42 protein-coding genes and 1 pseudogene are annotated in these 42,098 nt (G+C 49.1%); 23 read left to right on the top strand and 20 right to left on the bottom strand.

The annotated features are described in order from the left end of the window. Positions 1-258: pseudogene (locus H141_RS21815) on the top strand (hypothetical protein); the annotation flags it as partial. Positions 259-285: 27 nt separating this feature from the next. Here H141_RS21815 and H141_RS0116905 read toward each other — a convergent pair. The 4 genes from H141_RS0116905 to H141_RS0116925 form a co-directional block, all read right to left on the bottom strand. Then, positions 286-993 carry a transposase gene (locus H141_RS0116905; RefSeq protein WP_019677471.1) on the bottom strand — a complete coding sequence of 236 codons (708 nt, stop codon included), beginning with the start codon at positions 991-993 and terminating at the stop codon, positions 286-288. Positions 994-1,076: 83 nt separating this feature from the next. Next, positions 1,077-1,721: a type 2 periplasmic-binding domain-containing protein gene (locus H141_RS0116910; RefSeq protein WP_205620423.1), complete on the bottom strand. Its 645-nt coding sequence runs from the start codon at positions 1,719-1,721 to the stop codon at positions 1,077-1,079. A 158-nt stretch (positions 1,722-1,879) separates the two neighbouring features. Then, positions 1,880-2,323, bottom strand: a complete 444-nt coding sequence (locus tag H141_RS0116915) for a nucleoside deaminase (RefSeq protein WP_019677473.1) — start codon at positions 2,321-2,323, stop codon at positions 1,880-1,882. 300 nt (positions 2,324-2,623) lie between these two features. Continuing rightward, positions 2,624-4,636, bottom strand: coding sequence for a PhoX family protein (locus H141_RS0116925; protein WP_019677475.1), 2,013 nt, complete (start codon positions 4,634-4,636; stop codon positions 2,624-2,626). A 207-nt stretch (positions 4,637-4,843) separates the two neighbouring features. Here H141_RS0116925 and H141_RS0116930 point away from each other — a divergent pair, with 207 nt between their 5' ends. Next, positions 4,844-5,308: a GNAT family N-acetyltransferase gene (locus H141_RS0116930; protein WP_019677476.1), complete on the top strand. Its 465-nt coding sequence runs from the start codon at positions 4,844-4,846 to the stop codon at positions 5,306-5,308. A gap of 220 nt (positions 5,309-5,528) precedes the next feature. After that, on the top strand, positions 5,529-7,607 hold the full coding sequence (locus H141_RS0116940) for a TonB-dependent receptor family protein (protein WP_026349522.1): 2,079 nt from the start codon (positions 5,529-5,531) through the stop codon (positions 7,605-7,607). A gap of 52 nt (positions 7,608-7,659) precedes the next feature. Here the strand turns inward: H141_RS0116940 and H141_RS0116945 are convergent, their stop codons facing one another. Beyond that, the gene (locus H141_RS0116945) at positions 7,660-8,364 is read right to left on the bottom strand and encodes a 2OG-Fe(II) oxygenase (protein ID WP_019677479.1); all 705 of its coding nucleotides are present in this window, start codon (positions 8,362-8,364) and stop codon (positions 7,660-7,662) included. Between the two features lie 14 nt (positions 8,365-8,378). Between H141_RS0116945 and H141_RS0116950 the strand changes: the two genes are divergently transcribed. Together H141_RS0116950 and ggt are read left to right on the top strand one after the other, a co-directional pair. Then, the gene (locus tag H141_RS0116950; RefSeq protein WP_019677480.1) at positions 8,379-8,783 is read left to right on the top strand and encodes an acyl-CoA thioesterase; all 405 of its coding nucleotides are present in this window, start codon (positions 8,379-8,381) and stop codon (positions 8,781-8,783) included. An 83-nt stretch (positions 8,784-8,866) separates the two neighbouring features. Beyond that, complete coding sequence (gene ggt / locus H141_RS0116955) at positions 8,867-10,594, top strand: gamma-glutamyltransferase (RefSeq protein ID WP_019677481.1); 1,728 nt, start codon at positions 8,867-8,869, stop codon at positions 10,592-10,594. On the opposite strand, the gene H141_RS0116960 is transcribed toward ggt, so the two are convergent. The 7 genes from H141_RS0116960 to H141_RS0116990 all read right to left on the bottom strand — a co-directional run bounded on the left by H141_RS0116960 (position 10,591) and on the right by H141_RS0116990 (position 16,700). Then, positions 10,591-11,160 (bottom strand): acyl-CoA thioesterase, encoded by a 570-nt coding sequence (locus tag H141_RS0116960; RefSeq protein WP_019677482.1) that lies wholly within the window; start codon positions 11,158-11,160, stop codon positions 10,591-10,593. The two genes, ggt and H141_RS0116960, sit on opposite strands and share 4 nt — an antisense overlap. 22 nt (positions 11,161-11,182) lie before the next feature. Beyond that, the gene (locus tag H141_RS0116965; protein ID WP_019677483.1) at positions 11,183-11,533 is read right to left on the bottom strand and encodes a DUF2288 domain-containing protein; all 351 of its coding nucleotides are present in this window, start codon (positions 11,531-11,533) and stop codon (positions 11,183-11,185) included. 47 nt (positions 11,534-11,580) lie between these two features. Further along, positions 11,581-12,930 (bottom strand): sigma 54-interacting transcriptional regulator, encoded by a 1,350-nt coding sequence (locus H141_RS0116970; RefSeq protein ID WP_019677484.1) that lies wholly within the window; start codon positions 12,928-12,930, stop codon positions 11,581-11,583. Beyond that, complete coding sequence (locus H141_RS0116975; protein WP_019677485.1) at positions 12,917-13,513, bottom strand: hypothetical protein; 597 nt, start codon at positions 13,511-13,513, stop codon at positions 12,917-12,919. The genes H141_RS0116970 and H141_RS0116975 overlap by 14 nt, the downstream gene beginning before the upstream one ends. A 1-nt stretch (position 13,514) precedes the next feature. Next, a complete protein-coding gene (locus H141_RS0116980; protein WP_240473139.1) occupies positions 13,515-14,915 on the bottom strand; it encodes a sensor histidine kinase in 1,401 nt (466 codons plus the stop codon). A gap of 138 nt (positions 14,916-15,053) precedes the next feature. Then, entirely contained in the window at positions 15,054-15,248 is a 195-nt protein-coding gene (locus H141_RS0116985; protein ID WP_019677487.1) for a hypothetical protein, read from the bottom strand. A gap of 225 nt (positions 15,249-15,473) precedes the next feature. Beyond that, the gene (locus H141_RS0116990; RefSeq protein ID WP_019677488.1) at positions 15,474-16,700 is read right to left on the bottom strand and encodes an adenosine deaminase family protein; all 1,227 of its coding nucleotides are present in this window, start codon (positions 16,698-16,700) and stop codon (positions 15,474-15,476) included. A 155-nt stretch (positions 16,701-16,855) separates the two neighbouring features. On the opposite strand from H141_RS0116990, the gene H141_RS0116995 reads away from it, so the two are divergent. Then, complete coding sequence (locus H141_RS0116995) at positions 16,856-18,220, top strand: M24 family metallopeptidase (RefSeq protein ID WP_019677489.1); 1,365 nt, start codon at positions 16,856-16,858, stop codon at positions 18,218-18,220. Between the two features lie 88 nt (positions 18,221-18,308). On the opposite strand, the gene H141_RS0117000 is transcribed toward H141_RS0116995, so the two are convergent. Continuing rightward, a complete protein-coding gene (locus H141_RS0117000; protein WP_019677490.1) occupies positions 18,309-20,540 on the bottom strand; it encodes a TonB-dependent hemoglobin/transferrin/lactoferrin family receptor in 2,232 nt (743 codons plus the stop codon). An 87-nt stretch (positions 20,541-20,627) separates the two neighbouring features. On the opposite strand from H141_RS0117000, the gene H141_RS0117005 reads away from it, so the two are divergent. The 6 genes from H141_RS0117005 (at position 20,628) to H141_RS0117030 (ending at position 25,643) form a co-directional block, all read left to right on the top strand. Further along, positions 20,628-21,473, top strand: coding sequence for a heme/hemin ABC transporter substrate-binding protein (locus H141_RS0117005; RefSeq protein WP_019677491.1), 846 nt, complete (start codon positions 20,628-20,630; stop codon positions 21,471-21,473). Then, a complete protein-coding gene (locus H141_RS0117010; RefSeq protein ID WP_019677492.1) occupies positions 21,466-22,596 on the top strand; it encodes a FecCD family ABC transporter permease in 1,131 nt (376 codons plus the stop codon). Before H141_RS0117005 ends, H141_RS0117010 begins: the two co-directional genes overlap by 8 nt. Further along, positions 22,589-23,359 (top strand): ATP-binding cassette domain-containing protein, encoded by a 771-nt coding sequence (locus H141_RS0117015; RefSeq protein ID WP_019677493.1) that lies wholly within the window; start codon positions 22,589-22,591, stop codon positions 23,357-23,359. The genes H141_RS0117010 and H141_RS0117015 overlap by 8 nt, the downstream gene beginning before the upstream one ends. A 21-nt stretch (positions 23,360-23,380) precedes the next feature. Beyond that, on the top strand, positions 23,381-24,136 hold the full coding sequence (locus H141_RS0117020; protein ID WP_019677494.1) for a HugZ family pyridoxamine 5'-phosphate oxidase: 756 nt from the start codon (positions 23,381-23,383) through the stop codon (positions 24,134-24,136). 100 nt (positions 24,137-24,236) lie between these two features. Next, a complete protein-coding gene (locus H141_RS0117025; RefSeq protein WP_033425621.1) occupies positions 24,237-24,632 on the top strand; it encodes a PA2779 family protein in 396 nt (131 codons plus the stop codon). 6 nt (positions 24,633-24,638) lie between these two features. Next, on the top strand, positions 24,639-25,643 hold the full coding sequence (locus H141_RS0117030; RefSeq protein ID WP_019677496.1) for a PA2778 family cysteine peptidase: 1,005 nt from the start codon (positions 24,639-24,641) through the stop codon (positions 25,641-25,643). A 24-nt stretch (positions 25,644-25,667) separates the two neighbouring features. Here the strand turns inward: H141_RS0117030 and H141_RS21020 are convergent, their stop codons facing one another. From H141_RS21020 to umuD, 5 genes are all read right to left on the bottom strand, one after another. After that, complete coding sequence (locus H141_RS21020) at positions 25,668-26,372, bottom strand: hypothetical protein (RefSeq protein WP_019677497.1); 705 nt, start codon at positions 26,370-26,372, stop codon at positions 25,668-25,670. Positions 26,373-26,500: 128 nt separating this feature from the next. Then, positions 26,501-28,417, bottom strand: a complete 1,917-nt coding sequence (locus H141_RS0117040) for a methyl-accepting chemotaxis protein (protein ID WP_033425626.1) — start codon at positions 28,415-28,417, stop codon at positions 26,501-26,503. A gap of 195 nt (positions 28,418-28,612) precedes the next feature. Then, positions 28,613-28,828: a hypothetical protein gene (locus H141_RS0117045; RefSeq protein WP_019677499.1), complete on the bottom strand. Its 216-nt coding sequence runs from the start codon at positions 28,826-28,828 to the stop codon at positions 28,613-28,615. A 77-nt stretch (positions 28,829-28,905) separates the two neighbouring features. Continuing rightward, positions 28,906-30,201, bottom strand: a complete 1,296-nt coding sequence (gene umuC, locus H141_RS0117050) for a translesion error-prone DNA polymerase V subunit UmuC (protein WP_019677500.1) — start codon at positions 30,199-30,201, stop codon at positions 28,906-28,908. A gap of 47 nt (positions 30,202-30,248) precedes the next feature. Further along, positions 30,249-30,680, bottom strand: coding sequence for a translesion error-prone DNA polymerase V autoproteolytic subunit (gene umuD, locus H141_RS0117055; protein ID WP_019677501.1), 432 nt, complete (start codon positions 30,678-30,680; stop codon positions 30,249-30,251). 212 nt (positions 30,681-30,892) lie between these two features. Here umuD and H141_RS0117060 point away from each other — a divergent pair, with 212 nt between their 5' ends. The 5 genes from H141_RS0117060 to H141_RS20555 all read left to right on the top strand — a co-directional run bounded on the left by H141_RS0117060 (position 30,893) and on the right by H141_RS20555 (position 35,720). Beyond that, the gene (locus H141_RS0117060) at positions 30,893-31,444 is read left to right on the top strand and encodes a GbsR/MarR family transcriptional regulator (protein ID WP_026349527.1); all 552 of its coding nucleotides are present in this window, start codon (positions 30,893-30,895) and stop codon (positions 31,442-31,444) included. A gap of 23 nt (positions 31,445-31,467) precedes the next feature. Beyond that, positions 31,468-32,862, top strand: coding sequence for a cytochrome ubiquinol oxidase subunit I (locus H141_RS0117065; RefSeq protein WP_019677503.1), 1,395 nt, complete (start codon positions 31,468-31,470; stop codon positions 32,860-32,862). Beyond that, positions 32,859-33,863 (top strand): cytochrome d ubiquinol oxidase subunit II, encoded by a 1,005-nt coding sequence (locus H141_RS0117070; protein WP_019677504.1) that lies wholly within the window; start codon positions 32,859-32,861, stop codon positions 33,861-33,863. Before H141_RS0117065 ends, H141_RS0117070 begins: the two co-directional genes overlap by 4 nt. A gap of 220 nt (positions 33,864-34,083) precedes the next feature. Then, positions 34,084-34,845, top strand: coding sequence for a hypothetical protein (locus H141_RS20550; protein ID WP_019677505.1), 762 nt, complete (start codon positions 34,084-34,086; stop codon positions 34,843-34,845). Further along, a complete protein-coding gene (locus tag H141_RS20555; RefSeq protein ID WP_019677506.1) occupies positions 34,842-35,720 on the top strand; it encodes a tetratricopeptide repeat protein in 879 nt (292 codons plus the stop codon). The genes H141_RS20550 and H141_RS20555 overlap by 4 nt, the downstream gene beginning before the upstream one ends. A gap of 37 nt (positions 35,721-35,757) precedes the next feature. Here H141_RS20555 and H141_RS0117085 read toward each other — a convergent pair whose 3' ends face one another. After that, entirely contained in the window at positions 35,758-36,489 is a 732-nt protein-coding gene (locus H141_RS0117085) for a TMEM175 family protein (protein ID WP_019677507.1), read from the bottom strand. A 206-nt stretch (positions 36,490-36,695) separates the two neighbouring features. Here H141_RS0117085 and H141_RS0117090 point away from each other — a divergent pair, with 206 nt between their 5' ends. The 4 genes from H141_RS0117090 (at position 36,696) to H141_RS0117105 (ending at position 39,775) form a co-directional block, all read left to right on the top strand. Further along, positions 36,696-37,859, top strand: coding sequence for a helix-turn-helix domain-containing protein (locus H141_RS0117090; RefSeq protein WP_019677508.1), 1,164 nt, complete (start codon positions 36,696-36,698; stop codon positions 37,857-37,859). A gap of 110 nt (positions 37,860-37,969) precedes the next feature. Next, positions 37,970-38,986, top strand: a complete 1,017-nt coding sequence (locus H141_RS0117095; RefSeq protein WP_019677509.1) for a CPBP family intramembrane glutamic endopeptidase — start codon at positions 37,970-37,972, stop codon at positions 38,984-38,986. A 233-nt stretch (positions 38,987-39,219) separates the two neighbouring features. Continuing rightward, entirely contained in the window at positions 39,220-39,438 is a 219-nt protein-coding gene (locus tag H141_RS0117100) for a type II toxin-antitoxin system Phd/YefM family antitoxin (RefSeq protein WP_019677510.1), read from the top strand. Beyond that, complete coding sequence (locus H141_RS0117105; protein WP_019677511.1) at positions 39,431-39,775, top strand: hypothetical protein; 345 nt, start codon at positions 39,431-39,433, stop codon at positions 39,773-39,775. Before H141_RS0117100 ends, H141_RS0117105 begins: the two co-directional genes overlap by 8 nt. A 279-nt stretch (positions 39,776-40,054) precedes the next feature. Here H141_RS0117105 and H141_RS20560 read toward each other — a convergent pair whose 3' ends face one another. Continuing rightward, a complete protein-coding gene (locus tag H141_RS20560) occupies positions 40,055-40,786 on the bottom strand; it encodes an FkbM family methyltransferase (protein WP_019677512.1) in 732 nt (243 codons plus the stop codon). 478 nt (positions 40,787-41,264) lie between these two features. Here H141_RS20560 and H141_RS0117115 point away from each other — a divergent pair, with 478 nt between their 5' ends. Beyond that, the gene (locus H141_RS0117115) at positions 41,265-41,711 is read left to right on the top strand and encodes an undecaprenyl-diphosphate phosphatase (RefSeq protein ID WP_019677513.1); all 447 of its coding nucleotides are present in this window, start codon (positions 41,265-41,267) and stop codon (positions 41,709-41,711) included. A 177-nt stretch (positions 41,712-41,888) separates the two neighbouring features. Beyond that, a partial coding sequence (locus H141_RS21240) for a transposase (RefSeq protein ID WP_019677514.1) occupies positions 41,889-42,098 on the top strand: 210 nt, incomplete at its 3' end.

Raw genomic sequence — 42,098 nt, forward strand, 5'->3', positions numbered from 1 at the left:
ATAAGCCTGTTACTGCTGCTGAGCAATTTGGCCTCATTAGTCTTGATATTGCTAGGTGTAGGGCTGACCATAGCCAATCAACAACGCCGATTCCAGGCAAACAGTTATCGTGATAGACGAGTCTTGTCGTTTCACTCGCTTGGGTTAAGAGCGATGGCCAAACAGGTGATGTTTACAACAGCACAGTGGCGCAACACCTTGTGCCACTGTAAACACTTGCTTAATACGACGAGTTACAACATTGAATGCGGGGACTAAATTCGTGGGGATCCCTCAGGGTCAGAGTCATTGATTCTGACGAAACGCTGCTGACTTCCTATCGCCGCCTCTGCCTAATGGGTTTGGCCGGCGACCGGTTTGGGTTGCAACCTGCTCTTTGAAACGCTCGTCACCTAACGCCCAACCTCTATTTGTAGCTTCCCGTATTGTGGCAACGTCGTTCTCGGATACTAAGCCCTTAAATAGCCCTTGATATGCAGCTTGTCGCTCATTGTTTGTTTTGCCAAGCTGATGATATAACACATGAGGCGTCAGCAGCTGAACAGGTTTACCCATAGCGTTGCCACGATAGCTCGACCACGGGTAATCTGCGGCATGGTTAACCATTTTTGCCCGTACCGGATTTAACTCTATGTACCTGTATACCGTTAGCAGGTAATTATCGGCATCTACTACGGTAGACTTATATCGCCCTTCCCATAAGGTGCCACTGCGGCCATAGGTATAATTGAAATACTGCACATATTTACGCCCCTGCGCCTGCATCATCCGGCTTACACTATGCTCGTTCTCGGGGGTAACCAGTAAATGCACGTGGTTAGTCATCAACACAAAGGCATGAATAGCAACCTGATATTTGGCAGCTGCATCTTTTAAAAATGACAGATAAGCTTTGTAGTCGGTTTCATTATAGAAGCAGGCTTCACGGTTATTGCCGCGCTGGATTACATGCTGTGCGCAACCAGGCAGATAAAGACGGGGCAAGCGGGCCATCAGATTTCCTCCGTGAAACACCTGATAAAGCTAGCCTGACAGGTACAGAAAATCAATGTCTCTGACCCTATTGATCCAAACGTTTATTGAGGCCCAGCTGGCACGAGCAGCTGCAGTCGATGCCTGGCAAAAGTGCTCTGAAAATCGGGTTGCTGTAACAGCTGTAAGACCCACTGGTAGAGAATATTAATATCCAGAGGATGTTCCGGGTGTAGCAATAACTGCAGCTGATAACGTTGTTCAATCCGATCTGAAATTAACAAGGTATTGCGGTATTGCGGATGTAACAGCAGATATTGCGCTAAAAACGATCGAGTCACAATGGCGGTATCCGTGCGTTGCTTTAACACTAACTCAATGCTCGCATGATGGTCATTGACCTGAATGATTGAATGGCGATTGGTGAGCAGTTCCGGATCGGTTTGAAAGTCAGCTGTAGGATAGTGATAGCCCAGAATGCCGGCAATGGTTTTGTCTGTTAAATCGTCAAACCATTGTTGTGAGGTCGCCTTGCTACGTAAAGCAATAAATACTTCCTCATCGCTAGCAAAAGCCGCTGACTGTTGCAGCGAAATATTACGTTGTTGCCAGCCCCAATTGGCATCTTCAAAGAAAAGAGCATCAAACAGGCCCTGTTGAAAATCCTGATGCCGGCGCACAGCAGTGGTCATCACTAGCTCGAAATGGTAATCCTGCTGTAATAGATTAAGCTGTGTGATTAAATCCACAATTAACCCAGTCGCATTATCGGCTTGAAATTGGATATAGGGTGGGAATTCATACGCGCCAACTCGTACCGTAATTTTGGCAAAAGCCGGCTGAATAAGTAGCAACAACAGGATCACTACCCCCAATATAGTGGCTATTAAATTTTGTCTAAGGGTAATCATACCTTGCCAATATCTTCAAACCATAAGTTTGGTGCAGCGGCGATAAAGTCTTGCATCAGTTTTATGCACTCTTCATCCTGGACGATATTTAGCTCAACACCGCGGCTACGCACATAGGCTTCCGGACCTTGAAAGGTGTGATTTTCACCAATCACAATCTTGGGTATACCGTACAGTAAAGCGGTGCCGCTGCACATATCACAAGGCGACAAGGTAGAATAAAGCGTGGCTTTTTTGTAATCGGCGGGTGATAAACGACCGGCTTGCTCAAAACAATCCATTTCGGCATGCAAAATGGCGCTACCTTGTTGTACTCGTTGATTATGGCCGCGACCAACAATTTCGCCATCAATAACCAACACCGAACCAATAGGGATACCCCCTTCGGTCAGGCCTTTTTTGGCTTCGTCAATGGCAGCTTGTAGAAAAGGATCACGCATAAAACTCTCCTCATGCTAGCTTTAGTCGGTTTGTAGTGCGGTGGTCGGATCGAGCTCTGAGGCTTTTATGGCAGGGTAAACCCCAAAAACCACACCAATCAGGGCCCAGATACTAACGCTTAATATTATAGCGGGTAAAGACCATGTTACAAATGGGGTGAATGCCAGCATGACCTGGGCCTGGATCCCGAAAACGCGCTGAGCGGATTAGCAATGACCATATCTACAACACGCAAAAGCCCGGCAATATTTTCTGCAGGGCTTTTCTTATTGTGCTGCTTCTACTTTGCTTGCAGTTACTTAACTACCAATCACCCCACCGTCATCTTTGGTAATGACTACGGTAGCTGAACGCGGCCGGCTGCTACCACCATCTGGCCAGTGGCTGGTGAAATTATCCGGGCTGGAACGGTCGCCCGGGTGCTGGATATTCACAAACATGGTTGTTAAATCCGGGGTCATGACTACGCCGGTTACTTCACATTCCAGCGGCCCGACTAAAAAGCGCTTTAACTCACGGCTAACCGGATCAGCCGCCAGCATCTGGTTATTGCCGAACGGACCGTCGCTTTGCTGGCTGCCGCTCATATCAGTTTGCACCCAAAGTACGCCACGCGAATCAAACCACAAGCCATCCGGGCTGGCCAGATGGTTGTCAGCATTCAGCACTAAATCGGTACCCGGGGTAGCGGTACCGACATCACCGGCCAGTAGAAAGATATCCCAGTCGAATACCATTGCCGCCTGCGAGTCGCGCTCATGCCAGCGGATAATATGGCCAGTGGTGTTGTTGGCTCTGGGGTTAACAGCATCGGTTTGCTGCTCAGTGCGGGCATTGTTATTGGTCAGGGCAAAATACACTTCGTCCGTTTCCGGGTGCACAGCACCCCACTCGGGCCGATCCATTTTGGTGGCGCCGGCAATATCTGCTGCCAGCCGGGTATTCAGCAGTACATCAGCCTGATCGCTGAACATCACCCCGGCTGCAGTCGCTTTAGCCATAAAATCGGCGTTATTAACATCCAGCGGCAACCAGTCGCCACTGCCATCATCGTTAAAACGCGCCACATACAACACACCGTCATTTAATAAATGGCCGCCTGCAGTATTGCGCTGATAAGGCGCGTTCGATATGTACTTATAAATGTATTCGTTACGGGCATCATCACCCGAATACGCAACCAACGGCTCGCCTTCCACCGCTGTGGCAAACACTATGCCCTCATGAGCAAAACGGCCCAGCGCAGTGCGTTTTTGCGGTACGCTATCCGGGTTAAACGGATCAATTTCCACTATCCAACCGAAAGTATTGGGCTCGTTGCGGTAATCGGCCGTGGCATCATCTGCCAGAGTGCTGGCATTAAAGCGTTGATACTGATCGGCCGTCGGCGTTGCGGTTTCCCAAAAGTAGCGACCATTGCCGCTGCGCACACCATAACGGCTATGCTCACGCGGCTGCCCTGCATCGCTATTCATAAAATAACCTGCCCAGTTTTCTTCAGCCGTCAGGTAAGTGCCCCAAGGCGTCACACCATGGGCACAGTTATTAATGGTACCGCGGGTACGGCTACCGTCAGGGCTGTATTTTGTCAGCACTTTAGCATGGCCCCGCACCGGGCCACTCAGCTCCATTGGGGTCGCTGCCGTGATGCGGCGGTTAAACGGGCTGTTATTAACCAGTTGCCACTCGCCTGAACTCTGGCGTTGAATATGTACTACCGATACACCGTGGGCGGCTATTTCCTTGTGCACCTGTTCGACAGGTCGCGGTAATACCGGCCCACCGGCATGCAGCACATTAGGTTCGACATATTCATGATTCATCACTAATAAACCTTCGCTGGAATTCTCACCGTCGCTTCGTACGTCAATCGGGTAAAAATGAATACCATCATGGTTCATGCCAATTTGCATTTCCTGCTCGGCGCCGCTGTTAGCGGCATCATCCAGATAAGGAGGATAACTACCACTGATTGGTGTGCCCCAGGCTAAAAACGGTTTAACGCTATAGCCAGCTGGCACCGTTACCGTATCCAACCGGTTGGTGGTAATAGCGGTAAACCCCAATAATGGCGCTTCACTAACTGGTGGCAACACTGGCACTGGCGCCGACGAAGAGTCGCTACTGCATGCGGTAAGTGAATTGCCGATAATGCTTGCCACCGCTACCCCAACACTGCCTTTTAGAAACCGACGGCGGGCCATCCGGTTTTCGATTAGTGCAGCAAAAGTGGGGGTGGCTGAAAAATTAGTTATGGGATCGATCCCTGAGTTATCGATATTTACACTGGTTGCGGTTTTACTGTCGGTCATTATTATTACTCCGGATTGGAACGGATGATTAGGTCGCTCTATTAAACCGGCGGTAAATGGCAAAACAGTTACAATAAAATAGCATTTTTGTGATCTCTGCCATGCTTTTGCTGATGGCGTTGTTTGTGGCCTACTGGCGGAGCAAGGGTTGCCTCTGATATAGTTATCAAACAGTGCGTTAGCGCAGCAAATCAGGAAATTTAGCTTATGCAATGGCAAGTACAGACTTTTGCCGATTTGGACACCTTGACGCTGTACTCTATGTTGCAGTTGCGGGTTGATGTATTTGTGGTAGAACAAAATTGCCCTTACCCGGAACTGGATGACAAAGATCTGCATCCACAAACCCGGCATATTATTTTGAAAAAAGGCGACAAAGTTATCGCTTACTCCCGGGTGCTGGCACCAGACGTCAGTTTTCCGGGCTTCCCGGGCATTGGCCGGGTTTGTGTATCGCAAACTGCCCGCCGCCTTGGCTTAGGGCGGGTGCTAATGGATAAAACCCTGGAAGTGGCCAAACAATATTGGCCAGATATGGATATTCATATCTCAGCACAATGCTATTTGCAGCAGTTTTATCAGGAGTCTGGCTTTGAAAGTGCCAGTGAGCCTTATCTGGAAGACGATATTCCGCATTTAAAAATGATCAAACCGGTTAGCCGCAAGCTGTAACTGATTATCCCCTCAGCTGGCCTGCATTGTTAAGCCACTCTTATTTTATTTAACCCTTATGCTTGCCAGTTTTTAGCTGGCAGTTTTTTTCAACCATATCCGACTGTGACCAGATGCCACTAACTCAATCTTAAAATTAATGGTAATGCGATTGATTATCATTGACAGTCGTGCTTTAATTGCGCCCATCGAATTTTACTTACAGATTAATGGAGTTGTTATGCGTATAAAATTGTCCCGGTTATCATTGGCAGTTGCGTTGGCATCGGTATCACTTAGCACAACTGCCCAGCAGCAAACGCCGGCGACAGAAAGCAGCATAGAGCGTAAAAAAATTATGCCTACTCTCGAAGTTATCCGGGTTGTTGGTAACGGCACCCCGGTATTGTTAGAGCAAACCGGGACCGTGATTGTTATCGATCGCAAACAAATCGAGCAAATTCAACCGTTATCTAATGAAGATGTTCTGCGCCGCATGCCCGGTATTAATGTCACCAGTGAAGAAGAGAGCTCTATCGTTTCTAACTTCGGCATGCGTGGTTTGTCTGCCAGCGAGTCAAAATCGCTGGTATTAGAAGATGGCGTACCGGTAGCACCTGGCTTGTTTATCGGCAACGACCGTTACTTTAACCCACGTATTCAGCGGGTAGAGCAAATTGAAATATTAAAAGGCTCCGCTTCATTGCGCTATGGCCCGTCCACTATTGGCGGCGTAGTCAATTACCAGACCAAAACCCCGGACGACGGCGTAACCGTGACCGGCCGTGCCGGCTCTTTTAATATGCAGGAAGTGAGTGCTGAAGCCGGTGGCAAAAGTGCCTCAGGCGATGCCTTTGCCGGTATAGTCGCTACTCACGCCAGCAGCGATGGTTTTTTGGATAAAGACTATGAAATGACCGATGTAATGGCCAAGGCCGGGGTTATTTTCAGTAACGACCAGAAGCTGGGCATTAAAGTGTCGCGTTATGAAAACGACGCCAATATCTCTTACCGCGGTTTGCTGCTGGGCGATTATCTGGCGGGTGCCACTTACAACCCGGCGCCGGATGATTACTATCTGACCGACCGCACTGCTTTTGATATTAACCACGAATGGACCCTTTCCAGCCAGGCAACCTTAAAAACGCTGCTGTACTGGAGCGAGATGAGCCGTGATTACTGGCGTTATAATGTTGATACTGCGGCGTCGAACCAAGCCGGTCGTTGGGTATATACAGACGCTTTAACCGGCAATAATCGCTCATTCGAGCGGATAGGCATTGAAACCCGCTTAAATGTTGACCATAACCTGGCCGGTATGGTTGCCAGCAGTGAGTTTGGCCTGCGCTTTATGCAGGAAGAAGCTAACGACACCCGCATTCGGGCGGTGCGCAGCAGCGATCGCACCGGCGTTAATGATCGCCACCGGCTAGATTCTGCCGACAGTGTCGCAGCCTATGCCCAGAGCCGGATTGAACTGAATGAGCAATTTGCGGTAACCCCGGGGTTACGGGTGGAATCGTACGAGCAAACCCGCTTAGATTTAACCAATAACAATGCCACAGCTAAGACCAGCAATACCGAGCTGCTGCCTGGCGTGGGTGTCACTTATAACCTGAACAATTCTGCTCAGCTATATGGTGGTGTATACCGGGCTTTCTCGCCAGCCTCTAACGGGGTGGCTCTGGACGGCCTTGCCGATCAGCAACTGGACGGTGAACGTTCTACCAACTATGAAATTGGGGTCCGTGGTAAACAGGGGGCAATTAACTACGAAGTCGCCGCTTTTATGATGGATTTTAGTAATCAGGTGGTTACCGGTAACAGTGACCCTAACCTGTCGCAGTCTAATGCCGGTGAAACTGAGCATCGCGGTATGGAATTTATGCTGGGCTATCAGCTTGGTGCTGGTTTCAGTATCGATACTAATGCCACCTGGGTGCCAACTTCAGAGTTTAAAACTGGCGACAACCAGGGCAACCGGCTACCTTATGCACCGAAAGTTATTGCCAACCTGGCGCTGAACTACCAGCTGGAGCAGTTAAGCGCTGCCCTGAGCGCCCACCACCGTGGTGAGCAATATGGAAATTCCGCTAACACCGTTGATCTGCCGACCAACGCCGCTGGTGGCATCTGGGGAGGTTTACTCCCTGCTTACACCGTGCTGGATTTAACCGCGCAGTACAACCTGGCCGATAACATCCGGCTATTTGCTGCAGTGAAAAACCTGACCGACAAGCGTTATATCACCGCCCTGCGCCAGGGAATTTACGTTGGCCCGGAGCGTTCATTCGAGCTGGGAGTCAGCTACAGCTTCTAAGCTAACTTCTAAACTTAGAAGCAGCCTCTGCATTGCAGGGGCTTTTTTGTTTTCAGCTTTGCGGCGGGCCATAGAGCTGTTCGGCGCGATTAAATAAAATCCAGCTGGTTAATATGTATTTATCATTCGATACCGGCGTACAACCGCGGTGGGTGTGGGTAAAGTAGGCCGGGGCGATAACCATCCGGCCCGCTTTTGGGCTGATGGCTTTATTCTGGTAGAAAAACTCAGTCTGGCCGCCCTCTGCTACGTCGTTTAAGTAAAACATAAACAACAAGGTGCGGTGCAGTGGTTCGTTGTGCGGTAACTGTGGGTAGACTTCACAGTGCCAATAATTGTAGTTACCCTTACCTGCCTGATATTTTTGCGCTTGTATTGGCCCCAGGCGATATAAAGTACGCATAAAGTCGACTGCTTTTGGTGCGCCAAATTCAGCATAATTTTCATGAGTAATGGCCAGCGGCTGACCGGTTTGGGGATGACTTACTGTTAAGCCTACTGGTGCTATCAGCGCAAAATGATATTTGGCAAAGTACTCGGCGGCATACCGACTGGTAGCGTCAATTATCTGCTGCATTGCTGCCTGATATTCAGGATATTGGTTTAAGTATAAGTCGGTACTGATTTTTTTACTGGTGTCCACTCCGGCACCGGTGCGGCCGGGCACCAGATGCGGGCTGTTGTCAAAAAGCGTGATTAGCTGTTGGCAAAAGTCCGGGCTTAACGCATTATCGTAAACCTCTATAAAATCTGTCATGAGTATTCCTGATTATGTTTAGCGAAGTTATCCAGCCCCGTTTTTCCGAAACCGACGCCCTGGGGCATATAAATAACACTGTATTTGCGGTGTGGTTTGAAGGGGCCCGTACCGCAGTATTTCGCATTTTTACCCCAGAACTTAATCTGAAACAATGGCCTTTGATCATCGCCAGAGTCACTATCGATTATCATGCCCAAACTCAGTATGGCGAGCCAGTAGAAATTCGAACCTTTATCGGCCGTCTTGGCAGCAGCTCGTTTGATGTTTATCAGGAAGCCTGGCAAAACGGCGTTAAATGCGCTTCTGGCACCACAGTAATGGTGCAGTTTGACTACCAGCAGCAACAGGCAGTGCCGTTAACGACAGAGCAAAAAACTACCTTAGCTGCGCATCTTCTTGCCACAACTGACCGTTAAGCAGCACCCGTTGGTCGAAAGATACTGGTAATTAACGTGGTCAACCGCTAGCTTGGCATTAACTATAACAAAGGTAAACCACCATGAATTTACGCTTATCTGTTGGCTTTTTCGCCAGCGCCGCCTTGCTGGCCAGTTACGCGGCGACTGCCTATGACCGGATTACCGGCCACGACTTTGCCAGCCGCTCTGAAGTAATAGCCCAAAATGGGATGGCGGCGACCAGCCATCCGCTGGCAACCCAGATTGCGCTGGATATTATGAAACAAGGCGGCAATGCCATTGATGCGGCCATTGCTGCCAACGCAGCATTGGGTTTAATGGAACCCACCGGCAATGGCATAGGCGGCGATTTATATGCCATTGTCTGGGATGCCAAAACCGGCAAGCTACACGGCCTGAATGGCTCAGGCCGCTCGCCGCTTAGTTTAAGCTACGAAATGCTGGCCCATGAACTGGAGAAGCTGGGTCGTACCGACTTACCACCGCATGGCATGCTGCCAATCAGCGTCCCTGGCGCGGTAGACGGCTGGTTTGAATTACACAACAAATTTGGCAAGCTGGAGATGGCCAGCATTCTGCAACCGGCCATTGATTATGCTGAGCAGGGCTTCCCGGTAACTGAGCTGATTGCCTATTACTGGAATAGATCAGTGCCGATATTAAGCCCGCAGCCAGGCGATTTTACCGGCACCTTTACTATTGACGGCAAGGCGCCGGCCAAGGGCCAGATTTTTAAAAACCCGGCGCTGGCCAATACCTACAAAGCTTTAGCAAAAGATGGCCGCGATGCGTTCTACAATGGTGACATTGCGGTGCAAATTGACCGCTTTATGCGGGAAAATGACGGTTATCTGCGCTTCGCCGATTTTGCTAATCACCGCTCAACCTGGGTAGAACCAGTTGGGGTAGATTATAAAGGCTATACCCTGTGGGAGTTGCCACCCAATGGTCAGGGCGTTGCTGCACTGCAAATGTTGCAAATTCTGAAGAACTTCGATTTAAAAGCCATGGGTTTTAATACTCCACAAAGTATTCACACCCTGGTAGAAGCGAAAAAACTGGCATTTGAAGACCGCGCCAAATTTTATGCCGATCAGGACTTTCATAAAACTCCGCTGCAAGGCTTAATTTCCGAAGAATACGGCCGCGAGCGCGCCAAACTGATTGGCGAGCGAGCCGCGCAACGGGTGGATGCCGGTAACCCGCATTTGTATGAAGGCGATACCATTTACCTGACCACCGCCGATAAAGACGGCAATATGGTGTCATTAATTCAGAGTAACTACCGGGGTATGGGCTCTGGCGTGGTAGTACCCGGGCTGGGATTTGTGTTTCAGGACCGTGGTCAGTTGTTTTCAATGGATAAAAACCACGCCAATGTTTATCAGCCAGGTAAAAGGCCATTTAATACCATTATTCCGGCCTTTATCACCAAAGACGGTAAGCCGTTAATGAGTTATGGCGTGATGGGCGGCGCTATGCAACCGCAGGGCCATGTGCAAATTCTGGTGAATATGGTCGATTATGGTATGAACCTGCAGGAAGCCGGAGATGCCGCCCGTTGGCAGCATTTAGGCAATACTGAGCCAACAGATGGCCAGGATATGTATCTGAAAAATGGCGGTTATATTGAAGTAGAGCGCGGCGTGCCTTACAGCACGGTACGAGACCTGATGTTAAAAGGCCACCAGGTACGTTATGGTTTGGGTGGCTATGGTGGCTACCAGGCTATTATGAAAGACCACGAAAACGGCACCTGGGTTGGTGCATCAGAATCACGCAAAGACGGTCAGGCTGCGGGCTACTAGCCGCTGATGGCAACGTCATTTAACAGTGCCAGTTTAACATCAGCATGATCGCTGGCCATAAAGGCCAGCGCTTTGTTTAAATCACCGCCAAAAGGCTCTGCCGCAATCCGCTGTTTGCGGGCGCTTACCCGCTCGGCCGCTTTTAAATAACGCATCACCTGTTCACGGCTGGTTAATTGCAACCGCGGCACCTGCAGAGTCGTGCCGGTTTCATCTTTGGCGATCATGGTAAAGTATGAAGAATTACAGTGCTTTATTATGCCGGTCTGAATATTCTGAGCGTCAACCCGGATCCCCACCATCATCGAGGTATTGCCAACATAGTTAACCGAGGCCTTTAACGTAACCAATTCTCCAACCTCAATCGGGTTTAAAAAATCTACCCGGTCAACCGATGCGGTAACACAGTAACTGCCACTGAATTTAGAGGCGCTGGCAAACGCAATCTGATCCATTAACGACAACAAATAGCCGCCATGAATTTTACCGCTGAAGTTTGAATGAGACGGCAGCATCAGCTGCGATAAGGTAATTTCAGAACTGTCGACTGTTTTGTACGTTGCCATAAATCGCCTCAGTTATACCGGATTAATTAAGCTGTGCCGGTTTATCCTGCACCAGCACCCAGGGCGAAATAACTACAGCCCATAACTCAGTATTATTATCAAACCACTGCTGCGCCTGCTGCTCGGTCGTGCGCGCTACTGCGCCGGCGGCCAGCCAGTCGGCAACCTTAGCTTTATCATCAGCACTGAAAGCAAAGGCAACTTCGACCAGATCATGGCCAGAGCTAACGGTTATTACTGAGCCTGCGGCATAAAACTTTTGCAACTGTGGCCAGTTTATCCGGGCAGTTTCACTGATAATTTTCGCTTTAATCAGCTCCGGGTTTTCCGCATCTTCAGCCAGATGGCCGTCAGGCGGCGTAATTGCGCTCATTACAGTCTCCTTAATTACATGCAGCCAGTGTAAAACAGCCGGCGGCCTTACTCCAGTGCTTCGTCTTCAGCAGCAACCTGAGCAGCACTTAACTCGTGTTTTTTTAATAGTTTATAGAAATCTGTCCGGTTTCGTCCCGCCAATTCAGCCGCCCGGGTAACATTACCTTCGGTCATTTTCAGCACCCGTACTAAATACTGGCGCTCAAACTGGTCGCGGGCGTCGGTCAGGGTAGGCCAGTAACTGCTGTTTTGCGATAGAGCCTGCTCTACCAGGCTCTGGCCAATTACCGGGCTATGGGTTAAGGCGACACATTGCTCTATCACGTTAACCAGCTGCCGAACATTGCCGGGCCACTTGGCGGTAGCCAGGGTTTGCAGCGCATCATCCGCAAAGCGGGTTACTTTGACATTATGCCGCTCGGCGCTTAGTGCCAGCACGTGGCGGGCCAGCAACGGAATGTCCTCCGGCCGTTGCTCCAGACTGGGCAACTGCAGATTAACCACATTTAAGCGGTAGTATAAATCTTCCCGAAAGCTACCCTCGACCATCGCCTGCTGCAAATCACGATGGGTGGCAGAGAGCACCCGGACATTAATCGGAATACTTTTGCTGCTGCCTACCGGCCGGATTTGCCGCTCCTGTAACGCCCGTAACAACTTAACCTGTAAGGCAACCGGCATATCGCCTATCTCATCTAAAAACAGGGTGCCGCCATCGGCTTCACGAAATAAGCCACCGTGTTCTGACACCGCCCCGGTAAAGGCGCCTTTGCTGTGGCCGAATAACTCCGACTCCAGCAAATGCTCTGGCAGGGCGCCACAGTTTATCGCTACAAAGTGCTGCTTGGCTCTGGGGCTGGCTTTATGAATAGCCTTGGCCAGCAATTCCTTACCTGTACCACTGGCACCGGTAATTAACACACTGACATCACGCTGGGCTACCCGGTAAGCCTGCTCCAGCAGTGCCGCCATTAGCGGGCTGCGGCTGACGATTTCCTCGCGCCAGTCGGCCTGTTCAGGTACCGACTGATGCACCGCCTGCTTTAAAATATCACGTAGTTCTGCGCTATTCAGTGGCTTGGTTAAAAAACCAAACACCCCGCGCTGGGTGGCTGCCACCGCTTCCGGAATAGAACCATGGGCTGTCATCAGCACCACCGGCAGGCCCTGATAACGCTTGGCAATTTCATCGAACAGGCTCATGCCGTCCAGACCCGGCATCCGCAAATCGCTTAACACTACATCAAAGCTTTGTTTGTTCAGAATAGTCAGCGCGGTTTCGGCGCAATCGGCATTGACCACCTGATAGCCCTCACCTTCCAGCCGCAAAGTTAACAGCCGCAATAAGCTTGGGTCGTCATCAACTAACAATAAACGCGGTTTAGGGTCGGCCATTGTTACCCTCATTGATACTTTGATTAAGTTGGGCTTCTATCTGAGTTAATGCATCAATTTTTTTCTGCAGATCTTTATTGGTTTTTTGCAGCCGCTCAATATTGTCATGTTGCTGGGCATTCAGCCGGGTCAGGGCGCTGACCGCCGACTCAGTTTCCAGTAATTTCTGATTAAAGGTTAAATCCCAGCTAATCAGTGCCGCCAGCCCTGGTGGCAGTACAGCAATTTGCTCGGCTAACTGCATTTGCACCCGCAGCCGGGTTAAATAAGGGGTGTCAGGATGTAACTGCAGAATAATCCGCTGCAGCATTTGCACCGGATCAGGGCCAGACAGATCACCGAGTGACTCACGCCACAGCGCCCGGTTGTTTAATAAGCTGGCCCGGTAGTTTACCCAGGCTTGCAGGGTAGCAGGATCATCGCTCAGGCTCAGCGCTACTTCAGAGCTGGGGGGAGTGTCTTGCGGTAAGCTTTGTTGCTCTGTTAATTCAGGCTCAGCTAGCGGTTCCGGCGCAGGCCTTTGCTGGTTTAACAACTGGCAGCCTGACAGCGTAGCCAGCAGTAATATCAGCATAATTCTCATGTTACTTTTCCTCTAACAGCGGTAAACGTACTCTGATACACACATCAGCGTATACCACATCAACAATATCAGCATGGCCACCCAGTAGCCGGGCACAGTCTGCCACTATAGATAACCCCAGGCCGGATCCCTGAACCGCATCAAACCTTGGGGTGGTGCCACGCTGAAAGGGTTCAAATAATTTCTCACGCAGCGCTGTAGGTATAGGCGCACCATTGTTTGCCACTTCCAGCACCAGCATATCGTCTTTTGTATACAACTTTACCCAAACCGGGCTGCTCTCAGCACCATAGGCCTGGGCATTATTAATCAGGTTGTCCAGAATGCGCCGGAACAGGGTTTCGTCGGTATATATATTAGTTAGCTGACAGTCCAGTTTAATTTGCTGCTGGCGTTGCTGTAGTGATAGTGCATGATCGGCAAAACAGGCTTGCAGCAGTTGCTGTGGTACCTGGTGACTGAGTTCAGGTTTGGCTTGTTGCAACAGTCGGTTGTAATCCAGTAGCTGCTCAGTAAGCTGGCTTAAGCGGTCAGCACTGCCATTTAGCAGCATCACCACTTCCAATTGTTGCGGGTTTAACGGCCCCAATAATTGCTCGGTTAGTAAGGCACAGCCTTCGCGAATACTGGATAATGGCGTTTTTAGTTCATGCGAGGCATGGCGCAGCAATATCAGCCGCAATGCCTCCAGTTGCTGTAAACGCGAGCTTAACCAACGCAATTGTTCGCCCAACTCTGACAGCTCACGCGGGCCTTCCAGTTTGCCGTCGGGAAAATGTTGCTGCTGGCCAATCGCCCTGATCATTTTATCCAGTTTTTGCACCGGCGCTGCCACCCGGCCCGATGCCCATAACACCAGGAGTAAGGTCAGAAATACCAGCGCCACTGTTTGCCAGGCCTGACGTTGCTGAGCGTCCTGTACCAATTGCTGCTGGTTCTGTAAACGCTGTTCCAGTAAATCCCAGATTTGCTGGCTGATCCGCTGCTGGCGCAGCCTTATTTGCTGTAATAACTGCTCCAGTGGCGTGCCACTAAGCTGACTGAACTGTGCAGCGAGTTGCTGTAAATCAGCCTGCTGCTGCAAGCAGTCAACCAGCTCGGGTAAATCGTTGCATAACTGGCTAAGGCTGGCCTGCTGATTGTTGATGTGGCTTTGCGCAACCCGGGCCAGCGCCTCAGTTTTAACTACGGCGTACTGGCGTACTGCCCGCTCAATATCCACCACCAGATTTTGCATATTCTCGGCGCGGCGCACACTGATCACCGCACTTTCAGCCTCGCTGGTTGCAAAGCGGCTTAAACCCGACAGCGCTTTATGGCTTTGCCACATCAATACCCCGACTGGGATCATCGCCAGCAAAAAGCTCAGAATAACCAGTTGTCGTAACGAAGCAGTTCGCAAAGGAAAGCGCATAGGCAGTTAGATTCAGAAAAAGTTAGCGTTAGCATAACCTGTTTAACTAAAAAAAACAGGCCAGTAAGGAGGGCTGGCCTGAACAAGCATTCAGCAAGGAGCTGAACTCATGGGAATTAATTTGGCTTACTGTGCCTCAGGGGCATAGGCCGGTGTAAAGCTTACCGCTGCTGCACTGGTGTTAGGGTGGATAACCGTAGCTTGCTGTTGTTCCCAGGCCAGAACACTGGGGTTATTTAAATCAACCCGACGTAACATCGTTACCACTAACATCATATTGGCGACCAGGAACATCGTGATAAATACTAAGAATAAATCCATAACACACCTCCGGTAATTACCTTAGGTGTATCAAGTGTTGTGCCAACTATTAATAGTTATTAAATTTCATAATGTTATGATGTTTTTCCACAACTCATGCCGGCGTATTTCACTAATAGTGTCTGCAATTAGAGACACTATTAACAGCTATAAATACTAGTTGTTATAAATCAACAGCTTAAACTGTATGCTTTTTGCGACAACATAATTAAGACTTTGTTTTTACTAAATAAAGCCATACTGCTTGGCAACCCGATCAAAGTAATCCAGGCAATTTTTGGCATACTGGCGTTTTTCTACGTAGCTGCCCGGGAAGAAACTCTTCTTAAACCCGTAGGCCACCATGTCTTTTAAGCGCTTCAGCGGAATATCAAAATTATCCAGCGCCAGCTGATATTCGTTACATACCGTAGTATTAGAAACCAGGCGGTTGTCGGTACAGATAACCGTCGCCATCCGGTTGTCGAGCATCGCTTTAAACTGATGTTGACGAATATCGGTAAGCTGCGGGTTGGTTTGCAGATTACTGGTCAGGCACACTTCAATGGCAATGCGTTTATCAGCGATATAGCTGGCCAGGTTGCGGATATAAGCGGCTTTATCGGTAATCTCGGGGCTGTGGATCATCTCCGGAATAAACATCGAATAGCCATGGCCAATCCGGTCGGCGTAACACTCGGTAATGGCCTCAAATACGCTCTCTGCACCATAAGCTTCACCGGCATGCAGGGTTTTCAGCATAAAATGCTGGTGGGCATACTCATACACTTCTTTAAATTTGCTGGCCGGATAACCCGATTCCTGGCCTGCCAAGTCCAGGCCCACTATCGGCATGCCACTTTCATCACGCAACCGCACGCTGGCCCGCACCAGCTCCATTGCTGCCAGTTTAATCACGTCCATTGGCGCAAAATCGCGCATAAGCTGAAATAAATTGGTGTAATAAGGCGAAAAGCCCTTATCGCCAAACATCCGCATCGCGCAATTAATAATACCGTAACCAAAAGGCGGTTTATTGCCACTCAGTACCGCTTCGCTACGGTTATATTCATCTTTCGCCCGCTTCAGGCCATTATTCACTGCATGCATTATCTGATCAAAATCGATACCGCGGCTTAAATCAATCAGCAACTGCGGGGCAAAGCGTACTTCGATGTAATTAACCCCTTCAGCCTGATTATCAATAGCCAGCTCATACGCAGCCTGCTCCAGGTTTTGCGGGTCACGCAACACCGCACAGGTGTACTGAAAACAATGTAAGTACTCGCCCAGGTTCTGGTATTTGTCTTTAAATACCAACTGCTTTAAACCGTCAACACTTTGCGAGGGCAGTTTGGTATCAGTGCGCTTTGCCATTTCAATCAGGCTGTCCAGCCGCAGGCTGCCATCTAAATGCAGGTGTAAATCAGACTTTGGCATGGCTTTAATAAAATCAGCAGAATAACGTGGCATAACAAACAACTCCTCAGCGAACAATTACCGCTAAGTGTATCGCAAATTTATGTGCTTTAGTCGGCAAAGCAGTATTTTCCGGTTACCAGCTGCTTGCACCGGCTCTCTATCTGGCTTACAAATACCCGACAACAAGAATAAAACAGGACAAGCTAATGAAAAAACTCTTTAAAACAACAGCGCTGGCGGCTGCACTGCTCGCCCCTGCGGTTCAGGCCGAACCTGCGCAATTTAGCCAGGGCCGGGTGCTGAGTTCCGCAACGGATTACCAGATATTAAGCCCTCGGCAACGGGCACCGGTTGCCAATCAGTTTACCAATCAGCGGCTCGAACAGTTGCTGCCACAATTAATGGCTGAATCCGGCCTGGATATGTGGCTGGTAATTAACCGCGAATACGCCGAAGATCCGGTGTATTTCACCCTGGTGCCGCAACCGACTTTTGCGGCCAGGCGCACCACCATGCTGCTGTTCAATCGTCTGGCTGATGGCACTATCGAAAAACTGTCTGTCAATCGTTATCCGCTTGGCGCTCCTTACGAATCAGCCTGGGCCGGCGGCAATTTAACCGAGCAATGGCAGGCGCTGGCCGCAGAAATTGTTAAGCGCAAGCCGGGGAAAATTGGTATTAACACCTCTGAGCACTGGCCGGTAGCCGATGGCCTGACCTCAGGCCTGCACCAAAAGTTGTTAGCAGCGTTACCGACCGACTACCACAACAAATTGGTATCGGCCGAGCAGCTGGTGGTGCGCTGGCTGGAGCAACGCACTGAAGCGGAGCTTAACTTGTACCCACAAATTGTTAGCCTGGCCCGCTCAGTGATAGCTGAGGGCTTCAGCAATAAAGTGATTACGCCCGGCGTTACCACCACCGACGATGTTGCCTGGTATTTGCGCGAACGTTTTGCGCAGCTGGATTTACCAGTGTGGTTTATGCCTTACGTGAACCTGCAGCGTGCTGGCATGGCCTGCACTGCCGATAATCCGTTTTGCGGTACTTCCGGCGTTATCCAGCGCGGTGATGTCCTGCATACCGACGTGGGTATTTGCTATCTGACGCTATGCACTGACACCCAGGAAATGGCCTATATCCTGCACAACAATGAAACAGACGCCCCACAGGGCTTAAAAGCCGCCCTGGCCACCGGCAATCGCTGGCAGGATATCTTAACTGCTGAATTTAAAACCGGCCGCAGCGGCAACGCTATCCTGGCCGCGACCCGTAAAGCCTCTGACCGCGCTGGGATAAACAGCAGTACTTACACCCATGCTATCGGCTTTGTTGGCCATGCCCCCGGCCCTACTATTGGTATGTGGGATAACCAGGGCGACACCCCTGTGCAGGGCGACTGGCCACTTTATGCCAATACCGCCTATGCGATTGAAGGTAATATTAAACAAGCGGTGCCTGAGTGGGATCAGCTACTGGTCCACATTAAACTGGAGCAAAGCGCTTATTTTGATGGCAAAAAGGTTATTTACCTTGCCGGCAGGCAAACGCAGTGGCATTTAATTCGCTAGTGCCCCAGCACCAGCATAGATGGCCGACATGGCTGAAGCAGGCGGCAGCATGCTGCTGCCTGCAGCTGATACAGGCTTAGCTTAGCCGCTAAAAACGATAGCTTAAGGTAGCAGTGATATTGCGCCCCGGCTGGGTTAACCGGCCAAGATTCTCTGTTACATTGCGCCCCCTTACTTCAGAAGCTGACCAGATTTTACGGTCAGTCAGGTTAAACAAGCCAACGTTTAACCACCAGTCAGTAGTCAGGTTCAGGTGGCCAAGCAAGTCCAGACTAAGGTAGCCTGGTGCCGCGAAAGGCAGCGCTGTTTCAGTTTGCTCAGATCGGGCTACCTTAGCGCGTTTGACCGCTGTAGCGACCAACTCCAGTGACCAGTTATCTTCGGGCAAACCATAGCCTACACCAACCACTGCTTGCGGTGGCATGATGGAGTCCAGTGGCTGCCCGTTGCTGCTGTCTTTACTGTCCAGCCAGCTTATCGCTGCAGTTAACCGCAGACCGCCGAGCAACGCATGCTGCTGATGTGGATACCAGTTAATACGGGCGTCGGCGCCGCGTATGGTAACTTTGTCGAGGTTGCGGGCCTGAAACTCTAATAGTCCGGTTGCAGGGTTGAAGCCTTTTACTGCCAGTGACTCAATAAAATTGTCATAACGGTTATGGTACAGACTGAACTCCCAATCGAGGCTGTTAAAGCGGCTGCGAATACCCAGCTCCCAGCTTTTTACCCGCTCTGGTGCTAAATCAGCATTGGGTAAAGAGGTGTAGCCGCCTGCAAAATTAGTAAAACCAACATTGATGTCGTCAAATGGCGGGATGCGAAAACCCTCGGCAAATTGGCTCCACAACGTATGCTGCGGATTAATCCGGTAGACAACGCCCAATTTGGCAGACAATTCGCTGTCAGAATAGGCACGGGTTGCTACGCCGGGGTTTGCACTGGCAAACAGTGCATCGGCCCTGGGTGACAGGCTGAACTTATCATAGCGCACACCAGGAGACACTGTCAGCTTGCCATTTAGCAGCCGCATTTCGTCCTGCAGAAACAACGCGACTTCACGCGCCTCAGATCTCGGAAAGTCGCGGGTTGGAAATACGCTGCCTTCAGGCAGCAATTCGCCATTATCAGCGCGACGGGTAAAACCGTCCCGCAGTGATTCACTGTCAGTCAGCTGCAGCTCTGCACCATAGATCAAATAGTGCTCTGCGCCGGCGCTAAACGCCTTGTCTAGTTGCAGGCTGACACCGCGAACGTGCTGGCTAAACTCACTGTGGCGGCTGCGTAGCATGTTAATAGCCTCAGGGGCTTGCCGGCTGGCTGCGCCAAAGCGCTGTTCAAAGCTATCTTGTTCAGTAACAGCCTGCTGCCAATATAGCCTTGCCAGCAGTTTGTCAAACGCCACAAGCTCGCCGCTATACTGGTAATTCAGTTGCAACCTGCTTCGCTCGCGGCTGTCATCACCGTGGCTGTCGTCAATTCTGACGCCGCGCACTACATTGCCTACCTGTGACAGCAACTCTGTTTTGCTGTCACCTTGCAAGTGATCAGCAATAAAGCTGAGCTGCTGTGCCTGGTCGGGACTGTAAATCAGCTTGGCCTGGCCACTTTGGCTGCGCTGGCGCTGCGGCTCGGCCATCACTCTGTCTATGCCGGTTGTGGCGCCACTGTCAAAATAGGTTTGGGTTTCACTGCCCTGTCGGGTTGTTGCGCTTAGTAACCATTGCCAATTGCCCTCTACCGCGGCTAATTGCCCGCTTAACCAGGTTTCAGCAGCGGCACTGGCGTAGCCCAATTTTACTTTGCCAGCCAACGCCTCGCCGGGGGCGACGATATCCTTCGGTGCCTTACTGGTAAAAGCCACTACGCCACCAATAGCGTCACTGCCGTACAAGGTTGACGCCGGGCCGCGGATAATCTCTACTGACTGTAACAAATCGATATCGATAAAATCTCGCCGTGCTGACAAAGCCGGGCCAAAACTAAATTCATCAGACAACGGCACGCCATCCAGCAGCATCAGTATTCTGTCACCATTAATGCCTCGAATATTAAACCCGGATAAGCCAAAGCGACCGCCGCCTTCAACGGTAACTCCGGGTTCGTAACGCACCAGATCGCGAATATCTGTCATCAGATGCTGCTGCATAGTGTCACTGTCGATAAAGCTGACATAGGAAGCAATTTCATTAATATCACGCTCACTCCGGGTGGCGGTTACGCTGATGTGCTCTAGGGTCTCTTCAGCAGCCAGCTGTGCTGGCAGGATTGCACTGCTTACAGAAACTGCCGTCAGACAAAGCCAGGGAATACACTTGATCATTTTTACCTCTTGAACATAGCCAGGTTATTTGCGAGAATCAGATTCTAATGATAACTATTCGCATTTGCAATAAGAAGGGGTAAAAAAATGCATCGACCGAACAAGCTGCTGCGTGGCGTTGTTATTTTGCTGCTGGCCGTGCAGCCTGGCATCACAGCGGCAACAGAGCGGATTGTCGCCGCCGGTGGCAGTGTGACTGAAGTGTTGTTTGCCTTAGGTCTTGATGAACAGCTGGTAGCAGTTGACACCTCCAGCTTGTATCCGCAAGCAGCAACAACGTTACCCAAGATAGGTTATTACCGCCAGTTAAGCCCTGAAGGCGTGTTGTCACAACAACCGACAGTGTTAGTTGGCCATAGCCAAATGGGGCCAGCAGATGTATTGGCACAAATTAGCCGCATGGGTGTCGAGGTAGTGAATGTGCAGCATGGTTACCACACAGACAGCTTGTATCAACTTATTACCGCTTTAGCCGAGCGCTTTAACCGTCAGCAGCAGGGGGCACAGCTGATAGCCGATATTCGCCGGCAACTGAGTCAATTACCAAAGCGGGCTGCAATGCCCGTAAGTATGGCGTTTCTGGTATCTGTTGGTGAGCGCGGCCTGATGGCAGCGGGTTCTGATACGATGCCCGATGCCTTATTTACTACCGCCGGTATCACAAACGCATTTAGTGCTGTATCGGGATATCAGCCACTGTCGGTTGAGGCATTAATGGCCGCTGCACCTTTGCAGATACTGGTGCCAGCACATGCCGCTGCAGGCCAGTCTGCAGCGCAGTTATGCCAACTGCCGGCATTGCGGTTTTGGGCACAGCAACAAGGTTGCCGGATAACTGTGGTAGACCCGTTGATTTTTATGGGGCTCAGCCCGCGTTTACCAATGGCGGTGCGTCAATTACATCAGCTGGCACAGGTAAGCGCTAATGAGTGAGCTATCGACATCGACGCTATCACAGCAAGATGCACTCAGTATTAGCCCGCCAGCACAGTTGCAGGCACAGTTACGGTCGCAGTTGTCATTGCGTGCCCGCAGCCAGCGCCGCCTTATCCAGGGGTTAATGTTGTTGTTACTGCTGGTAATGCTTTGGTCATTAACCCAGGGCGCGATGAAGATAGCCTTCGCTGACGTTATCGCTAGTCTGCTGCCTGGTATTACTGCCGGGCCTGACGGTTTTTCACAGCAGGTGATGTGGGATATTCGTTTGCCAAGAGTGTTACTTACCGCCATCACCGGAGCCGGTCTTGCAGTCTGTGGTGCGGTAATGCAGGGTATTTGCCGCAATCCGCTGGCCGATCCCGGCCTGATTGGTGTGTCGTCCGGTGCTGCCTTGTTTGCTGCCATGGTGATGGTATTTGATATCAGTCACTTTCTGCCAGCACTGCTGCAACCGGTGCTGATTTCGTTAGCAGCGTTTATTGGCGCTTTACTGGTTAGCCAGCTGGTGTTTCAGCTGGCGCATACAGCCTTTGGCTTAAACACTCTGTTGCTTATTCTGGCCGGTGTGGCGATTAATGCCCTGGTGGGCACCATTATGGGGTTACTGGCGTTTATCGCCGACGACGGCACTCTGCGTCTTATCACGTTTTGGAGCATGGGCAGTTATGCCGGCAGTAACTGGACTCAGGTGCTGCTGGTGGGGCTGGGAGTGAGCGCGCCTTTGCTGTTGTTATGGCGTTATCGCAGCGCGCTAACCCTGATGCTGGGTGGTGAGCAGGACGCACAAAACCTGGGGGTGCCAGTCCAGAAAATCAAAAGAGTTAGCCTGTTATGTGTGGCGCTGCTGACCGCCGTGTGTGTCTGCTTCACTGGCATCGTCGGCTTTGTTGGCCTGGTGACACCGCATATTTGCCGGCTACTAACCGGACCAGATTTGCGTAGCCTGATCCCGCTTAGTGCGCTGGCTGGCGCCTTACTGGTTACCAGTGCCGACACCTTAGCCCGTATTCTGATTATTCCGGCCGAGTTGCCGGTCGGCCTCGTCACCTCAATGCTGGGGGTGCCGTTTTTCCTGTACTTACTGCTGCAGTATCGTCGGAGCCCACGCCATGTTTGAGTTAAAAAATGTCAGTGTTGGTAGCGGTGTAAAGCAGCGGCTGCAGCAGATCAATTTAACCGTCCGCCAAGGCAGCTTAACGGCAGTGCTGGGGGCAAACGGTGCAGGTAAAAGCAGTTTGCTCAATCTGCTTGCCGGCGAGCTGCAACCCAGTAGCGGGGAAATCAGCTTTAAACAACAGCCTTTAGCGCACTGGTCACAGCAACAGTTAGCGACGCAGCGCGCCATCATGTTGCAGCAACAGCGGCCGGTATTCGATTTTCTGGTGCTGGATTACCTGCTATTAGCACGCCATGCCTGGCTGGAAACCGAGGCGCAAAGCCTGGCGCATGCCAGCAAGATTATTCAATGTCTGGCGCTACAGCCGTTATTGGATAAACCTGTTACCCGGTTATCCGGCGGCGAATGGCAGCGTGTACAGTTTGCCCGCGCCTGGCTACAGGTAGTGGCCGTCACGGGTGTAGACCATGCCATGTTATTGCTGGACGAGCCTACAGCGGCGCTGGATATTTTTCAGCAGCGTCAGTTCTATCAAGCGCTGCAAAGCTTTGTTGCTGCAGGCGGTACCGCCCTGGTGGTGCTGCATGATGTCAATCAGGCAGCCCGAATTGCCGACCAATTTATTTTGCTACAACAAGGGCAACTGCTAGCTGCCGGCAGTGCTGAACACTGTTTTACCCAAACCAACCTATGCCGCTGCTATCAGGTTGCAGGCCACCTGCAGCACGATGTGGCCAGCGGTAAGTGCTATTTTCATTATTAACAGCTTTAGTCTGGAGTCATTATGCAAACCGAGAACCTGCAACAACATATTTTTAATGCCCGCTCCCTGCTGCGACAACAACACAGCGGCGTTTTATCAACACAGAGCTTATCACTAAAAGGCTACCCGTTTGGCTCGGTAACTCCTTACTGGATGACAGAGCAAGGCAGCCTGATGCTGTATGCATCGGATATCGCGCAGCACAGCCGTAATATGCAGGCCGATGCCAAGGTCAGTTTATGCGTGTTTGATGGCGCGCAGCATGACAGCCAGGCCAATGCCAGAGTCACAGTGCTTGGCGAAGCCAGGGTGCTGGGCAAAGAGTGCGACGAAGCACAGGCCTACTTTCAGCTGTATCCGCAGGCCGAAGCCTACAAGCAGGCCCATGATTTTCAGTTTTATCGTATTACCCCAAGCCGCGTACGTTATATTGGTGGCTTTGGTGAAATATACTGGTTCAAACCCGAAGACTGGCAATACCCCACTCCAGCCTGGCAGGCACAGAGCGCGGCTATTATTGAGCATATGCATGAAGACCACAGTGATGCGCTGGCCCTGATGTTAAACCTGCAACACCGACAAGATGCCCGAACCGGAGACGTTAAAATGTTAAATGTGCTTGCTGAAGGCTTTCATGCCTGCTTCGACGGCAAAATTTACTTTATCACTTTCGACGGAGCCTGCCTTGGTAACAACAGTGTGCGACCGGCCATGGTAGCGCTAACGCAAGCAGCCCGGCAGCTGCCAACTGGTGTCCGTTTGCAAAGCCCCGGTTAATCAGCTAGGCTTCAGGGGCTGTGCATTGTTAATTTTCAATAAGTTAAAGCTAATCTAACAACGATGTTTGCTCCTGAAATAATAACCTCAAGGACTATTCATGAAGAATACATTTGTAACAGTCAGCATCGCGACTGCGATGCTGATCATCAGCACTTTTACTTTTGGTGCAAGCCAGGCAACTGCCGGGGTTTATAGTTCTGACCAGGTGATCGCAGATCAGCAGCATCATTACAATAAGCAACAAGTGCTGTCCTTTGTCGATGATGCCCAGGTTCAGAATAAACTGATTGAACTGGGTGTCAGCCCGGCTGATGCCAAATTGCGTATCGCCAGTATGACCAATGCCGAGCTGGAAGCCTTTAACAGCCAGCTTAACGAGATGCCGTCTGGTGGTGTGGTCGGCACCATAGTAACAGTGCTGGTGGTTGTGGCGGTGCTGGACCTGATGGGTATTACCAACGTTTATCCGTTTATCCGCCCTATTGGTTCTTAGTTCTTTATGCGAGCACGTTGGCAGACTGGCTCTTCAGCCGGTCTGCTGGCTGTTTTGCTGGCTGCTCTGCTAAGTACGCTAACAGCCTGCCAGACACCACCCCAAACCAAACAATTACTGGCAGCGCCCCCAGACATTGCCAGCCAGCATGCTATTGCTCAGGTGCCATTTTATCCACAGCAAGAGTTTTTCTGCGGCCCCACCACCCTATCTGAAGTGGCCGGTTTTTACGGCATTACTAAAAGTCCGGATGATATCGCCCCTGCTACCTTTACCCCGGGTCTGGAAGGCACGCTGCAAATTGAGATGGCAGCTGCTACCCGTCAGCTTGGTATGGTGGCCTATCAACAACGCGCCAATATGAAGCAGTTATTAAGCCTGGTAGCCGATGATATTCCGGTAATAGTACTGCAAAACAATTCTATTGCCTGGCTGCCACAGTGGCATTATGCGGTGGTCATTGGTTATGACCTTAACGCAAAAGAGCTGATATTACATACTGGGGTCACCGAAGCGCATCGTCTGAATTTTTCAACTTTCGAGCGCACCTGGCAACGCGCCAATTACTGGATGCTGGCGATGCTCCCCCCCGACAAAACCAGTGATCAACTAGACCCTTTTATTTATACCAAAGCCTGTCAGGATTTAATTAACACCCGGCAAGCCGCCACCGGCGTCGCTGCACTCACCACCGCCACTCAGCAATGGCCAGACTACTGGCTGCCGTATTTTTTACTGGGCAACCATTATTTTTCTGCCGAGCCGGTTCAAGCTGCCCACTGGTTTGAGCAAGGCTTGCCTTTTGCGCAGCAGCAAGTGCCCTATCTGAACAATTATGCCATGCTGTTAAGTGAACTTGGTTGTCATACCAAAGCAGCTGAATTGATTACAGCTGCGTTGCAGCTCGCACCTGAGGATCGTAAGTTGTTAAATAGCCAGCAGCAGATCAACTCAGCGCAGACGGTTGGTGCAAATGATGCTCAATGCGAGGCGGGCGATACCGACAATTGATACCTGCGTTTGCTAACAATAGCGTTAGCGACAGTTAGCAGTTTTAAAAGCTGTGAGTTCTTTCTCAATTGCAATTTGCAGCGGCTTTAACAGGTCTGATTTTGACTTATGGATCACATGGTAGATTTCGATGGGTGCCGCCGGAATCGCCACGACACTGGTGTTAGCGACTGGATTCACGCATGTTAATGTGCTGCTTACCCACAAAAAGCGGTCCACTTTATCCGCATTATAAAGCAGGACCAGTTGGGACCAGTCCCGGACATGATATTTTTGCGCTGTTATCTTTAAGTCGAGTTCTCTGACCGATCTGGCACTTTCTGGAAAAAACAGCAGCACCCCAGGGTTAGTCAGATCATCTAGCTTGCATTGGAGACCTGGCCGGCAGTGCAGCTCCAGCTTGAGCTCATCCAGTTTAGCGACGGTAACAACATTATCCAGGGTTGCCAGCACTAGGTCGGTTCGGGCGACATCACCGTCAACCATGCCTTCTTGCAGTAAACGCAAACCCCGCTCAGCCTCTACCGCCATAAAATTAATGTTCAGCCCCAGACTCTGGTAAGACTCCCTAATCAATGGCACTAAGACATTTTCAGTTACTGGATGGCTGACATAGCTCAGAGTCAATGTCTGCGACAGCGCGGCATCTGCATCAGCCTTACTGTCTGCCTGAAGCGACAGCGACGCTGTATACAGTAATATCGAAAACAACGCTGCTTTAATACCCATTTACAGTCCTTAGCAACTAGAACCCTGCCAATCTGGCGAATGCCAAACCTTGCGGGCTAAGTTTCCAGAGCTAATTTTGCCATTTAAAACAGCAGCATAGCCATGACTTTAAATGGTTTGCTATGGCTTTATAGCTTAAACCTGCCAACTATGTTGTCCAGCCGCCTTGTAAGCTCGTATACTTTTTCCGCTGCAGCCAGCGCTTCTGTTACATTATTTAACGATGATGCCACCAACTGGTCTACGGTTGTTGTATTGCGATTTATTTCCTCAGCCACATAGGATTGCTCTTCCACTGCAGTAGCTATCTGATAGTTCATGTCGCGAATTTCAGTGGAGGAAAGTTTAACAATTTCAATTGACTTGGTTGTATTACGCGTTAGGTCAACTCCGATTTTCACTTGCTCACGGCTTTGTTCAATGGTGTTTACTGCCTCCTTTACACGCTGCTGTAAATTGGCAATCATTGTATTTATTTCTGAGGTTGATGCCTGAGTGCGGCTCGCCAGAGTACGCACTTCGTCTGCTACAACAGCGAAACCCCGGCCTTGCTCACCGGCTCTGGCCGCTTCGATAGCTGCGTTTAATGCCAGCAGGTTAGTTTGTTCTGCAATCCCTCTGATAACGTCAAGTACAGAACCAATATTGTTGCTCTCAGTGTTAACTTGAGAAATGACCTGGCTGGCTTGTGTGATCCGGCTATCAAGTTGCTCAATGGCCGTGGTGGTATCTGCAAGCAAACCCATACTCTCCAGGGTTTCCTGCTCAACTTTTTCGGCAGCTTTTGCTGCACTGTTACCACTTTTCGACACGTCCTGAATTGTTGATGTCATCTCAGTAATTGCAGTTGCAACCGAGGTAATTTCGTCGCGCTGCTTGGCGGTGTGTTCTGTTATCTGGTTCATCATGCTGTTTACATCTTTTGTCGCAGCACTCAGTGAAGAGCTGGAGTCACGAACTTGAGCAATAGACTGGCGCACTTTTTCAGCGAATTGATTGAACGCCAGTGACAGCTCGGTGAATTCGTTATTCCCTTCCACTTTTAAACGCTGCGTCAAGTCACCATCGCCTTCAGCAATTTCACGCATAGCATTCACCGCCTGATTAAGAGGCGTAGTGATGAATTTTGCTAGCATATACGCTATGCCAATACCAACAATTAACAATATCACTACCATTACTAGGATAAACTTTTTAGTATTCGCAATCCGGCTGACATAATCAGATCTGTCCATCGCCAGCTCAATAACACCGATGGTTTGATCGCGGTAATCGGTTAGTTTCGCAGCATAAATTGCATATTCAGTACGGTTAATCTCTGCGCCACTTGATAGGGGTTTGTCGGTTGCTGCAGTCAGCGTTTCCGGTGTCAGCACCGACAGAGCCGGGTTCGTGGTCGCAAGGCGTCTGAAGCCGCTACCGTCACGGGTGTGTACGGTAAGGTCTACTTTGTATTTCTCTTTAACAAGCTGTAAAAACGACTCATCAAGCGACAGGCCAAACTCAAGACTTCCAACATGTTTTGAATTTTCAAAGACAGGCACTACGCCGCGGATACCTATGCCTGCAACCCCCTTTTCAATGCCAGATACAAATGTCTTTTTATTGTTTACATCAACAACTGTCTGGCGGAATTGGCTTAAATCATCATTAAATTTGCTGTTATCATGCAGGCGTAAAAATGAGGTTGCGGGCGGCAAATGGAACTGTGCTTGTTTAACGCCAAACTTTTCTTTCGCACTGTTAAAAAAAGGCATTGTCAGGGCAAGCAGGGCAGCCCGATCTTGTTCAGCAAAGGCTTTTTGAACCGGCGGTGAGGTGGCCATGCTTTGCGCCAGTGCAGTTGCCAAACGGCCTTCAGAGTCAATTTCTGATAATACTGCGTTGTACAGTTGCGATAGCTCCCTTAGCTCTGCTTGCCGGGACATATTTTGTAACGTATTCAATGAGGAATAGGCCAGTACTGCCGTAATCAATAAAATTAACAATGCTATGAAGGCAATAAGTACTTTCACCATTTTAAAGTTCTGAAGCGATGTCAACATAAGCATTAGTATCCACAGATAGTTAGCGTGCGATTAAAGCGTAATAGCGGCTAACTCTTTTGTCCAACTTCCTCCTCGCGATAATCAGATTGTTTGTATTAAAACCAAGCTTTCCATAAAGTAATATATAACAGCAGGTTGCATTTATAGTCTTTTTTGCAAAAGCTACTAGAACCATCAGTAACGCACTGCACGTTAGCTCCCTAGCGGCACGGCTTCCAGCAAATGGATGATATTGTGGTTATTATTTAATTTTGCTAAATCAATCAGGTAACTCTTTTCAAGCGGCTGCATCGTTTGATTAGCCAGTAACTCTTTAAGTAATGACTCTTCCCCATTTGCTACCGCAGTTTTCAATGCCGAATAGTGGGCGATACTGTGATTATGTCGATCAGCTTGTCCAGATGTCATTAGTGTTGCTCCATTGATAGTTCATTGCTGCCTGATTACTAACAGCGCACTCCAGAGGCCGCGCTATCGTAAAAAGGCTATTTAGCAATTGGCAACTGCTGCCAGTTAGTAGTGTAGGCGGGTGACAGCAGCTCGCGTTTCATGCCCCACTGCTGTTTCGCGCCCTGACTGGCAAACCAGATGGTCTTACTGTGTTTGGCGTTAAGTTTGTCCATTAGTTGCATTAGTTTCTGATCTGATGCTGTCTGCTGCTGTTGCTGCTCATAATTAGCCGGCTGGTCAAACAAGCTAGCCTGATACACACCGGGGTCATAAAAGTCGGCCAGCATTACCCCGGCTTTGGCATAGCGGTGGCCATTCACCCATAACGCATCCAGCAGTTGCATGGCTTTACTTAAAAACAACCTGGTATCGCTACCGGGCATATCAAGCTCAACACTTTTGCTGGCGCTATAGGGCGTGTCTTTATCACTGAAAGGGCTGGTACGTAAAAACACGGTCAGGTGTTTGGCGTGTTGTTGCTCGTGGCGCAGTTTTTTACAGGCGCGGCTGATGTATTCACTGATGGCTTCGGCCATTTGCTGTTTATCGGTAATCCGCTCCCCGAACGAACGGCTGGAAATAATCTGCTGCTTAGTCGCTGCCATTTCTTCCAAAGCAAGGCACGACTCGCCATTTAGCTCCCGCACGGTGCGCTCAACCACCACCGAAAAATGTTGCCGGATATAATTCGGATTAGCATCGGCCAGCTGCAAAGCGGTATCGATCCCCAGTTGCTGCAGCCGTTTAGTTAATTTACCGCCAATGCCCCATACTTCGCCCACCGGCAGCAGCGCCAGTAATTTGCGCTGGCGGGCTTTGTCGGTTAAATCAACCACACCGCCGGTTTTTGGCCAGGTTTTCGCGGCATGGTTAGCCAGCTTAGCCAGGGTTTTACTGGGGGCGATGCCAACACAGACACTAATGCCCTGCCACTTTTGAATACGCTTTCGAATGCCGTGGCCAAATTGCGTCAGGCTTTGCAGCTGCTGCAGCCCGCTTAAATCGAGAAAGGCTTCATCTATGCTATACACCTCTACCTTGGGTGCCATTGTTTCCAGGGTGCTCATTACCCGCTGCGATATATCGGCGTATAAGGCATAGTTAGATGAAAACGCCAGCACGCCATGCTGGCGCATCAGCTCACGCACCTGAAACACCGGTACGCCCATCTTAATGCCAAGCTTCTTTGCTTCTTTCGAGCGAGCCACTACACAGCCGTCATTATTCGACAGCACCACTACAGGGGTATGGGTTAAGTCGGGCCGGAATAATTTTTCACAGCTGGCATAAAAGTTATTGCAGTCGACCAGCGCAAAGATGGTTTTACTCATGCTGCCCTTTCCCCTGTACTTTATTTGCACCTCACTTGATTTGCGTCTCACTTGCGCTTCATCTGCCGGATCACATTGGTGACCACACCGAATATATTCAGCTCGTCACCTTCGCGCAGGCAAATTGGCTGATAAGCCGGGTTGCGCGGTAATAGCTGCAGCTGTGGCCTGGTAGCCAGCTGCTTTACGGTAAATTCATTACCCACTGCCGCCACCACAATATCGCCATGCTCAGCATCAACCGAGCGATCGACTACCAGCACATCGCCGTCAAAAATGCCGGCCTCTATCATCGAATCGCCCTCCACCCGCACAAAAAAGGTGGCGGTGGGGTGACGCACACACAGCTCGTTTAAATCAAGGGTGCGCTCGATATAATCCTGGGCGGGTGATGGAAAGCCCGCCATTACCGGATCACTGTAAAACGGCATACGGCGCTTGGGCCAGACACCGGCATTACCTAAAAATACTGCTACCATAGGTGCCCTCACAACTGTTTTTTTATACAGTATACCAACCCACCATAAATTGGCAATCAGTGCCTCATTGGGGGCGGGCTAAACTGTCAGCTTTACAGCACAAACGCTGACAGGTCCCGACAGATAAAGCGTGGCAGAAAATACTTGATCCAGATCAAAGTTCAGCCGTACAATAGTTTCAGAAATTTCTGAAAGTTCAGTAAGGGCTATTTATGCAAATGACACCAATGATTGAGTCTTTTGTTTGTCACTTCGGCGAGATGGGCAGCCGCTGGGGTTTTAACCGCACCGTAGGCCAGATTTACGCTTTGCTGGTGGTCAGTGAGCAGCCAATTTGTGCCAACGAGATTGCCGAGTTACTGGGGATTTCCCGGGGTAATGTCAGCATGGGTTTAAAAGAGCTGGGTAGCTGGCAGCTGGTGCAGGTAATCCATAAACAGGGGGAGCGCCGCGAGTTTTATCAAAGCCGGGGCAGTATCTGGGATATGGCCAACCGGGTGTTTGAAGAGCGGCGTAAGCGTGAAATGGACCCAACGCTGTCTTTGCTGCGTGACATTATGATGGACGAAGCAGCCAATAACGACGAAGCCTATGCCCAAAAACGGATTACTGAAATTCACGACTTGCTGGAAAACATTACCGAGTGGACCCAAAGCCTGCAGTCGTTATCGCCGGAGAAACTAAACACTCTGATGAAGCTGGGTTCCGGAGTGGGTAAGGTGCTGGAGTTTACCGATAAGTTCCGGCCGAAAAAAGATGCCTAGCGGTTATTAGCAGTGAGGTGGTTATGTTAGATACCTTAATTTTGTCGCGGATTCAGTTTGCGGCCAATATCAGTTTTCATATTCTGTTCCCGACTATTACCATTGCCCTGGGCTGGTTATTGTTTTATTTCAAAGTACGCTTTGATCTGTCGCAGCACCCGGTGTGGATGCGGGCCTATCGTTTCTGGGTAAAAGTATTTGCGCTGACCTTTGCGCTGGGTGTCGTTAGCGGCATTACCATGTCGTTTCAGTTTGGCACCAACTGGCCGGGCTTTATGGAAAGCATCGGCAATATTGCCGGGCCGCTACTGGCTTATGAGATCCTGACGGCGTTCTTTTTAGAAGCCACAATGCTCGGCATTATGCTGTTTGGCTTTCATAAAGTGCCACGCTGGGCCCATACCCTGGCCACCTTTCTGGTGGCGCTCGGTACCACCTTCTCTGCGTTCTGGATTTTAGTATTAAACTCCTGGATGCAAACCCCGGCCGGCTTTGAAATGATTGATGGCGTGGCCCACGCTACCGACTGGTGGGCCATTATTTTTAACCCGTCATTCCCGTATCGCTTTACCCATATGCTGCTGGCTTCCGGCCTGACGGTCTGTTTTCTGGTGGCCGGCATTTCGGCCTACCGCATGTTAAAAGGCGATAACAAAAAAGCCCCGAAACTGGCTCTGCGAACAGCGTTATTAAGCGCAGCTATCCTGGCGCCAACTCAGGTGCTGGTCGGTGATTTTCATGGCTTAAACACCCTGGAACATCAACCACAGAAAATTGCCGCTATGGAAGGGATCTGGCAAACCGAAAAAGGCGCACCGCTGGTGCTATTTGCCATACCGGACGAAGAGACTAAGCAAAACCGTTTCTCAATTGAAATTCCGAAACTGGCCAGCCTGATTTTAACCCATGATCCTGACGGCGAACTACAAGGCTTAAACGAATTTGCCGGCGCACACCCACCGGTGGCGCCAGTGTTTTACAGCTTCAGAGTGATGGTCGGCATCGGCATGTTAATGTTGCTGATGGCCTGGTGGAGTAGTTATAGCTTACTGCGCAAAAAAGAACTGACGCCAATGCAGCTTAAAATATTGATTGGCATGACCTTTTCGGGCTGGGTCGCCACACTGGCCGGCTGGTATGTCACCGAAATTGGCCGCCAACCCTACTTAGTTTATGGCGTGCTGAAAACCCGCGATGCGGTAACCACCGTGCCCGGTGAGCACGTGGCCCTTACCCTGACCATGTATCTGGTGTTATATGCGGTATTACTGGTCGCCTACATTAAAACTCTGTTCTGGCTGGCGAACCGTGCGGTTGAAGTAGAAGAGTACGATTTAACCCGCCCCGGCTTGGCCGAAACGCGCGCTGCGTCAGGCAACGCGCTAAGTAAAGGCGTAGGCACAGGAGCCACAATATGAGCTGGTTAACTGCAGATAATTTAGCGCTTATTTTCGGTGGCCTGACTGCGCTGTCCATCCTGTTATATGCCATTTTAGATGGCTATGATTTAGGGGTCGGTATTACGTTGCCGATGAACAACGAGCAGTGGCGCGATACGGCCATTGCCTCTATCGGCCCGTTCTGGGATGCCAATGAAACCTGGCTGGTGCTAGCCGTAGGCCTGCTGCTGGTGGCCTTTCCGGCCGCGCACAGCGCCATTTTACATGCCTTGTATTTGCCAGCAGCGCTGTTGCTGCTGGGATTAATTCTACGTGGCGTGGCCTTTGATTTTCGGGCCAAGGTAAAAGCCAACCGCAAAACCCGCTGGGACTACACCTTTAAAGCCGGCTCACTGCTGGCCACTTTCAGCCAGGGCTTTATGCTGGGTATTTATGTGATGGGACTTGAGTACAATACTGGCAGTATTATTTTTGCCTGCTTTAGCGGTTTCTGCGTTACTGCCGCTTACGCCATGATTGGCAATGCCTGGCTGATTGGCAAAACCAGTGGTGAACTGCAGCGCTATGCCATTAAGCAGTGCAAAATCGCCGGCGTATTAACCCTTAGTGGTATTCTGGCGGTCAGTACTATTAACCCGCTGGTCAACGCTAATGTCTATCAGGTGTGGACCCAGCCACCCATGGCGTATGTGTTTGCCGCCATCCCGATGCTGTGTTTCGCCATGTTTATTATTGGCTACCAGGCACTAAAACGCTTGCCGCTGCCAGCAGACGCCGGCGCCTGGCTGCCCTTTGCCATCTGCAATATTATCTTTATCTGCAGTTTTCTGGGTCTGGCATTAAGCTTTTATCCATTTGTCGTACCAAATCAGCTAACGCTTTACCAGGCGGCCAGCTCCAGAGAATCACTGATTATTATTTTCTATGGTGCAGTAGTGGTTATACCGGTTATCGCCGCCTATACCGCAGTGGCTTACTATGCGTTCAGAGGTAAGGCAGATGGTTTGAAATATTATTAATTACGCAAAATATTGAGGATAAACGTTCAACAGCCTATGCCCTGATTATACAGGCATAACATTCTAGCAGTGGCTTGCGCCATAATCTGCCCGGTAACCAGCAAGCCAAGGTTGCGCCATGCCAAAAGTCACAACAAGGAATCGTGACTTTTGGCACTATCACAGCACTGTGACTTTCTGAAAAAATGTGTGCCAGTCATCTCACACATTGGAGTTACAGATGCAGACTATTTTCCACATCATACTACTGACGCACATATCATTTGGTATTTGTGCCCTGAGTTTATTTTGGTTTCCGGCCTTCACTAAAAAAGGCTCGGTTAAACATAAAAAATTCGGCCTTTGGTACTCTTATGCCATGCACGGCATAGTGGTCACTGCGGTGTTGATGGCGTTGTTATCAATCAGCATGCCGGCATTGGTAAAACCCGATGCATTTGCCAACAGCACTCAGCCGCAGGCGGTGCAGCAGTCCATCATAAACTTTGCCTGGCTGCTACTGCATCTGGCCTTGCTTACCCTGGTGTCGGTGCGATATGGCCAGCTGGTGCTAAAAGCAAAGGTGGACCGCGCTGTAATAAGACAGCCGATACAGTTACTGATGACTTTTGGTTTGGCACTAAGTGGTGCAGCCATTTTGGCAAAAGGGCTGATCTCTGGGCACATCCTCATGCTGATATTCGGTCCGTTGGGCCTGTTTATTGCCGCTACAAATTTACACTTTACCTTTAAAAAAACGGTATCGGCAAAAGGCTGGCTGGCTGAGCATTTAGGGGCCTACATTACCTCTGGTATCGCTGCCTACACGGCTTTTATCTCATTCGGCGGCCGGCATGTTTTTGGTGCCTCAGGTTATTTGCAACTGGCAATGTGGGTCGCACCCGGCATTATTGGTACTCTTTGCATCGTGCTGCTGTCCCGTAAATACGATAAACCCGCCCTCGCAACTACGCTAAAAAACGTTAAGGAAAAATCAGCATGAATTCACGATTAATCGTTATTTTTACATTTTTGTATGTGGTCATGACGCCGGTTAGCGATGCCAATGCATCAGCACCGGCTGCTACAGAAGCAGCGCAGGCAATGGCATTAATTGACACCGACTTAGATAAAGCTGAGCGCCTGATCATGTCAGCGTTAAAGCGCGAGCCGCAAAACGCTGAGTATCATTTCTATTGTGGCAGAATAATGGGCCGCCAGGCCGGAGAGGCTTTTTTTAGTGCGTTAAGTTATGCCAAAAAATCGTTAGCCTGTTTAAATAAAGCGGTAGAGCTGGTACCTGACAATGTTGCGTACCGCAAAGGCCTGGTTAACTTTTATCTTGGCGCACCTGGTATAGCAGGTGGCGATGAGCAATTAGCGCTTGAGCAAATTAACATCATAAAAATGTTAGATGCGAATGAAGGTGCGGTAGCTGAGTTGGACTACTACAGCAAAACCGATGATCTAGACACCTTTGAACAACAACTGCGCAAGACAATTGCCGCTGAGCCTGCTGCCGGTTTACCTCAGTATCAACTGGGATTACTGCTGCAAAGGAAACGGGCATATGTTGAGGCACAACAACACTTTGTGTTAGCTGCAACTCAAACTAAACAACACAAAACTCAAGTAGAAGCACTGTATCAGATAGGCCGCAATGCACTCTTTGCTGAACACTTTATTCAGGACGGCATCACTGCTCTGCAGGCTTATTTACAGCACGATATTGACACCGATATGCCAAGCGCGCAGTGGGCGCACTATCGCTTATCGCAATTGCTGGATATTGACGGACAAACAGAGCAGGCAGCTGAACATTTAGCCCTGGCCCGGGCAACACAAGATAAACAACTGCTGGCGTTGTTAAAGCCATAATTTCCGTTTGTGAGTACGGACTTTTACTGTGCTCACGTTAAACTTTGTTTACCAGCTGCTCCGCGACATGTTGCTGCCATTTTTTGCTTCGGATCCAGCTAATACTATTTAACAAAGGGAATAGTAAAAAGTAACTGTATCCAGCCCAACCTATGTAATTAATTGGCAGCAAAACCGACAGTATCAGGTTACTTAAACACACCAGGGCGGTGGTCAGCCAGACAATGATCTCGGTGTTGGCCTGATATTTTTCATACTCAGACAAGGCCGTAACCAGTTGGCTGCGTTTGCCATGCCAGTACAACGCGACAAAATTGATGCTGAGCAGCAAAAAACCCAGACCAAACAAAATAAAGATAAAGCGGACGTCCCACTCACTTTGCAGCCGGATCAGGCTGGGTAAAAAGCCGTCGCTTAATACCGCAAACAATGCCTGCATCATAATACGTAGCGGGTACATGTAAATAAGCACCAGCAGGATCAGCAAGCAGCTGAACACCACCGTTTTGGTATCCTCAAGGCCAAACCGCCGGCTCCACACTGAATGTGTATGCCAAATCCAGGTAATAACAGCAAAGCTGGCGGTAAAGGCCGGAATTTGCTTAGTGGCTAACATTAAATCGGCCAGGGTTTGTGGAATACTGCCGACGGAGATAACCACCATTGTTACAGCAAAAGCACAGGCTGCAGCAAAAAAGGTTTCAATACGGGTCATGCTTTCGCCGCGCATGGTCCAGCTATGTTGATTGGTGTGGTTTGCGTCTGCCATATGCCTGCTTATTATAGTTTCAGTGTCGTTGCGCACCTGAGTAGGTATTATTTTCTACTGGTTAGTATCAAGGGTAGCAAAGAATCGTACAATAGATCATCTGTTTAGATGTATTGCAACATTCTGCGCTATTGAATTACCCCGGCTGATGGTTTAGGTTGCTAACGCTTAATGGCACAAAATTGTGTTTAAATGCAGAGAAGATAATGCTTAGTTTAGAGTCGGCGATTCTCATTATTGGTATTGTGCAAGGCGTTTTTCTGATACTAACGCTTATGGCAAAGTCATCTAATAAGCATCAGGCTAATCATTATTTAATGCTGTTATTAAGCGCTTTTGTCATGGCGCTGTCTGCCCAATGGCTGTCGGTCTCGGGCTACGCCGAAAACATGAAGCCGCTGTTCGTCATCGCCAGCAGCGTAGTGTTTTTGTTTGGCCCCTTGTTATACTTTTACGTTAAAAGCTTAACGTTATCAGCGGCTAAAGTCCGATTTTCTGGCGTGCCTCATATCGTACCGTTTTGTTGTTACTTAGTGTTGGTGTCTTATGCCGCTTTTTTTAGCACGGCAGAGTTAAAAATTGTCACTGATGAATCATTAAGCGACTTTTCCGCTGCCCAGCTGTTACTACCCTTACTAAAATTGGCCCACGTTATCAGCTACACGGTTGTCTGCTTGGTTCTACTTATTCGCTATGCACGCCGCATCAAACAGTGTTTCTCTAATATTGATAACATCAATTTGCTCTGGTTACGCAACCTGGTTATTGGCTTTATTCTGTTTGAATTAGCATTAATAGCCGCACTGCTGTTCGATTTAAATGCCTTTGCGGTTGCATCCAATGCCGACACCATTTTGTCTTTTGTCTTAGTGTTACTCATTTTTATGACCGGTTTCTACGGCATGCACCAGCCCGCTATTTTGCAAGCGCCGTTTGAATTCGCAATAAGCCCCCGCAACAACAGTGATAACAATATTGCAGCGAAAAACGATGACAGAATTGCCGGTCCGAAAAACCTGCGCCCTGAAGATGTCAGTATGATCAGCAGTAAACTGGCAGCACTAACATCACAGCGTATTTATTTAGATCGTTTTCTCAATTTACAGACATTAAGTGATCTTGTTGGTGTGTCCCAGCACAAAATGTCTGAATATCTTAATAGTCACATTGGCATGACCTTCTACGAATATGTCAATAAAGCCCGCATAGAAGATGCCAAACAGCGTTTAATTGATTCGCAACAGTCTATTTTGGATATCGCGCTCGATGTCGGCTTTAATAATAAAGCCACGTTTAACAAAGCCTTTAAAAGCTTTGAATCTGCCACCCCCAGCGAATTTCGCCGCCGTAGTAAGGCGCAAGCCAGGTAAACATCGGCCGATTTTGCCGTAAATCAGCAAGCTTCGACCGAGAAAGACGCATCTTTATCAGGGTTCATTGACACTGCAACTTCACTAACGCAGACAATGGGTCATCTATCATGGAAAAAAACTATCCTCTACCACACCGCTTCTTCGCGCTTTGTGAAGTGCTGGCGGTGTTTTTTGCCGGTTCGCTACTGGCGCAATTTTTATTTCAACTGGCTGGCGTCACCGGGCATCCGTTGATGGCCTTAATGGGCGACAACCCTGAGATGATCGCTATAGCGCTCGACCTGAGCAGGCTGCTTATGCTGCAATTTGCCGGTTGGTTTGCGCTCATTGTTTTTTTCAGTTGGATGAATAGCGAAAAACTCAAAGCAGAGCTAAAGCTGACACGGCATGGCTACCAGTTTATTCAGCTGGTTGTTATTGGTGTGCTGGCATGGTGTATAGGTGATATTGCCAACAAAGCTGTGTTTCTGCTTGATCAAACTTATGATCTGGGAACGTCTGTGCCATGGCGGGAAGCCCTGCTGCACGGTGAAAAGACAACCGGCTGGTGGCTGGTGATGTTTGTCGGCAGCTTCGGTTTGATCCCAATATTAGAGGAAATACTCTGGCGTGGTTATGTGCAGTCGAAGTTGATCCGCTTCTTTTCACCAGCGGTTGGTATTGTCATTACTGCAGGCTTATTTGTGTTTAGCCATGCGCAATATCATCAGCTCGATCTTTATCATGCCTCAACCATTATTGGCTTAACAATAAGTGCCCTAGCGCTGGGCTGGGTCACGCATAAAACCAGGTCTATCATACCGGCCATTGTGATGCACGCGTTGCTGAATTTCCCCAATGATGGGCTGTTTCTTTACGTTACCATCGGCCTTATGATGGGTATTAGCGCATGGCAATGGCAACGTATTAAGACGTTTTGCACCGATTTGTTGCAGCCTCAGGCTTTTACGCACTTCAACCTGGCGAGCATAGTGCTGCTATTTGCAGGCGTTGCTACCATGTTTACATTGTCTCAAGCCCCTGCGTTAATTTTAAAACTAAGTATTACCTGTATGGCGCTTGCTGCTGCAGCGTCAGTCGCAGGCTTAGTAAAGCGCTTGCGCAAAAAACAGCAGAATAGTTAAGAGTTAAGCAACAGGCGGCCAGCTCCAGAGAGTCACTGCTTATCATCTTCTTTGGCGCAGTTGTGGTTATCCCGGTCATTATCGGTTATACCGCGCTGGCGTACTATGCGTTCAGAGGTAAGGCAGATGGTTTGAAGTATTATTGAGCTTATGTAATAAGGCTTCATGTTGGTACAGCGTGAAGCTTTCTGCTAAGCTCAACCAGACTGAATAAAGATTTTTAAAGGGTGGTTATGAAAACCGAGACCATTACTTATTTAAAAGAACATGCCAATACCCTGGAGTTGCGGGAAGAACTGTTAATTACCAAAAATGGCAAGCCCGCTTTTGTGGTGCAGTCCTATCAGGATTATCAGTTTCAGCAAGACACGCTGGCTCTCCTTAAAATGCTGAAGTTATCCGAAAAATCACTGCAAACTGCTGAGTTAACCTTGGATCAGGCGTTTGAGTAATACTTACACGCTGGTTGCCTCGCCATTATTTAAATTATCACAACAACGGCTGGCGGCATTTCTAACGGAAAAAGATTCGGCCACCCTGGCCGACAATACCCTTGCAAACATCAAGCAACGGTTGCAACAAGACCTGACAGTGCAGCCCAGGCTTGCACCTATCAGCGAGCGCCTATTGGCATTAGGTATTACCGAATACCGACAGTGGCAGGTGGATCAGCACAATATGGTGTTCTGTCGCATTGATGAACAAAAGCAACGTATTGAGTTGTTGTTATTAATGGATAGCCGCCAGAATATTCAAAAGCTGTTGTTTGAGTTAACTCTGCTAATCTAAACCGCCCGCGGCTGAGCTTGATAAATAATGCCAGGGTACATTCGTTGTATAGTAGATAACTAAATGATGCACGGGGTCGGAAAATATTGTCGAGAGCAATATTTGACAGCTTTAGCTGGCCTGCGCAGCAGGTGAGCCATACGGATGTGGCGAACACCTGTACCGGCACGCCCTTTCGAGCGAGGGATTTTGAAACGCTTATCTCACCAGGCTGCGCCTAGTTAGCGCTGGTCGATTCATTTGTTCGAATTGGATAGACAGATCAATAATTATTAGTCATCAACGAGTAGCAAGAACATCGCAGCTCATTTTTGATGAAGTATATTCAAATTTTGTGAAACCATATGTTCTTAGTAGCGTTTCAAGGCCTCGCTCATCGCTCCAGCGCCGGTCGATTTCATAATACATAGCTTTAGTGTTACTTAATAAGCCTGATTCCGCGAGAGCTTCGAATACTATATTTTCATGACCTTCAACATCGACTTTGACAATTAAATCTGCTGATTTTGGTATTATAACTGCAAGCTTGTCTGGTCCTAGTGTGGCTATACTCTCTGAATATCGAAACCAATTTGGCAGTTTACGTAAGGTTGCAGCTCCACTATGCCAAAATTTTTTTATTATCGTTGTATTCCCTGTTTGGGAAGAAACCGCTGCTTGAATAGGTATTACATTATCTGAAACTTGATTGGCTAATATATTTTTCTCTAACAATGAAAAAGTGCTAGCAACAGGTTCGAACGCATAAGCGCTTTTACAGTATTTGTTTTTACCTGCCAAGATAGAATAAAGGCCTTGATTTGCACCAATATCGACAAAGATAAAAGCGCTTTGCTCGTAATTTAAATAATCTGACAACACATTGTCATATGAACCTCTTTTGCAAAAATGAAAGGTTGCATCAAACCAATTTTTTCGCATTAAGATACCATAATCCGAAAGTATAAAGCCTTTTGGAGGTTCAGAAATACCCAAGTTAGGTTTTCTTTTATCCAGCTTAACGTGCAGCATCGTATTGTACAAACCTTTAGATTTAGTAACAGTAAATAATACATTTTAATTGCAGCAGTTTAATTCGAAATTATGACAAAATTAATACACTCGCTGTCATTATATTAAGTTATTTATCATGTGTGTTTTTGACTTTAAGGGTTAGATCCAATTGTCACGAAATGCCTCAAAGTAGATTGCTAAAAACTTTAGTTAAGACAAAGCGATTGACTATAAGAGCCTGGTCCTGACCTGACCTGACAGTCGAATAAGTGACGAGCAAATCTTCTGCCTCAGTTGTAAGTAACTTGAAATAGCTATATCATTATCGGCAACCTTAGGGGAGTAGTCTCTCAGCTATGCTGAGATAGCCGTCAACAGTCTCCGAACAGCAGTTCGTGGCGGCTATATCCAAATTGGATTGACAAGACTTAAGGCAAGCGTCGCTTTCGGGGTGGAAAGTGTCCTTGCCTTTATCTTGCCGCCCCAAGGATTGTTGATGTATATAACCTCAAGCCAGCTTCTATGCCCTTACTCCGGGGGCTACATTAAGTCCAATAATACTGTTTTACTCATTGGCATTCAGGGTATTACTGACTTCCTGCCGATCTCCAGCTTTTCACACTTTAGCCTGGCTTCTTTCGTTGCAGGCTCTAAGGTACGGTGGGTTATTTTTGATCTGGCTGCACATGCAAGCACATTACATGCGGTCTTGCTTTGTTTCAGACACGAGGTCGCTGCTTTGACCCGTAACGGGTTATTGTTTTTAAAACACCTTCGATTTGAGGAGCAGGGTAAACTTTCGTTTTACATTGTGACTTTAGCTTTGTTGTTTATGGCGTATGGTTTTCGTCGAATAGGTCGTATTAGCCGACTTGAAGGTGCGGGTTTATTAATAGCTTTTTGTTCATACAATACTTGGTTAGTATTATCTGTGGCAGGCTAAAACAACTCTTTTTCTAATCAAATGAATCTTTTTTTCATGGTCAGATTTATCAAGCCAGAAACCTTAAAAGATATGTAAACAGGTTGGATTTAATCATGTTCCCGCCGTGTCAGAGTAGTTGTCCGGTCTTCTTTTCACAATAGTCAGAGTCAGACGGCGGGTGGTTAGCAGGTTCAAATGGCTGTTTATTCACCAGTAAGAAAAGAAGCGATCTTAAAGAAGTTATTACCGCCAGTCAGTCGCTCAGTAGCGCAGTTGGCAAGAGAGGAAGGCATTTGCGAGCAGACGCTGTACAATTGGCGTAATCAGTTAAAAGCTCAAGGATATGCCGTGCCGGTAAGTGGACAAAAGCCTGATGATTGGTCAGGAGAAGCAAAGTTGGCGGTA

The organism is Arsukibacterium perlucidum DSM 18276 (assembly GCF_000382165.1).
Classification (GTDB): domain Bacteria; phylum Pseudomonadota; class Gammaproteobacteria; order Enterobacterales; family Alteromonadaceae; genus Alishewanella; species Alishewanella perlucidum.

Bases quoted from the DNA above. Each gene is read 5' to 3' on its own strand.
- H141_RS0116905 (WP_019677471.1), bottom strand. From the start codon at position 993: ATGGCCCGCTTGCCCCGTCTTTATCTGCCTGGTTGCGCACAGCATGTA.
- H141_RS0116915 (WP_019677473.1), bottom strand. From the start codon at position 2,323: ATGCGTGATCCTTTTCTACAAGCTGCCATTGACGAAGCCAAAAAAGGC.
- H141_RS0116925 (WP_019677475.1), bottom strand. From the start codon at position 4,636: ATGACCGACAGTAAAACCGCAACCAGTGTAAATATCGATAACTCAGGG.
- H141_RS0116930 (WP_019677476.1), top strand. From the start codon at position 4,844: ATGCAATGGCAAGTACAGACTTTTGCCGATTTGGACACCTTGACGCTG.
- H141_RS0116940 (WP_026349522.1), top strand. From the start codon at position 5,529: ATGCGTATAAAATTGTCCCGGTTATCATTGGCAGTTGCGTTGGCATCG.
- H141_RS0116945 (WP_019677479.1), bottom strand. From the start codon at position 8,364: ATGACAGATTTTATAGAGGTTTACGATAATGCGTTAAGCCCGGACTTT.
- H141_RS0116950 (WP_019677480.1), top strand. From the start codon at position 8,379: ATGTTTAGCGAAGTTATCCAGCCCCGTTTTTCCGAAACCGACGCCCTG.
- ggt (WP_019677481.1), top strand. From the start codon at position 8,867: ATGAATTTACGCTTATCTGTTGGCTTTTTCGCCAGCGCCGCCTTGCTG.
- H141_RS0116960 (WP_019677482.1), bottom strand. From the start codon at position 11,160: ATGGCAACGTACAAAACAGTCGACAGTTCTGAAATTACCTTATCGCAG.
- H141_RS0116965 (WP_019677483.1), bottom strand. From the start codon at position 11,533: ATGAGCGCAATTACGCCGCCTGACGGCCATCTGGCTGAAGATGCGGAA.
- H141_RS0116970 (WP_019677484.1), bottom strand. From the start codon at position 12,930: ATGGCCGACCCTAAACCGCGTTTATTGTTAGTTGATGACGACCCAAGC.
- H141_RS0116975 (WP_019677485.1), bottom strand. From the start codon at position 13,513: ATGAGAATTATGCTGATATTACTGCTGGCTACGCTGTCAGGCTGCCAG.
- H141_RS0116985 (WP_019677487.1), bottom strand. From the start codon at position 15,248: ATGGATTTATTCTTAGTATTTATCACGATGTTCCTGGTCGCCAATATG.
- H141_RS0116990 (WP_019677488.1), bottom strand. From the start codon at position 16,700: ATGCCACGTTATTCTGCTGATTTTATTAAAGCCATGCCAAAGTCTGAT.
- H141_RS0116995 (WP_019677489.1), top strand. From the start codon at position 16,856: ATGAAAAAACTCTTTAAAACAACAGCGCTGGCGGCTGCACTGCTCGCC.
- H141_RS0117000 (WP_019677490.1), bottom strand. From the start codon at position 20,540: ATGATCAAGTGTATTCCCTGGCTTTGTCTGACGGCAGTTTCTGTAAGC.
- H141_RS0117005 (WP_019677491.1), top strand. From the start codon at position 20,628: ATGCATCGACCGAACAAGCTGCTGCGTGGCGTTGTTATTTTGCTGCTG.
- H141_RS0117010 (WP_019677492.1), top strand. From the start codon at position 21,466: ATGAGTGAGCTATCGACATCGACGCTATCACAGCAAGATGCACTCAGT.
- H141_RS0117015 (WP_019677493.1), top strand. From the start codon at position 22,589: ATGTTTGAGTTAAAAAATGTCAGTGTTGGTAGCGGTGTAAAGCAGCGG.
- H141_RS0117020 (WP_019677494.1), top strand. From the start codon at position 23,381: ATGCAAACCGAGAACCTGCAACAACATATTTTTAATGCCCGCTCCCTG.
- H141_RS0117025 (WP_033425621.1), top strand. From the start codon at position 24,237: ATGAAGAATACATTTGTAACAGTCAGCATCGCGACTGCGATGCTGATC.
- H141_RS0117030 (WP_019677496.1), top strand. From the start codon at position 24,639: ATGCGAGCACGTTGGCAGACTGGCTCTTCAGCCGGTCTGCTGGCTGTT.
- H141_RS21020 (WP_019677497.1), bottom strand. From the start codon at position 26,372: ATGGGTATTAAAGCAGCGTTGTTTTCGATATTACTGTATACAGCGTCG.
- H141_RS0117040 (WP_033425626.1), bottom strand. From the start codon at position 28,417: ATGTTGACATCGCTTCAGAACTTTAAAATGGTGAAAGTACTTATTGCC.
- H141_RS0117045 (WP_019677499.1), bottom strand. From the start codon at position 28,828: ATGACATCTGGACAAGCTGATCGACATAATCACAGTATCGCCCACTAT.
- umuC (WP_019677500.1), bottom strand. From the start codon at position 30,201: ATGAGTAAAACCATCTTTGCGCTGGTCGACTGCAATAACTTTTATGCC.
- umuD (WP_019677501.1), bottom strand. From the start codon at position 30,680: ATGGTAGCAGTATTTTTAGGTAATGCCGGTGTCTGGCCCAAGCGCCGT.
- H141_RS0117060 (WP_026349527.1), top strand. From the start codon at position 30,893: ATGCAAATGACACCAATGATTGAGTCTTTTGTTTGTCACTTCGGCGAG.
- H141_RS0117065 (WP_019677503.1), top strand. From the start codon at position 31,468: ATGTTAGATACCTTAATTTTGTCGCGGATTCAGTTTGCGGCCAATATC.
- H141_RS0117070 (WP_019677504.1), top strand. From the start codon at position 32,859: ATGAGCTGGTTAACTGCAGATAATTTAGCGCTTATTTTCGGTGGCCTG.
- H141_RS20550 (WP_019677505.1), top strand. From the start codon at position 34,084: ATGCAGACTATTTTCCACATCATACTACTGACGCACATATCATTTGGT.
- H141_RS20555 (WP_019677506.1), top strand. From the start codon at position 34,842: ATGAATTCACGATTAATCGTTATTTTTACATTTTTGTATGTGGTCATG.
- H141_RS0117085 (WP_019677507.1), bottom strand. From the start codon at position 36,489: ATGGCAGACGCAAACCACACCAATCAACATAGCTGGACCATGCGCGGC.
- H141_RS0117090 (WP_019677508.1), top strand. From the start codon at position 36,696: ATGCTTAGTTTAGAGTCGGCGATTCTCATTATTGGTATTGTGCAAGGC.
- H141_RS0117095 (WP_019677509.1), top strand. From the start codon at position 37,970: ATGGAAAAAAACTATCCTCTACCACACCGCTTCTTCGCGCTTTGTGAA.
- H141_RS0117100 (WP_019677510.1), top strand. From the start codon at position 39,220: ATGAAAACCGAGACCATTACTTATTTAAAAGAACATGCCAATACCCTG.
- H141_RS20560 (WP_019677512.1), bottom strand. From the start codon at position 40,786: ATGCTGCACGTTAAGCTGGATAAAAGAAAACCTAACTTGGGTATTTCT.
- H141_RS0117115 (WP_019677513.1), top strand. From the start codon at position 41,265: ATGTATATAACCTCAAGCCAGCTTCTATGCCCTTACTCCGGGGGCTAC.